Origin of the sequence: Mucilaginibacter gossypiicola (assembly GCF_900110105.1) — a bacterium.
GTDB classification, from domain to species: domain Bacteria; phylum Bacteroidota; class Bacteroidia; order Sphingobacteriales; family Sphingobacteriaceae; genus Mucilaginibacter; species Mucilaginibacter gossypiicola.
In genome coordinates this window covers 806,143-863,813 of sequence record NZ_FOCL01000003.1, presented here as the reverse complement: position 1 = coordinate 863,813, position 57,671 = coordinate 806,143, and the positions used below count along the sequence as shown (strand labels likewise).

Below are 57,671 nucleotides of genomic sequence, written 5' to 3'. Positions count from 1 at the left end.
ATCGCTCCGTTTCCATCATCATGAGGCAAAACTCAAAAACGGTATCCCAGGTATATTCCAGCCATGCATTATATTCCAGTCCCTTGTCAAAATCAGCAGGGCGTTTCCAGGTATATTCGGCACTATTGGGCAGACCGAAATTCTCAACCTGTTCGGTAAAGCAAGCGCCATTATGACCCCAGTAAACCTTGCTGCGTAATTCGGCGTTTTTTAAGGAGCGGAGATAAAAATCAAACTCCGGCTTCATCATATCAATATCGCCGCTTTTGAGCATCGGGAAATAAACCAAACGCTGGTTTTGGGCAGTCATCAGGCCACCGCCCCAGTTGCGGAAATCGGGCGTAAAAGCGTATTGGGGATTGACGAAAACGGGATCGTAGGTAAATAAGCCGCCGTTAAATTTGGTGGGCGCTTGTCCATAAGCATTACAGCCCAGCATATACCTGAAAAGCTGGTAGTTTTTACCGGTTTGCCAGGCTGTGGTATCATTGTCAGGCTTAGCGGTATTAATGTAAATGAAACTCCTGTCCCAATATTGTTTCCACCAATCAGCCGTTTTTTGCCATGCGGTTTTGGCATTGCTTTCAGCCTCTTTAATTACTTTGTCGAGGCCTTGCTGCCATTCATTTACAAATGCGGTTTGTTGGATATTAAGATAGATCTCAATATCCTGATTGGTTGTAGGTTTAATGCTCTCCAGTTTCCAGCCTTCAAAATCGGTGTTGAGGTATTGTCCTTTAGTGTTCCCCGCTGCTTTCAGGTTTTTGCCCTGCATTAACCCGCCAAAGGTTAAATTTTTAAGCGGGTTGTACATCTGATCCTTGACAGCATCCATCCCTTGCTGCTTTACCGTAACATCAAATATGGTGGAGTCGAGGTTGTGATGGTAAAATTGTATACTATTGCTTTTAAACGCGATGTTATCCTTCAGCGTTTTTACATCATTACGCGGGGCAAACTTCCAGGAACCTTCATTTTTTTCGAGGCCTTTAACTTCCCGGTCGCGATAGCGCCAGCTTTCAAAAATGGCTTCGGTTTTAATGGCTTTGTTGCTGCTGATATTAAGGTGGATCACCGGGCGGAAAACATCAACCCAAAGCTTTATTTCGGCCTTTAAATCTCCGTTTTTTCCGTTGATGAATACCGAGCCATTTTGAAGCCGTAGTTCCTGTTTAAAATCATTACCATCGAAAGGGTTGGGCGATAGCTTAACTCTTACCCGACCCGGTTTAAGCATGGCGTTATTTTCATCAAAAGTGCCGCTTCGGGCGATGTAAAAAAGCAGCTCGCCTTTTTCAACCCATACGTTAAGCCCGATATCGCCGCCTCCGCAGGGCATGGATTGACCCGAGTTTTGGCTTTGGCTGCTCCATACTTCATTGTATTGTTCGATGCCTTTATTTTGAGCTAACGCGATATTGCAGTACAGGAAGCAGAGTAGCAGGAGTTTTTTCATAATTACCAGTCGTCGGTTCTGAATGAGGAAACGGGCAGCCCGTTGGTACCGAACAGATCGCCCACAACAAAATCTTTAAAGGCGTAACGCACGGCCACAGGCTCTTTTACCAAAGGTGAAGATACAATAATTACGCTTCCCGATATCATGGCCTGCGCCGGGTAAAACATTTTGTCTTTATCGGCAACCTCAAAGTTTTGAATGGGCTTGTTGAAGGAGGTTAACCCGTTTTCGGCATGTTCAAACCTGATGGTAGCCCGGTTGCCGTCAACTGTCATTTCTTTATACAGCGGACTTGCGTAGTCAAAGCCTTTAATGCCATAAGTTTGAGCTAAGGCAATATAAGCCAACCGCGTACCTACAGGCTCTTTTCTCGGCGGGTGAATGGTAGCCTGTTCGCCAACATCAAGCAATACAGCCATGCCACTGTTAGGAATAGCTTTTAATGATTTACGCTGAGCATCGCGCAGGTAGGCCGAATTGTATTTGCCGCCTGCATTGTATGGAGGTAGTTGGGTATAATCGTAAGGGGCTATCTGTGTATAGTAAAAAGGGAAATCGCCTTGCTGCCAAAGCTCACGCCAGCGTTTTACCAGGGCAGGGAAAAGTTTTTCGTATTGGTCGGGACGGTCGTAATTTGATTCGCCCTGGTACCAGATACAGCCTTTGATGCCGTAACCGATCACCGGGTTCAGCATACCATTGAACAGGGTAGTAGGCGTGCGGGATACTGCTTTAATGGAATCGGTTTTAGCCGGAATTTTGATCTCTAGGAAATCTTTTAACCCTTCAGGGTCCATCCAGGCTTCGGCGCTTGAACCACCGTAACAATCACTAATGAGGCCGATAGGCACGTGCAGCATTTCGTTCACTAACCTGCCAAAATAATAACCTGTAGCACTAAAATTGGCAACAAACTCAGGTGAAGCCACGTGCCACTCGGAGGGCTTGCTGTTTTCCTGAACCTCGGTTACCGATGAATGCGGTACCGTATAAATGTGAATATTGCTATTGGCCGATTTCAGGATTGCATCAACAGATCCGGTTATCGGTTGACTTTTATAGCCTTTCATCGGAATCTCCATATTTGATTGCCCGGTACAAAGCCAAACTTCGCCAATAAGCACGTTGTTTAGTTTAATGGTATTACCATCGCTGATGGTTACAGTGTACGGGCCTCCGTATACCGGGGTAGCAACTTTAACAAGCCATTTGCCGGCGGCATTTACTTTGGCTTTGTAGTTTTTCTTATTCCACGAGGTGTTGATGGTAATTGTTGATCCTGCTTTATCCCAACCCCAGATTGGAGCCTGGCTTTGCTGTTGCAATACCATGTTATCGGTAAAAATGGATGCGAGTTTTACCTGCGCCTGTGCGGATATAAACAGGCACAAACCCAGACCTGATGCCAGTAACTTTTTCATTGCAGTAAATTATTTGGTAAGCTTTCCGGCGCGTTTGGCCTCAAGCCACCCGCTGAAAAGGAGGTTTTTATTTAATTCGGGTTTAGGGAAAAACAGACTTGCAAGGTAACCAACGATGATCACCACCAAATGGCTGTACACACCGAGCATGTATTTATGCTGATTGAAGTTGTATTTACCCAGATCAAGCAGGATATGTTTATCATCGCCCAAACCAATTTTGGCTGATGTTAAGAAGGCGTAACCGGTAAACAGGATACAGGCAATAATGCCGATGTTTACTCCCTGGCTGTTAGCCCTGCTGCTAAACAGTCCCAATAAAAAAATCCCTGCGATGCCGCCGGAAAATATGGCATAGAGGGTAAACACAATGCCCAACGCTCCCTCATCACCGGCAAGCATATATAGGGTAGCTATACCCATCGCGCCAAAGCCTGCCAATACCACTATCCAGCGGCCTGCCTTTAAATATTCTTGGTCTGATTTATTTGGTCTGAATTTTTTGTAATAGTCTTCTACGCCAATAGCCGAAAGGCAATTGAGGTCGGCCCCAAGGCTGGAAATTGCTGCAGAGATCAGTGCCGCCAGTATCAACCCTACAACTCCTGTGGGCAGTTTGCTCATAATAAAGTACGGAAATACCGCATCGGCCTTAATACCTGCCGGCAGGGGATTTTGTTGGTAGAAAGCAAATAAAGCAGTGCCAATAAACATGAATAATGCCCAAAGTGGTACCGTAAGGGCTACACCCAATATCGATGCCCTGATGGCAGCCTTATCTGTTTTGGCGGTGAGGTAGCGCTGAACCATAGTTTGATCCGTACCGTATTTTTGGATGGCATAAAAAACACCGTTAATAGCCATTACAATAAATGTGAGCTTCTTGAAATTCCAGGAGTAGGGCCCGAAATTGTTTTTATGGTTCACGCTGGCGATATGCCAAAGTTCGGGAAAGCCGCCTTTGATTGAGCAAATGAGGATAATGAACGATGCAATGCCGCCGCCTATCAACAGAAAACCCTGCACAACATCGGCCCAGATCACAGCTTCAATGCCGCCAATAAGGGTGATAACGATGATCACAAAACCTATCACCCAGATAATGGCAAAGGTGTTGGTATTGGTCATGTTGGAGAGTGCCAGCGCCAGCAGGAAAAACACAGTACCCATTTTTGAAAAGTGGGTTAATACAAAGCTTATGGAGCTGTAAAAGCGGGCAAACAGGCCGAATCGTTTTTCAAAGTATTCATAGGTGCTTACGCCAATAACTTCGCGGTAAAGCGGTACGATAAACCATACCATCAGGAGCAAAACTATTGGTACCATCAACCCCTGCACCAGCAGGATCCAATTAGATGCGAAACCTTCGCCGGGGTAGGCCAGGAAGGTTACACTGCTGATAAGCGTTGCCATTAATGACATGCCTATGGCCCATGCGGGGATAGAGCCGCGTGATACGAAATATTTTTTGGTGGAGTTTTGTCCTTTTGAAAACCTGAGACCAATAGTTAATGAAATGGCCAGTGCCAGTGCTATGATGATATAATCTGCCAGGTGCAGGGTTTCATGTTTCATATGCAGGTATAGTTATTGGTTTCCCAAACGTGGGCTGGCCAGGGGTAGCTGCCGGGTTTTAAAGTTAAACATAATTGGTTATTGCCCGCTATGCGCATATGAATAACTCCGGGAGCTATTAGTTTTGAGGGATATAGTTTTTTGATGTTTAAACGCTCAAGTATGGCCCAGGCGGTTGCTCCGCCTTCTATCAGCAATTCGTGAAGGGAGGTGTGGTCAATAACCTGTTTTACAATATCCGCCATTTTGTGGCTCAGCAATACCGGGTCTACCTTTATATCCTTTATAAAATCGGGGTTTATGGCAATGATAGCATTATTGCCGGCAACAATGCTTGACGCTACATGACTGGCAAAAAGGCCATGTACATGATCTCCGCTGGTTTCGGCGCAGATGGTTGCCGCCGGCACATAATGCACCGGGATGTTGTTGTGCCTGCCATCGTTAAGGTTTAGCTTGCCCTGGTAAAAGGTACTTCCAAATACAAACAACCGCCTGCCCGTAGTTTCCGGGTCGAGGGTTTTAACCTTTTGCGGGGTTGTCAATGACTCAAGCAGCGTGGTAAACAGATTTGCCGAGCCTGCTAAAAGAGTTTCGTTATTTGTTTTGCCGATCCAATATTTAAGATCATCCTCATTTTCGGCCGCTCCTATAATAATTCTTGTCGACGGTAGCCTGTCCGCTTTTTTTATCAATGAGATACTTCCATCAGCCCTCAACAATTCAATAATATTTGAGCTTAAGGCCGGGAAGGTTGGATCATTAACGAAATTACTAAGATGGATAGGGGCGCCATTGTAATAAAACGTATCGCCAATGAGTTTTTTGGAATGATGGGGGTTGCCAGGTACGATCATTGCCTTTTTTAATCCCGAAGCGGTTAACTGGCTTTGCAATTCCTCAATAATGTGTCCGCGTAAAACAGAATCTATCTTTTTGAAAATAAACCGGGGTTTTAGCTGTTGCAACTGAACAGTAAGTTTATACACAGTTTCCTTTGCCTGAACTACGAAAAGGGAACGCGTGTCGGTAGCAATAATGAGCAAATCTGCATCGCAGTGTTCATCAACAGTAGTACTCACTTCGGTTCTTAACCCATGGTTGAGGCCTATACCCGCCAGTTCAGCAGCTCCTGTTAAATCATCTGCAATTACAGCAATCATAACTTATACTTTTATCCTGTTTTTGCTCAGTTGTACCGCTGATTCAATAGCCAGTATCATGGCATCGCTGCTGGCAACGCCTTTACCTGCAATTTCAAAAGCTGTACCATGATCAACCGATGTACGGATAATAGGCAGTCCCATAGTGATGTTAACACCTTTTACACTGTCCATTTGCTGTTTTTCGGCATTCCATTTAAAGCCGGTAAGCTTAAAGGGGATGTGCCCCTGGTCGTGGTACATAGCAACTACGCCACCATAATACCCGGTTGACGCTTTAGAAAACAAGGTATCAGCAGGTACAGGGCCCTCAACATCATAGCCTAACTTTAAAGCTTCCTGTACGGCGGGTAGGATCTCCAAATCGTCTTCGGTACCGAATAAACCTGAGTCACCGGCATGAGGGTTAAGTCCGGCAATGCCGATCTTCAGGTTTTTTTCGCCGAGCGAGATGAGACCATCCTGCAACAGTTCAACTACTTCCACTATCCGGTCTTTTTTAACCAGGTCACATGCCTGCCTTAAGGAAACATGGGTGGATACATGGATCACCTTCATGTTATGCTCAACCAGCAACATGGCGTATTTTTTTGTGCCGGTATAATGTGCGTAGATTTCGGTATGCCCGGCAAAGTGGTGGCCGGCTTCGTTAATTGATTTTTTGTTGATGGGGCCGGTTACAGTGGCATCAACTTCGTTGTGAAGCGCCAGTTCAATGGCTTTTTTTACTGCTTCAAACGATGCATTGCCTGCCATAGCGGAGATTTCGCCAAAACGCAGCTGCTCCATGTCTACATTTTGCAGGTCATAAACATCGGGCTTACCAAACTCAAAGTTTGCATTGCGGATATCTTTGATAGAGTTAATGCGCGCATCTAAACCCAGGCGCTTTACGATATCAAAAAACACACCGGTATCTCCAATAATTACCGGACGGCAAATCTCATACAGTCTTTCCGTTAACAATGCTTTAACGGCTATCTCGGGGCCAATACTGGCCGGGTCGCCCATGGTTATTGCTATGATCGGTTTTTCGGTTGTCATTGGTATATCGGCAGGCTAAGGTTTTCAACATTGAGCATTCTTTGCAATTTCTTTTGCAGGTCGGCCGCTTCGGTATCACTAACTTTCAACAATGGCGGCATCATATACGGACGGCATAATCCTGCGCTTTGCATTAATGATTTTAATGCCGCCAATGACTCGCCCAGCAAGCGTTTACCCTGGTAAATATCACCGATCAGGTTAGAATGCCTTTGCAATTGCAGGGCGGCAGCTTCGTCGTTATTGTCGGCAGCAACTATCATTTTGTAATAAATATCCGGGAACAGATTTCCGGTGCTTGGCACCAGTCCGTCGCTTCCTGTAAATAGCGCGTGGGCAGATTGTGCTCCCCAGCCCAAAAAATGGCTGAAATCGGCACGCCCAGCCCATAGTTTCAGGGAATCTTTTAAACGGTCGTGGTTGCGCTCCGAATCCTTGGTGCCAACTATATTTTCATGATAACTTAATTCGTCGAGAAGGTTTAGGTTTATAGATACATTGGTTGTGGCCGGTATGTTGTAAACTATCAGCGGGATAGGTATTTCGTTGGCCAGCGTTTCAAAGTATGTTTTAATTTCGTATTCAGTTAAAGTGAAATAGGCAGGCAAATGGGCAACCGCAACATCAATCCCCTCATCTGCGCAGCGTTTAGCCAGGTCAATAGAATCGGCCAGGCAGTTTGATGAAATACCTGCATAAAGCAACCGGCCCGGCTGCCTTACTGACGTTACCAGTTTAACAAAATCAAGCTTGAGTTCGTTTGGCAAAGAGGCCGATTCACCGGTAGTACCCAGTATAAAGGGTACACCGCCGTAGTTGAAAATATTGTCGAATATTTTTTCAACCGCTTCGTGATCAAGCTTGTAATTGTCGGTAAGTGGCGTAATTGATGGCACTACCAGGCCATTATATTTCTTTTTTAGTTTCATTAGTATGTATTAATAAGCAGCCTCGTAAATGCTAACAGCGTCATCTATGTTTATTGGTCGCGGATTGTTTTTAAGCAAACGCGTAATTTTCATGGCATCGGCGGCCATTTGCGGTATGGTATTTTTATCTATGTTTATCTCTTTTAAACTTGCCGGGATTCTGCATTCATTAATCAGCTGCCTGATCTTTTCAACGCCCGCATGAGCTGTTTCAAAATCATTGATACTGCTGCTACAACCCAATGCGCGTGCAACGGCCGCATATCGTTCAGGTGCTGCAGGGATGTTATACTCCATTACAAAAGGAAGCAACAACGCATTTGATAAGCCATGGGCAATATGATACAGGCTGCCCAACGGATAGGAGAGGGCGTGCACGCCCGCCGTATTAACCGGGCCCAGACAAAATCCCCCCATTAAGCTGCCAATGGCTAATTGCGTACGTGCGTCCTCATCGGTACCATCGTTTACTGCTTTAACCAAATTAGCAGCGATAAGTCTGATCCCTTCAAGGGCATACATATCAATGAATGGATGCGCGTATAAATTGGTGTAGGCTTCAAGGCAGTGGGTTAACGCATCAAGGCCAGTGGCAGCAGTAACTTCTGGCGGCAGGCTGATCATCAAAGCCGGATCAATGATCACCACATCCGGAACCAGGTGGGGGCTTATAATGCCTTTTTTCTGGTTATCAGCATCGTCAATCAATATGGCATTAGGTGAAGCCTCACTACCTGTACCAGCTGTTGTAGGCACGCAAAAAAGTTTTTTATTACGATTTTTAAGCAGGCCGATACCGGTGATCTCCGCCAGGGTTTGGTCATTATCAATCTGCGCGGCTATCAGTTTAGCTACATCAAGCACACTGCCGCCGCCAATGCCTATGATCACATCGGCTCCGGTATTTTTAACAGCCGTGAGCAAATCTTCAAAATCTTTAAAAGATGGTTCCCTTACTATCGATGTATCAACATGAACAGTAACTCCGGCTTCTTTAAGCTTGGCTAAAAGTGGTTCAAGCTTATCTAAAAGCGGGCTGATAGTAACTATCAAAGCTGATTGATGACCTTGGCCAACAACCTCGTCAGTTAATTTCAAAAGCGAGTTTTTGCCAACAATTACCTGGCCCGGAAACAGGATAGTGATGTCGCGATAAGGATGTTCAATTTGCGGCATATACTTATAAATGATAATAACAGGCCTTTTTAATTGGTTTTGATATAAAACAAAGATGGATAATGCCACCTCCCGTTTTCATCCAACCGTTATCAAATTATTGTACGATATTATCAAAAGGTATATCTGTTGGAGAGTTATTGTGATATGCCTGTAATTGGCTTTATGGATAGCAATGATGACAAATAATCATCGAAATGCGGGGAGACGGGGCATGACAGTTCGGTAACAAAAGGCCGGTAACTTAGCAAAAAGTTGAATATAAGGATATAAGGCCAAGTTTATAAAGGTCGTTTATCTTTTAATGCTTTTATTCATCGGTGGTTAAACCGCCACCTCCTAATTATAAATCATCCGGCTAAATCCCGGTGTTTTTTAATGTTTCTGTTAACCAATTAAATACATATATCCATGAAAGTAGTAAAAACGTTAGGACAATTTATTATAGAGAAACAAGCAGATTTCCCTTTTGCCAAAGGCGAACTGTCAAGGCTTTTGCGGGATATAGGCATTGCCGCTAAAATTGTCAACCGCGAGATCAGCAAGGCCGGGCTCATTGATATTATTGGCGAAACCGATTCTGTGAACTCCCATGGTGAACGTCAGAAAAAGATGGACGTTTATGCCAACGAACAATTCATTTCGGCATTGCGTAGTGGCGGCGAATGCTGTGTTGTGGCTTCTGAAGAAAATGATGAACATATCCTGATAGAATCCGAAATCTCAAAACATGCAAAATATATTGTGGCTATTGACCCATTAGATGGTTCATCGAATATTGATGTGAATGTAAGTGTGGGTACCATATTTTCTATCTATCGCCGTAAATCTGCCGAAGGAAAAGCTACCCTGGAAGATGTGCTACAGAAAGGCACAGAGCAGGTTGCAGCAGGCTATGTGATCTACGGTTCATCAACCATGCTTGTTTATACCACGGGCAAAGGTGTTAATGGCTTTACACTTGATCCGTCGATAGGTGAATTTTGCCTGTCGCTCCCCGATATTAAGATGCCCAAAGAAGGCTACATCTATTCTATAAATGAGGGGTATTATACACATTTTCCTTTGGGCGTAAAAAAATACATTAAATATTGCCAGGTTGAGGATAGCGCAACCAGTCGCCCTTATACTTCAAGGTATACAGGTTCGATGATTGCAGATATTCACAGAAACCTGATCAAAGGAGGGGTTTTTCTATATCCAACTACAGCACAATATCCAAATGGGAAATTGAGATTAGTATATGAATGCAACCCAATGGCTTTTATCATTGAACAGGCAGGAGGAGCGGCATCTACAGGTTATGATCGCATACTCGATCTGGATGTTAATGAGCTTCACCAGCGTTCGGCCATTTTTATCGGTTCGGAAAATATGGTTAAACGTGCAGAAGAGTTTATGCTGGCCTTTTCTCCGCAGCAGCCGTCTATTACTCAACACAAACAAGTTATTTAATTAACGGATAGCACCAATATGTAATTTAGCTGCTATTTGGGCTGTCATAGTCAGTATTTTTATATTCTTTAATTTAAAATTAGGTAAGGCTAATTTTTTTTATTTGTTTTGTATATTATTTATGATATGCAAAAACGAATGAAGAAATTATGTGCGATATATTTTTTATTGATCTCAGTAGCGGTTTCCGCACAGCAAGGCTCTCTTAAAGGAAAATTAACGGCGGGCAGCGAACCGCTCTCTTTTGCCACCGTTACCCTAACCGGAACATCTATTGGTAGTACTACAAATGATAAAGGTTATTACCATTTAAAAAATGTTCCGGCAGGTACGTATACGGTGGTGTTTTCCAATATCGGTTATGTTACCGAGCGATATAAGGTGAGCGTAAAACCTGATGAAGCCACTTTGTTGAATGGCAATCTCCAGGAAAGCAGTTCCAAATTAAATGAAGTAACGGTAACCGGTGTTTCAAGGAAAACCGAGCTTCGGAGTAATCCTATCCCTATTGCAGTAATGACTAAGAAGGAGATGGATCAGAATGTCAACAACAACGTTATTGATGCCATTGTAAAGGGTGTTCCGGGTGTTAACGCCGTTACTACAGGGCCTAATATTTCCAAGCCATTTATAAGGGGATTAGGCTACAACCGGGTTTTAACCTTATATGATGGCGTGCGCCAGGAAGGGCAGCAATGGGGCGATGAACATGGTATTGAGATAGATCAGTATGGCATTGGTCGCGCGGAAGTAGTGAAAGGCCCGGCGAGTTTAACCTATGGCTCGGATGCATTGGCAGGAGTGGTCAACATGATCCCATACCTGCCGGTTGGCGAAAACAATATTTTGAGAGGTGACTACACCGCAGATTATCATACCAATAACGGCATGATTGGCACCTCGCTGGGCTTATCCTACAAAAAGAACGATTGGCGTTATGCCTTCAGGGCAACGGCGAAAGCGGCACATGACTATCACAACAGCATTGACGGCTATGTATACAATACCGGTTTTCGCGAATACAACTTATCGGGCATGGCCAGGGTTGATAAAAATTGGGGCTATTCGCAGATAGCAGCAACCGTTTATGATAACCGGCAGGAAATTCCCGATGGCAGCAGGGATTCGCTTACAAGACAATTTACCAAACAAATAGCCGAAAGCAGTACTGATAATATCAGGAACAGGCCAATTGTAAGTGATGATGAGTTAAGATCGTACAGTATAACTCCGCTGCACCAACGCATTCAGCACTATCGGGTTTACTCACACAACGAGTTTAAACTGGGCGAAGGCAGTAGCATCAATGCTTCGCTCGGCTTGCAGCAAAGCATCCGCAGGGAATACAATCATCCTACACTGGCAAGCCAACCGGGATTGTACGTGGTGCTTAATACCCTTAATTATGATCTGAAGTATAATTTGCCAACCATAGCAGGCATAGAGAGTACCCTCGGCGTAAATGGTATGTACCAAACCAACCGCAGCAAGGCGGCAACAGATTTTCCGATCCCGGATTATAACCTGTTTGATGCAGGTGCTTTCCTGTTCACCAAAAAGACTATTGGGAAAGTTGATATCTCGGGCGGCATCAGGTATGATAACCGGCACATCCGTTGGAACGATTTTTATGTGGGGCCGAATCCTAAAAACGGGTTTGAGCAGCATGTGAAACTACCGGATACATCAGGTGCACATTTGCAATTTCCGGCCTTTAAACATGTTTATCAGGGTGTTTCGGGTAGTTTGGGCATAACCTATAATATCAGCGAACGCTTATTGTTCAAGGCCAACATTGCGCGTGGATATCGTGCCCCTAATATTACCGAAATTGGCTCCAATGGACTTGACCCCGGTGCGCACATTGTATATTTAGGCAACCGTAGCTTTAACCCCGAATTTAGCCTGCAGGAGGATTTGGGTTTCATCGCCTACCTAAAGGATGTTGACCTGATTGCCGAGCTGTTTAATAACCATATCAACAATTTCATTTACCAGGCTAAGCTAACCGATGCCAATGGCAACCCCGTAGTAATTGTGCCGGGTAACAGCACCTATCAATACCAGCAAAGCAGTGCCCGTTTATATGGTGCCGAGTTTACCGTCAACATACATCCGCAAAACGTTAAATGGCTGGCTTTTAACAATAGCCTGGCGTATGTAACAGGCATCAACGGCAACAAACAGCTCATTGATGAATCTAACGGTGCAGCTAAATATTTGCCTTTTATCCCGCCGTTGCATATCCGGTCAGAGTTTAAGGCAAGCTTGCAGCAGGCGTATGGCGCTTTTTCGAAAATTTATTTCAAGGCCGAAATGGATGCCTACACTACGCAAAACCGCTTTTATGCTTTGGATAATACAGAGACAGCCACACCCGGCTATGCCCTGTTTAATATTGGAGCAGGTACTACCGTCAAAAATAAAGCGGACAAAACCATTTGTGAGTTTTTTTTGCAGGTAGATAATTTGTTTGATAAAGCCTATCAATCTAACCTAAACCGTTTAAAGTATTTTGAATACTACCAGTCGTCACCAAACGGACACCTTGGTATTTATAATATTGGCCGAAACATCAGCTTTAAGGCGATTTTCCCTTTTTGATTAAACGTACCATCAGGGTCTCTCGCAGATTTAAGTTAACCCACAAAATTCACCAACCTGAAATTTCGATAGGAGGCACCTACGGAGCCTAAAAATGTGCTCTTTTAAGGCTATAAACACGTGGCCCCGCTGGGGCCGGCAAGGTTTTATAACATCATCAGGTATTAATTAAGGGTGCTTAAGGACAGGTGCACCAGAGGTGCAAAAGGTTTGTAGCATAAAAAAGTATAGAAATACCCTTTGCCCCAGAGGGGCAAAACAAAACGCCTTGCCGATTTAACTGCAAGGCGTTTTGTAGGTTAACTTAAATCTGCGAGAGACCCAGAGGGGACACGACAACTCATCATCACCAAACAGGCACCTCGGTATTTATAACGTCGGGCGAAACATCGGCCGTGATTATTTGAAGTATTTGCAATGAAATATGCCTTTTTTTGTTTTTATTGCCCTGATATTGTACATCATGTGAGTGCGCGGTAAAAAAAATCAAAAATCATCGGTCGATGTTCATAAAAACTCAGTGATCTTTAAAACATTCAAAGTAAATGACAGGTAAATCAAAGGTTTTCATTTGCATGCTGCTGTGCGGTGTATTCGGTGGAATAATCAGTACCCAGGCGCAGTTGCATGTACCATCTTCTTATGCTTTAATTAAACGGGTGGTGCCCGGTTATGCTCAAAATTTTATTGTTCAGCCACTCGCTGAAAGTGAAGCCAGAGACGTTTTTGAAGTAGAAGGAAATAAAGGAAAGATCATATTAAGGGGCAATAACGGTGTCGCGGTGGCATCAGCCTTATATTATTACCTTACCGAATATGCACATTGCCAGATCACATGGAACGGAACTAACCTTAATTTACCCGTACGTTTGCCCGTACCGGCCAAAAAGATCCATAAAACTACCCCTTATCAATACCGGTACTACCTTAACTATTGTACCTATAGCTACAGCATGAGCTGGTGGGACTGGAAACGGTGGGAAAAAGAAATTGACTGGATGGCCCTTCACGGCATCAACATGCCGCTGGCTATAACCGGGCAGGAATATGTATGGGATAAAGTTTATAAAAGCATGGGCTTTAGTAATAAAGACATGCAGGACTTTTTTACCGGTCCTGCATATTTTGGTTGGTTTTATATGGGCAACATAGATAAATGGGATGGCCCGCTGCCCGCAAGCTGGATAGCCGGTCATAAGGATTTACAGGTCAAAATATTGCAGCGCGAGCGTGAGTTGGGGATAAAGCCGGTGCTCCCTGCATTTACAGGACATGTGCCTGCATCGTTTAAAACGCATTTCCCCAATGCCAAACTGAAACAAACCAACTGGAACAACGGCTTTGCCGATACTTATATCCTTGATTCGGAAGATCCGTTATTTGCGGAGATCGGCAAGAAATTTATACAGGAGCAAACCAAGGTTTATGGTACTGACCATTTGTATTCTGCCGATACTTTTAATGAGAACGAGCCGCCTTCAAATGATCCGAAATTTTTGTCGGAATTGAGTGCGAGGGTTTACGACGGCATGAAAGGGGCCGATCCGAAAGCTGTTTGGGTAATGCAGGGCTGGCTGTTTTTCAGCGACCGTAAATTCTGGCAAAACGAGCAGATCAAGGCGTTATTGAATGCAGTACCTGATGATCATATGATCGTGCTTGACCTGAATACCGATTATGAACCGATATGGAAACGAACCGAGGCGTTTTATGGTAAACCCTGGATTTGGAACATGCTGCATAACTACGGTGGTAATAATAGTTTATTTGGCAGGATAGAGGCGGTAGCAACACAGCCTGCCGAGGCGCTCAATGATCCAAAATCGGGGCGTATGGTTGGTATTGGCTTAACCATGGAAGCCATCGAGCAAACCCCTGTGCTTTATGAGTTGATGACGCAAAATACCTGGCAAAATAAGCCAATTGATCTTGATCAGTGGTTGCCGCAGTACTTATTTAACCGTTATGGTGTAAAAAGCAAGGATGCATTGGATGCCTGGCAAACGCTCAGGACCACTGTTTTTAATGGTAAGGATATCCGTGACGGTGCTGAGTCGATCATCACCGGCCGGCCAACGCTTGATTCGGCTGCCGTATGGACCCGTACCCGCTTAAACTATAACCGGAAAGACCTGTTGCCTGCCTGGGATAAAATGATAGCCGCCATACCTGCATGTAAACAAAGCAGCGGTTTTAATTATGACCTGGTTGATATTACCCGCCAGGTGCTGGCTAACTACGGCAGGCCAATTCAATTAAAATGGATCAAAGCTTACCATGATAAGGATGATAAAGCTTTTGGCAGGTATACTACCGAATACCTTAACCTGATAAGCGATATGGATAAACTGCTGGCTACTCGCAAGGATTTTATGCTGGGGCCTTGGATAGCCGATGCCCGTAGCTGGGGAACTAATCCAGGCGAAAAAACACTTTACGAAAAAAATGCCCGCAACCTGATAACACTTTGGGGGGATGCCGATAGTCCGCTGCATGAATACTCTTGCAGGCAGTGGAGCGGTTTGCTCAATGATTTTTACAAGGTACGCTGGCAAAAGTTCTTTGAGTTATTAAAGGGATCAATAGAAACTGGTAAAGAACCCGACTTTAAGCTATTTGATAAATCAATAAGCAACTGGGAATGGCAATGGATTAACTCATCCAAAGCTTATCCCGTCGCTCCTGCAGGCAGCAGCACAGTTGTTGCACGGCAGTTATATGAAAAGTACAGAACAATCATGGGTAACGATCTTAAATAATGGATACATCAGCAGCTAAACCTGGAAATACCGTTACTAAGCCGGTACGGTTATTATCGTTAGATGCCCTTCGTGGTTTTGATATGTTTTGGATCATGAGCGGGGAAGGGGTAGTGCATGCCCTTGCTAAAGCAACCGGCTGGCCGCTCATGGTATGGATGTCGGGACAATTGCATCATACCGAGTGGAACGGGATCACTTTTTATGATATGATCTTTCCTTTGTTTTTGTTTATTGCAGGTGTTTCCATGCCCTATTCAATGGGCGGCAAAGCCGGTAAACATGGGGTTGCTTACCCTCACCTGTTACCATCTACAGCAAAGCGGGAGATTTATGGCTCCATGATCAGGCGTACCATTATCCTGCTTTTTTTAGGGATGGTTGTTAACGGTTTGTTTAAGTTTAATGGTTTGGAGAATACCCGGTTTGCAAGTGTGCTGGGGCGTATTGGTCTGGCCTGGTTTTTTGCAGGTGTCATCTATCTTAATTTTAACATCCGGGGACAGGTTTTATGGTTTGGCATTTTGTTGCTGGGCTACTGGGCTGCAATGGAGCTTATCCCTGTACCCGGTTATGGGGCAGGGGTTTTAACGATGAATGGCAGCCTGGAATCATACGTCGACCGTTTATTACTCCCGGGCAGACTGCATGATAAAGTGCATGATCCCGAGGGCATATTATCCACTATTCCAGCTATCGGTACCGCTATGCTGGGCATTTTTACAGGTCAGTTCCTGAAGCTTGAATCTGCAAAATGGCCAATGTGGAAAAAGGGTGTTGGGCTATTAGCAGTAGGTATTTTACTTATCGGTTTAGGATTATTATGGAATATTGCTTTCCCTATTAATAAACGTTTATGGACAAGTTCGTTTGTAATGTTTGTAGGTGGATGGAGCCTGGTTTTCCTTTCGGTATTTTACCTGGTGATAGATGTTGCCGGGTACAAAAAATGGGCCTTTCCTTTTGTGCTGATCGGGGTAAACTCCATAGTGATCTATCTGGCAGCTGAAGGGATGGTTGATTTTCAGCACACAGCCAATTTTTTCTTCGGGGGAATTATCGGTCATCTTGCTCAAAGCTGGCAACCGGTATGGGCAGCTATTTCCATTGTTTTTGTGCAGCTTTCTTTGTTATACTTTTTATACCGCAATAAGATTTTCCTTAAGATATAAGCTTGAATACTGTTTAAGTTTGAGGGTTTTTAATGTAGAGACGCATAATTGCGTCTCCCGTATGCCGGTTAAGGCAGTTAAACCTCTTGTAAAGCGGCTTGTCATGTGGGAGACGCAATTATGCGTCTCTACGTAAAAATATTTCTTGTGTCTCCTCAGGGTCCTCTATGAGAGACCCTGAGGGGACGGGGAAGTTTTTTGTCTCCCGGCGGACAGGCCGATTCAAAAGGCTTCTAATTCCCTCGGAAATTGCACGCGGGAGACGCATGTGATGCGTCTCTACATCCAAAAACAATCGTTTTTAAACAACCTCTGAAAGAAAAACAAGGAAAATAATTGAGATAAAATCATGAAAAATTAGTTAATTGTTAAAATAACACTTAATATTGAAGTGTTTTTATTTTACCAATATGACCAAGCGCCTGTTTCTCCTTTTTATCCTTGTTTTGGCTGGTACGGCTTCGCGTGCGCAAAAGCAAATGATCCCTAATCCAATAACCGGTGGATATTTTGCTGATCCAACTATTGTAAAAGATAAGGGCCATTTTTTCATTTATGCCACAATTGATCCCTGGGGCGATAAGGAGCTGGCCGTGCTGGAAACTACCGACTTTATCAAGTTTAAACAGCACCACATAAACTGGCCTACCAAACAAGCCTGTACCAGTCCAACGGCTCTTAACGAAATGGTTTGGGCACCATCTGTAGTAAAAGGAAAAGACAATAAGTTTTACATGTATGTAGCCGTAGGGGGCGAGGTTTGGGGAGGCGTGAGCAATACACCGCTTGGTCCCTGGAAAAACTTAAAGAGTGACAATACACCTATGGTTAAATCTACCGATTACCCCAACGTACATAATATTGATCCCGATTGCTTTATTGATACCGATGGCAGCGTATATCTGTATTGGGGATCGGGATATAAATGGATCAACGGGCATTGCATGGCCGTAAAGCTAAAGGATGATATGGTTTCGTTTGACGGAGCACCAAAAGATATCACCACCCCGCATTTTTTTGAAGGTGCACATATGGTTAAACGCAATCAAACCTATTACCTCATGTTTTCGGAAGGTAAGGCTATTGATGCCACTTACCAGGTAGGCTACGCGAAAGGTGCAAGTCCGCTCGGCCCTTTTCAGGAAGATGAACACCGGGTGATATTAAATACTTCTGCCGATAGTACCGTGATTGGCCCCGGCCACCATACCACCTTTGTTGAAAAAGGACAACGCTACATTTTATATCACCGCATTTTTCCGCAAAAGGAATCATTTGTGTTAAGGCAGCTGTGTTTGGATAGTTTAAATTTTGACGCGGATGGTAATATCAAAAAGGTAAGCACCAAAGGAGTACGAAAGTTCAATTAACCTTATAACCTGTTATGATGAGAAAAATAGACTGTGCAATATTGGTGTTAGCATTGGCATTTGCCTGGTTGGGAGCCTCCGCCCAGCAAAAAGCCGACGTCGCAAAACCCAAAAAGATTAGTCCCGATCTATTCGGGATCTTTTTTGAAGATTTAAGTTATGCCGCTGATGGAGGGCTTTATGCCGAACTTGTTCAAAACCGATCGTTTGAATACAGCCCGGCAGATAACCGCGACTGGAATTCGATGACTGCCTGGAGATATGAGACCGATGGTTTTGGTTATGGTACAATTTCGGTTGAAACTGCGGCTCCGGTTCATCCCAATAACCCGCATTATATTTTGCTTGATATTCAGGATGAAGGGCAAAAAGGGGTAGGGCTTGAAAATTCAGGGTTTGATGGTATCCCCGTTAAGGCGGGTAAAAACTATAATTTTTCAGTTTTTTTGAATGCGCTGTCGGGCCGGTCTTTGCCAGTAAAAGTGGCTCTTATTGACCGGAAGGGTAAAGAATTATGTTCTTCTTCATTCACAACAGCCAATAAAGGCTGGAAAAAATATGCCGAACAAATTCACGTGAATTTTGATAATGACAGCGCCAAATTGGTGTTGTTGATCAAGGCAAAAGGAAAAGTTGGGATTGATATGGTGTCCTTGTTTCCTGAAGAAACTTTTAAAAATCATAAAAATGGGTTGCGGGCCGATCTGGCGCAGGTTATTGCGGATATAAAGCCAAAGTTTATGCGTTTTCCTGGCGGCTGCCTTACTCACGGTGATGGTATTGCCAATATTTACCGCTGGAAAAACACCATCGGCCCGGTTGAGCAACGTGTTGAACAACGTAATATCTGGAATTATCATCAGTCGGTAGGTTTGGGATATTTTGAATATTTTCAGTTTTGTGAGGATATCGGGGCAAAGCCGGTGCCGGTACTTGCGGCAGGTGTGAGCTGTCAAAATTCGGGCGGTACCTGGAAAATAGGTGGCACCGGGCAAAAGGGCATCCCGATGGAAGAAATGAGCGCCTATGTACAGGATGTTCTTGATCTCATTGAATATGCAAACGGACCGGCCACTTCTACATGGGGTGCAAAACGTGCCGCGGCTGGGCATCCTGCACCTTTTAATCTGGAATACCTTGGCATTGGTAATGAAGATAAGATCACCGGTGTATTTGAAGAACGTTTCCGGATGATCTATGATGCGGTGCATAAGGCCCATCCCGAAATTAAAATCATCGGCACGGTAGGGCCAAGTCCAAACGGTGAAGATTTTGAGAAAGGTTGGAAACTGGCCGATCAGCTTTCGGTTGGGATTGTTGATGAACATTATTATGAAAAACCGCAGTGGTTTTTGAAAAATACCGCACGTTATGATTCATACAACAGGCTACGATCAAAAGTATATATAGGCGAATACGCTTCGTGGGGTAATACCTTGTTCAATGCCCTGGCAGAAGCTGTATATATGACCAATTTAGAGCGTAATGGTGATGTTGTGAGGATGGCATCGTACGCCCCGCTTATCGCCAGGATAGGTCATACTTCCTGGAACCCGAACCTCATATATTTTAATGGCACTAAAGTTTTCCCAACGGTAAACTATTATGTTCAGCAGCAGTTTGCCGCTAATTCGGGCAATGAGTATTTGCCGGGTATGATAAAACTGAAAGGTGAAAAAACAGCAATTGACACAACTGCGGGCACCTCAGTTGTACGTGATGCTGCTACAGGTGATATTATCCTGAAAATTGCTAATGCGGGTAATACCGAGCTTTCGGGAGAAGCCGATCTGTCAAAAATTAGTCAACTGCCTAAATCCGCAACGCTTACTGTAATTACAGGAAATCCGGAAGTGAAAAACTCGGCCGACAATCCGCAAGCCATTCTTCCGCAATCCTCAGTAATAAAACTGCAAAAAAAGTGGGCCTTCACCGTACCGGCTTATTCATTGACCGTAGTAAGAATTAGCAGCGCAAATGCGAAAAAGAGCAAATAATTATCGTGAACATTTGAAAAAAACAAACCAATATACATGAAGAAAATAGTTTTACTGGGCGTTTTAGTTGGCTTATATACAACTGCTATAGCGCAGTCGCAGCAAAAATTCAGCGCTTACCTCTTTACTTATTTTACAGGCGGCAAAGGCGGCGAAGAAATTCGTTTTGCCCTCAGCAACGACGGTTATCATTTTCGCGCACTGAATAACAATCGCCCGGTATTAAATTCGGCCGATATCAGCGCTACCGGCGGTGTGCGCGACCCTCATATTATTCGTGCTGCCGACGGCAAAACTTTTTATATGGTAACAACCGATATGAATACCGAAAAATACGGCTGGGGACCGGATTATTCGATGGTGTTGCTAAAATCAACCGATCTCGTGCATTGGAGCTCCAAAACCATTGATATCACCAAACTTTATGAAAAGTTTGCAGGTGTAAACAGGGTTTGGGCTCCACAAACTATTTATGATCCGCAGGCTAAAAAATATATGATCTATTGGTCGATGCGTTTTGGCCAGGAGGCCGACAAGATCTATTATGCTTATGCCAATAAGGATTTTACAGGTCTGGAAACTGAGCCTAAACAGCTTTTCTTTAAGCCGGATGGCGGTGCCTGTATCGATGGTGATATCGTTTATAAAAACAATAAATATTACCTGTTTTTTAAAACAGAAGGATCGGGTGCGGGTATAAAGATAGCCGTATCCAACAAATTAACCTCCGGATATGTATTACGGGATAAGTACGTACAGCAAACCAAAGACCCGGTAGAAGGGGCTGGTACTTTCAAATTAAACGACGGCAGCGGTTATATTTTGATGTATGACCTATATACGCAAGGTAAATACCAGTTCACCAGGACAACCGATCTTGAAAATTTTAAACTGATCGACGACGAGGTATCCATGAATTTCCATCCTCGTCATGGCACGGTAATGCCAATAACCTCAAAAGAAGCGGCCGCGTTGACAGCCAAGTGGGAAACGCCTGAAGATGTAATTCTTTCACCTCTTAATAAGCAGATAAAAACCATCAATATCGTTTTGGATACTGCAGCCAATAAAGTTTATCTGCCTGTAAAACCGGGTACAAGTCTAAAATCCTTTGATCCTCATTTTACTTTGTTTCCCGGTGTTGCTATCAGCCCTGCAAAACCGCAGGATTTTACAAAAGGAGCGGTTAAGTATTCGGTAGCTATCGCGGGTAAAAAGGCGCAGGCCTTTGAGGTTACCGCCCAGGAAACCCATAACCCGGCAATAGCAGGATATTATGCAGATCCGGAGATCTTATATGCCGAAAAGACAGGTAAGTTCTATATCTATCCAACCAGCGATGGTTTTGATGGCTGGTCGGGCAAGTATTTTAAGGCGTTTTCTTCGGATGATATGGTTAACTGGAAAGATGAAGGTAAAATCCTTGATTTACCGCAGGATGTGAGCTGGGCAAAAAAGAATGCCTGGGCACCTTGCATCATCGAAAAAAAGATTGGCAACGAGTATAAATACTTCTACTACTTCGCGGCTGCGCAAAAAATAGGGGTTGCTACTGCAAATGACCCTGCTGGGCCGTTTACAGACTCGGGTAAACCTTTGGTAGCGCAACTGCCCGAAGGAGTTAAAGGCGGCCAGCAGATCGATGCGGATGTTTTTGCCGATCCGCAAACAGGTAAAAACTATTTATACTGGGGTAACGGTTATATGGCCGTAGCCGAATTAAATGATGATATGGTTTCGTTAAAACCAGGTACCACTAAAATCCTAACCCCGTATGCCCATTATAATGAAGGCACCTACGTGTTTTACCGTAATGGCACCTATTACTTCATGTGGTCGGAAAACGACACCCGCAGCCCTAATTACAGCGTGCATTACGGCACTTCAAAATCTCCTTTGGGGCCAATCGAAATCCCGGAGCAAAACACGGTTATTGCCAAAGATGCTGCTAAAGGGATTTACGGCACCGGGCATAATTCAGTGATCCAAATCCCGGGTACCGATGAGTGGTATATTGTTTACCACCGGTTCAATTATCCTAAAGGGATTACCATGGGCGATGCCGCAGGATATAACCGTGAAGTATGTATCGATAAAATGGAATTTGATGATAAAGGATTGATTAAACAGGTTACGCCTACACATGAAGGTATAAAACCAGTACATGTAAAAAAGTAAACCATGATTATCGGATACCGATAAGTTTCTTTAAACTACCACACGGATCTGCTTAGAAACTATTTCAAGATTAAATCTTTATTCATTGCCGTTGACTTTAGTCAACGGTTAAAGAAAAACAAAACGGCTTTAGCCCCAATTTCCGCGCGGTATTTTGGCTAAAGTCGTTTGTTTTACTATCATTATTCCGTTGACTAAAGTCAACGGCAGTGAACTTTATGTGTAGTCAATAAATCTATCCCGTTTTTAAACGGTTACTTAGCAGTTCGCAAGCCGGCTTTTTATTTTTTGTTCCGTTTTTTACAATTCAGGAGGCCCTATAGTATCCTATATTTGTATTAATGGTTTTTAAAGAAATCCTTCCGGGCCCAAGGCTACAGCCTTATATCAAGTGCTTCTACCTGTACGAATCCGATTCGGACAGAGGCTATGATGATATCGTGTTCCCGAGTGGTACCATGGAAGTGATCTTTAACCTCGGTGCCGGGAACTGGAAATCAAAGAAAGGCGATACATTTTTTACCACTCCTCCCGTTGAACTTTGGGGACAGATCACCAAGCCTTTGGCCATACAATCGGTAGGGCGGAATATTATGCTCGGTTTTCGTTTTTACCCGCATTCAGCGGCTTATTTCTTTGACGAAAATGTATCAGAGTTTAATAATGAAATTGTTGATGCCACACACGTATTCGGCCCTAAATTAAGAACGCTTTATTTAAAATTATTAGAAACTGCCGACCTGAACAGAAAGGTGGCCATGATTGAAGATTATTTGTGGAGCCGATTATCGGTATCTGAAAAAAAGCATTCAAAGATCAAATTCATCGGGGATATTGTAAGCAATCTTAAAAAGAACTACAGCGACGATAATATCCTGTCCATTTCCAGTCGTTATAATATTTCCTCGCGGCATTTGAACACTCTTTTTTCGCAGTACACAGGCTTGCCGCCAAAGTTGTTTTATAAAATAAACCGCTTTCAGCATAGCCTTAACCTGGTTAGCGCTAACGAAGAAAAATTAACCAACGTGGCTTATAGCGCCGGTTATTTTGATCAGGCCCATTTCATAAAAGAATTTAAACTTTTCACAGGTTTTACGCCTAACTCTTTTGCTGCACACGCATCGCCAATAAACCAGGTATTGGCAGGCGGCTAATACGCTTCCGTTTTATACAATTTTTGGCTGTTTAAGCCACATAGTTTTGCTGTTAATAAAAAAACAACAAAATGAAATCAGCAAAAACACCACATGAGGTGCACGCAGTACTTGCGGCAGCTTTCAACACCAAAGATGTAAATGTAGTTATGAATGTGTATGATGCTAACGGTATTATTTTTCCTGAGCCGGGAAAAGAAATATCAGGCAGGGCCCAATTTGCAGAAGCTGTTAAAAGCATCTGTGCGGTTCCGGGAGTAATGGAAATTAAAACCGTTTACTGTCTGCAATCGGGCGATGTAGCCGTAGGCCGGTCGGAGTGGAGCGTAACAGATAATGGCAAAACACAGGTGGCTGCAAAAGGCATCGAGCTAATGAAACAGCAACCCGACGGCAGCTGGAAAATTATCATCGATCATGCCTTCGGAGCCGAAGCAAATCTCATAGCCTGATTAAATTCAGCAACAATAATGGCCGGGAAAACCGGCCATTATTGTTTCGCCTTTCGCCTTTCGCCTTTCGCCTTTCGCCTTTCGCCTTTCGCCTTTCGCCTTTCGCCTTTCGCCTTTCGCCTTTCGCCTTTCGCCTTTCGTCTAATCTCTTCCGTTTTATACAATTTTTAGAAAAGTACTCAAGCTAATTTTGAGTATAAAATAAAAAACAAGAACATGAAAAATAGATTTAATGAATTTTTAGCCCTGCACCATAAAACCGAACTCCTGCAAATTGGCAATGTATGGAATGCACAAAGCGCACAGGTTTATGATAAGTTAAACTTTGAGGCAATTGGCACGTCAAGCGCGGCTGTTGCCAGCTCATTAGGTTTTGCCGATGGGGAGGAGATGAGCTTTGATGACTATCTTTTTATTATCAAACGTATAGCTGCAACAGCATCTGCAATTTTATCTGTTGATCTTGAGGCTGGCTATGGTAACACACCCGAAGAAGTGAGTGATAACATCATCCGCTTACATAGTCTTGGCGTGGCAGGTATTAATATTGAAGATTCAATAGCAACCGATGGACAGCGCAGCATAATTGATGCAAATGGGTTTGCTGCAAAACTTAAACAGATTACCGGGGCGCTGGCCAAAGCAGGAGTGGAGGTATTTATAAATGTAAGGAGCGATTCATTTTTGCTTGGCTTACCAAATGCTCTTGAAGATGCCCTGAACCGGACTAAACTTTACCAGGATACTGGCGTGCATGGTTTGTTTTTTCCTTGTATCACACAAATAGCCGATATAGAAAAAATAACGGCCTCATCCAGTCTCCCGGTTAGCGTAATGTGCATGCCTGATCTCCCCGATTTTAAAGCTTTGCAGACTGCCGGTGTAAAACGAATCAGCGCGGGTAATTTTTTGAACAGCATTATTTACAAGGAGATGGAAAACAAAGTTGAAAAGATAGTTAATGAAAATAGCTTCGCGACCTTGTTTCACTAAGCAGATTTCAACTATAGGTTGTAAATAATTGAAAACTATACTACCCCACACTATGTTACTGGAAGGTAGTTAAATCTACAAATAAGTTTAGGTTAAAAGTCCCGGCGGCGAGCGTTAGGGACTTTTTGTTTTTACGGAAGTAGTTTAAAAAGGTTTCAACTGGTTTGATCAATGAACAAACTTCTGTTGGTAAACCTGCACAATTTGCCTGCCTTAATTCATTTTATTGTAATAATTATATAATGTCTATGGTTTTAGTAGAATTTATATATATTTGCATCGTCAAATCGGCTCTTTGAATATTTTATTATCAAGAAAGACTGAGGGAAAGGCCCTGTGATGTCTTAGCAACCTGTAAGCCCATTGTTATAAAGGTGCTAATTCCTGTCTGCCCAAATAGGGGTGGAAAAGATAATGTAATAAGCTATTGCCTTGCATAGTGCAGGCAGCGCATACTTTCTTTTCTCTCTTCTGTTTTCTTGCTAACAAATATTGCAGAGTTGATATCACAATTTTAACGTGTATAGCATGAATATTAAACATTTACTTATTACCTGCCTGCTTTCAATAACAACATTATTTGCCGTTGCGCAAACAAACGCAGCTGCCGACCCGAATACAGATCGCGGTTACATTGTAAAAACCGGTGACATTGCCCCTGCGGATTTCGAGCTGGTATTAACCGATGGTACTAAAACATCATTGAAGCAATTACATGGTAAAGTAGTTATCCTACAGTTTACTGCAAGCTGGTGCAGTGTTTGCCGCGAAGAAATGCCTCATCTTGAAAAAGAGATCTGGCAGGCTTATAAAGATAAAGGCCTCGTATTAATAGGTGTTGACCGTGACGAGCCGCTTGAAAAAGTGAAAGGTTTTCATCAAGTTATGAATATCAGCTATCCGCTGGCGCTTGATCCGGGGGCTGACATATTCGGGCGGTTTGCCAACAAAAAAAGCGGCGTTACCCGCAATGTGGTTATCGACCGCGATGGAAAGATCGTTTACCTTACCCGTTTATATGATAAACAGGAGTTTGCATCAATGCTAAAAGCCGTCGACGCTTTGGTGAACGAAAAAACAGCATCTATCAACTAAAAAACGTTAACGGCAACCCTGTTTTCTGTTGCCAAAAAAAACAATCTATCTGAACTTATTTAATACCCGTTTTTATGAAAGCAAAAACTACCCCCTTACACAAAAATGACTTCGTTTTGGTAAGTCAATTAACTTGCAAATCCATCTATTCAAATATGCAAAGCATGCGTTGTTGCTGTTAATTCATTACAGCACGCATGGTATTTAAATGCAGACTTGCAACAGCTTGTCTTAGCTTAATAATTACCATCCCCTAATCAATTCTTTACAGTTGCAACAGGCTGATAAGCCGGCAGAATATGCCTGGCAAGCGATAGCCATGCTTTTTGCACCGGTAAAGGCATTAAAAATTAATCTCAATTTTTATTATCATGTTAAAAATTTACAAGTTATTGCTGGCAATTGTATTGCCGTTTATCCTCATCCAAACGGTTGCTGCGCAATCCGTTAAAATAAGCGGAGTGGTAACCGCCAAATCCGATGGGTTGCCGCTGCCAGGCGTTAGCGTATCTGTTAAAGGTAAAACCACGGGTGCACAAACTAATGTTGATGGTAAGTTTATCATCAATGCCAATGTTAATGATGTGCTCAGGGTTAGCTACATCGGCTTTACAACCCAGGAGATCCCTGTTACGCAAAGCAGCTCTACCTTAAGCGTAGTTTTGGTTGAAGCGCCAAATTCGCTGAATGAGGTAGTGATAACAGCGCTCAATATCTCGAAGGATAAAAAGTCACTGGGTTATGCGGTGCAAGGGCTTAAATCGAAAGATATCTCAGAGGCCAAGGAAACAAACTTTGTCAACGCGCTCACGGGTAAAATTGCCGGTGTTCAGGTTACCAACAGCCAGGGCGATATGGGTTCATCACGTATTGTTATCCGTGGCGAAACTTCTATCTCAGGCAATAACCAACCTTTATTTGTGGTTGATGGGGTTATTGTCGATAACAGCCAGTTTTTAGGAACTAATGGTTCGAGGGATTTTGCCAACGCTATTTCTGATCTTAACTCTGAAGACATTGAATCGGTAAGCGTATTGAAAGGACCTAACGCGGCAGCGCTTTATGGTTCACGTGCGGCGGCAGGCGTTATCCTCATTCGTACTAAAACCGGCAAAGGCGCAAAAGGATTAGGTGTTACCATAAACTCTAATACCAGTTTTTCAAATGTGCAGGTGTTGCCCGATTATCAAAACCAATACGGTCAGGGCTCAAATGGCAAATTCAGCTATGTAGATGGTAAAGGCGGTGGCGTTAATGATGGTGTTGACGAAAGCTGGGGCCCCGCTTTGGACGGTTCGCTGATCCCGCAGTTTTATTCAAATGGTCAGGCTGTGCCTTTCGTGGCGCATCCCGATAACGTAAAAGACTTTTTTAACACCGGTGTTACACTCAATAACGGCATCGCGATAGCGAGCAGCAGCGATAAAAGCGATTTCAGGTTATCATATAACAACCTTCACCAAACAGGTATTGTACCTAATACTTCACAGGGGCGCAATTCTTTCGCTTTAAACTCAAGCTATCGTATCAATAACAAATTGACAGTAAATACCATTGTTGATTATAGTAAAGATGATGCTGATAACCTTCCCGGTGCATACGGAAAGCGCGCAACCAGTACCATGCTGCAGTTTACATGGTTTGGACGCCAGGTTGATATCAACAGGCTTAAAAACTATAAAGATGCTAACGGTAATACCTTTAACTGGAACAACAGTTATTATAGCAACCCATACTGGCTGGCATATGAAAACACGGTTGGTCAGCATAAAAATCATTTAATAGGTAGCATTGAATTAAACTACAAGATCATTGACGGCTTATCGGCCAACTTCCGTACCGGAACTGATTATTATAACGACCGCCGTAAGATCAAAGTGGCTTATGGTACCAACGGAACGCCGTTTGGCTCATACGAAGAGGATGCTTATAGTGTGAATGAAAACAACACCGAAGCCAGGTTACAATATACCAAAAAGCTGAACAATGATTTTTCACTTGATGTATTAGGCGGCGGTAATATAGCCGTAAGGACAACTGAAAATAATGATCAGCTTGCTCCAAAACTGGCGGTTGCAGGCCTTTACACACTGAGCAATTCCCGCGATCCATTGGTTTCCACCAATGTTTATGGTAAACTTAAAACCTATAGCTACTTTGGTTCGGCGCAGGTAGGGTTCAGGAACTATGCTTTTGTTAACGTTACTGCCCGTAATGATTGGTCTTCATCTTTACCGTCAGATAACCTGTCCTATTTCTATCCGTCGGTAAATGGTAGCTTAATATTGTCAGAAGCACTGGGCATAAAAAGCGATGTGCTTACTTATGCTAAATTAAGAGGTGGCTGGTCAAAAGTAGGTAAAGCGACAGATCCTTACCAGTTACTTAACGTTTTCACTTCTTCAACACTTTTTGGTTCAAATCCGCAGCAAAGTTCACCGGCTACTGATCTGAACGATCATCTTAAACCAGAAACTACTACATCTGCCGAAGCCGGTTTTGAACTGGGCTTTTTCCACGACAGGGTACACCTGGATGTAAGTGGCTATAATACAAATAGTACCAATCAGATCCTTACCGTACAGGTAAGTTCCTCAACAGGCTATGGTTACAAAGTAATAAACGGGGGCCGTATCAACAACAAAGGTATTGAGGTTCAACTGGGCCTAACCCCAATTAAATCTAAAGGATTTACCTGGGATATCACCACCAACTATTCACTAAACCGCAGTAAGGTAGCTGCGCTTGATGCTGATGGCCGTTTGCAAAGTGTAGTATTGGGCACGGATCGTACCGTGCAGGTTTTGGCGTCACTTGGTCAGCCTTATGGCGCGCTTTACGGTACTGCTTATACACGTAATGCTTCCGGACAAATTGTTATCGATGCTAACGGCACACCGGTATTCAACACTACCAAACGTTATTTGGGTAAATTCACTCCAAATTGGCTGGGAAGCATCAATAATAGCTTTACCTACAAAGGCATTAACCTGAGCTTTTTGGTTGATGCACGTTTCGGCGGATCAATTTATTCAAACACCAACCGTACCGGTACTTATACCGGCGTATTGGCCTCAACTTTACCGGGCCGTGGTGCAGCTAACGGTGGTTTAAGCTACTACTATCCGGGCAACAACACTTCGGCAGCAGCGGTACAGGTTACCGGCGCAGCTCCTGCGGGAGTAACAGTTTATAATGATGGTATGATATTTAAAGGTGTAAAGGCCGATGGCTCGCCAAACACGACTATTATTCCTGCACAATCGTACTATAAAGGCTTTACCAATATTGATGAAGCATTTGTTTATGATGCCTCATACATTAAGCTTCGCGAAGTAAAACTGGGTTATTCTTTACCTGCTAAATGGGTGAATAAAATAGGTTTCCAGGGCGCCACATTCTCGGTAGTAGGCCGTAACCTGTGGATCATCCACAAAAATGCGCCGAACATTGATCCGGAAACAGCCTTTAACGCAGGCAACGGCCAGGGATTGGAAGATCTTACCCTACCTACTGTACGCAACATCGGTTTTAACGTAAACCTTAAATTCTAAAACATCATGAAACTTAAATATATCAGCATATTGTCTGCAGCGGTTTTATTATCGGTAACATCGTGCAAAAAGGATCTGTTAAAGATCAACCAAAACCCTAACGGCTCGCAAACAGCACAGCCCGACTATTTACTGACTGCCGCCACCAAAGCGACAGCCGACACCTACTGGGGCGTAGCCAATAACATGGATGCCAGCCTGCTTTTTGTGCAATACTGGTCTAAAATTCAATATACCGACCCCGACAGGTATATTTATGCCAGCAGTGCGTTTGAGGAACTCTGGAGTACAGGCTATTCAAAAAGCATTGTAAACCTTAATCAGATCATCAAGCTTGCCGATGCGCAGGGTAATACCAACTATAAAGGTGTTGCACTGGTATTACGCTCATGGACATTTAGTTTATTGACCGAAGCTTATGGTAACATACCTTACAAACAGGCAGCCAATATCGATCAATACCTTACCCCGGCTTATGACGCTCAAAAAGATGTTTATTTTGCCTTGTTAGATGATTTGAAAGCAGCTCAAACAGCACTTGATCCTTCAGGCAAAGCCATAGCCGGTGATGTGATCTATAGCAACAATATTGCTTCGTGGAAAAAGTTTGCGAACTCATTAAGACTTCGTATTGCCTTACGTATTGCAGACAGGGAACCGGCCAAGGCTAAACAAGTACTGGCTGATATCCAGGCCGAAGGCGGCTCGTACATCAGCTCAAATGCTGAAACTGCCCAGTTGGTTTATTTAGATTCGCCAAATCAAAACCCGGTGAGCAACCTGTTTGATACCCGTGACGACTACCGTATCAGCAAAACTATAGTTGATAAGCTGTTTGCGCTCAATGACCCACGCTTACCAATATATGCTGCTCCAACACAGGACGCAACGCCTCAAACCTATGTTGGTTTGCCAAACGGTTTGTTGGTAGGTGATGCCAGCAACTATGGTTTTACCAAAACTTCAAAACCGGGCACTTATTTCAGGGCTCCGCATGCCCCGGCTGTAATATTGAGTTATTCCGAAAGCTTGTTTGACAGGGCAGAGGCAGCTGCACGTGGTTTTACTACCGAAGATGCTGCATCATTATATGGACAGGCAGTTACCGCTGCGTTGGCGCAATACAGTATCTCTTCGGCCGATATTGCTACTTATGTAGCACAAGCAGCGGTTAAATATGATGCATCTAACTATAAAAAATCAATTGGCGAGCAAAAATGGTTAGCCCTGTTTGGCCAGGGATTAGAAGGCTGGACAGAATGGCGCAGGCTTGATTATCCACAACTGCAGCCCGCAGTTGCGGGTACCCTGAATGGAAAAATACCTGTAAGGTTTATTTATCCGGGTACAGAGCAATCGTTAAACAAAACTAACTACCAATCGGCTGTGGCAGCACAGGGAGCCGACGCGCTTACTACAAAGCTTTGGTTTGATGTGAACTAAGCAAATATCGTTTTATTAAATAATTTGAAAAACGGGTTTCCTCAGCAGGAAATCCGTTTTTTTATTGAAAATAAAGTTGAAATTTGCGGCATGATTATCAGGAAGAAAGAGCATTGGTTCAGGATGCTGTTTATCTGGCACGGCTCTGTACTGCCGCGACTGTTGCCCCGCCTGGGTTTGTTGTTAGTGTTATCGGTAATTATAGTATACCTTCATGGCTCCCTGTTTTCGTTCAAGGTGCCTTTAAATCCGGCACCGTTTACTTTATTTGGTTTAGCGCTTGCCCTGTTTTTAGGTTTCAGGAACAATGCCAGCTATGACCGTTTCTGGGAAGGGCGGAAATTATGGGGAGCATTACTGAACGATACCCGTTCGCTTGCACGGCAGGCCTTTTTTGCTGCAGGTTATCAACCTGACGATCAGGAACCGAAAGATTTTGTTCAATTGCTCATCACTTTAACCTATAGTCTTAAGCATCAGTTACGGGGCACCGATGCCCGTGCCGATCTTGAGCAGAGATTACCCGCTCAATTAGTAGCACAGATAGGATTAACTAAATATAAGCCCATCATGCTTTTGAGCGAAATGAGTGGTTGGGTGCGTACTGCTAAAGAGCAGGGTAAAGTTGATTCCATTATACAGGTTGCATTTGAGGAAAGTTTTAATAAAATATCAGACATTGTTGGCGGTTGCGAAAGGATAGCCTCAACGCCTATTCCTTACAGTTACCGGGTATTGCTGCACCGTACAGTTTATTTGTATTGTTTTATGTTGCCCTTTGGTTTGGTTGACAGCCTGGGTTGGCTCACCCCGCTTATTGTTGTTTTCATTGCTTATACCTTTGTTGCGTTTGAAGCCATTGCCGATGAAATTGAGGAGCCTTTCGGAACAGAAGATAATGATCTGGCATTAAACGCTATGTGCCATATGATAGAAACAACATTGCTTGAAATTGCCGGCCGGCCGCTGCCTGACTTTAAAGAATCTGAAACGCGGATCATCGATTAACACTACCTTGTCCTATATAACAAAATTAAAACAACAAAATTCCGGAAACCAGTGTTTCTAATGAGGGAAGTAACAACAAATTATAGCGAGTGAAAGTAGAGGAAACCGTGATTTTGGTTGATCGCGATGATCAGGAAACAGGTACTATGGAAAAAATGGAAGCGCATTTGCAGGGTAAACTGCACCGTGCATTTTCCGTTTTTATATTTAACAAAAAGGGCGAGCTGTTACTGCAACAACGCGCAGATGGTAAATATCACTCGGGCGGTAAGTGGACAAACACCTGCTGCAGTCATCCAAGGCCGGGCGAAACCAATATCGACGGAGCAAATCGCAGGTTGCAGGAAGAAATGGGCATGGCCGCCGAACTTAACTTTGCTTTTTCTTTTATCTACTGTGCCGCAATTCAGGACGATATTATCGAAAATGAATTTGACCATGTGTTCTTTGGTATTACTGATGAATTACCCGTTCCCGATCCGGATGAGGTATCTGCATTTAAATACATAACCATGACTCAGCTGGCAACGGAACTGAAAAGCAACCCCGGCAATTATACCACCTGGCTGGCCATCTGTTTTGATGAAGTGATGGTACATTACCGGCAATTAATTATACCTGTTTTACCATGATTTTAGCTATAAACCGGGGCGCAATTTTCAAATAATCAGGCTGAGCTAATCTTTTTTGTAACGGGTATTTTACATTTTTCGTAATATTGTTGTACTTTAAACAATTAATTAGGTAGCTTTAATCTTCCAATTATTTGTGTAATTCACAGCCTGCAACGTGTTAATGAAAAAGGGATCCTTTGTTTGTTTTGTTCTTTTTTTGATCATTTCTTTGGCCCATGCCCAGTCGCCCATCAAAAACAAGATCCTCAACTATTCTTTAAAAAATGGTCTTTCTTTTGGCATTGTTAACAGTATCACCCAGGATGATAAAGGTTTTATGTGGTTTGCCACCAACGATGGGCTTAACCGTTTTGATGGTACAACCTTTAAGGTTTTTAAATCACGTACGGGCGATTCTACCGCATTGGCCAGTAATTATGTACAAAAGGTTTTATGCGATGTGCGCGGTAATATCTGGGTATCATCGCGTAATGGCTTAAGCAAGCTGGATACCCGCACCGAAAAGTTTATACACTATAAGCTCAAGCTAAACAAGTCGGTAAAAAGCGACATCGGTAATATCATCCAAAGTCATGACGGTAACCTGTGGATCACATCTTACAACCTGGGCTTCTCATATTTTGATATTAAAACCGCCAGTTTCAACAACTATACCCAAATCAATCTGCCCCATTTGGCAAGTAACCGGGTAATTTGTTTGTTTGAAGATTCAAAAGGCCTGTTGTGGGTAGGAACCCAGGAAGGGGGAATTAACATATTTAAGCATAACGGCGGACTGATCAATAAAAGTGAAGGCTGGGCACCGCAAATCCCTAATTTGCCTGCTACCAGGATCAACGATATTTTTGAGGATCATTTTCATAACATTTGGATTGCTACCGGCAGCGGGCTGGTTTATTATAACCGGCAGGCGAATAAATTTACCTTGTTACAAGCCAATCAACCTGGTGTTAAAAGTAAAAGGTATATATCACTGAGTGAAGATAATGACAAGCAATTGCTTGTTGGCCTGCAGGATGGGGGGCTTTTTAAGCTCAACATAGGTTCAGATCCAAACTACAACACAGCCAATTATTTTTTACAGCCTGTAACCGGCGATGACGGTTTTTATCTTACGCAACGTTCTGTACAAACCCTTTTTACAGATAAGGATAAAAACGTTTGGGTGGGTACCTATGGTGATGGTATCTACATGATTAGCAGTATTAAAGAGAAATTTTCGCTGATCACCAAAAAAAAGTATGAAACCAGTGGTGAAAGCCCGGTAAGATTTTACGGCATGAGCCAGGATAAAGATGGCTTTTTATGGCTCGGAACCGATGGCGAGGGGCTTTTTAAAACCAGCCGGAACGGTACACTCATTAAACAATATAAGGCCGATGGCCGGCCGGGTAGTATTACTGATAACGCCATCCTGTATGGGTATACCGATCAGGACGGCAATACCTGGTTTGGGACCTACGCTAAAGGATTGCTGCTTTATAATAAAAAATCAGATTCGTTTACATCATTTGCGCACAATGCAGCAGATAGTAAAAGTCTTGGGGGAAATGATGTACGTGTAATTTACCAGGACAGCCATAAAAACCTTTGGGTTGGCACAAATGGTGGCGGTTTAAGCTTGTTTGATCCGGCAACAAAAACGTTTAGCAATTATACACCTGCAAACAGCGGCATTACAGCTTACGATGTACGTGCAATTACTGAAGATGATAAGGGAAATCTTTGGATTGGTACTTATGGCGGCGGTCTGGATTTTTATGATGCAAAGCAAAAGAAGTTCAGCAGGTATTTTAAACCGGCCGACGAAAAGAATAACCTGCCTGGCCAGGTAATATTTTATCTCAATGCCGATAAACACCGGCGGCTTTGGATAGCCACAGAAGGGGACGGCTTGATAGCGTATGATCTTAAAAACGGTACGTTTAAAAAGTTCAATGAAACCAACGGCCTTGCCAACAACACGGTTTCTGCATTTAAGGAAGTAGCCGATGGTACTTTGTGGATGAGCACCAACAAGGGGCTTTCAAACCTTAATCCGGCAACCGGTAAAATTTTGAACTATGATCAATCGGACGGGTTGCAGGCGGGACAATTTAATGCGGGCTCTGTTTTGTTTGACGCGGCAAATAGTTTGATGTATTTTGGTGGGACGGAAGGACTGAATTTTTTTGATCCGGCAAAAGTAAACCAAAGCAGTTATAAGCCCAAGGTTATCATAACAGGTCTGCAGATTTTTGGTAAACAGGTTGAAGTTGGCGAGCTTGATAAAAACCACACAGTATTGCCCGAGGCCATTAGTGAAGCACGGCAAATTACATTACAGCCTGATCAATCGGTATTTTCTATCCAGTATGCTGCATTGAATTATACTTACCCGGATAAAGGCGGGTTTGCTTATAAACTGGACGGGCTTGATAAAACATGGAACTATGTTGGTAATCAGCGGTTGGCTACCTACCGTTATCTTGAACCCGGCGATTATACCTTCAGGGTGAAAGCATCCAACCAGGATGGCTTGTGGTTTGATAATTACACTACATTGCAGGTAAAGATCCTGCCGCCATGGTATAAAACATGGTGGGCATATTTGATTTACATAGCTGCCGCGGGCCTTGTTACCTATTACTACATTTTATACAGAACCCGCCAAACCAGGCTTAAATATGAAGTTAAGGTAGCCCAGCTTTCGGCCGAAAAAGATAAAGAGCTTAATGAGCGTAAACTATCGTTTTTTACCAATATCTCGCATGAGTTTCGTACGCCGCTAACGCTGATCATTAACCCGGTAAAGGATATGCTGTTTGGCAAAGGCGAGGCTACCGATGATGCCGGCAATTTGCATATTATTTACCGTAACGCACGTCGCCTGTTAAGTTTGGTTGATCAGCTGCTGCTTTTCAGAAAGGCCGAAAGTGATACCGATAAGCTTAAAATAGTAAGGCTTAATATCGTTTCGCTTTGTCATGAGGTGTTTTTGTGTTTTAATCACCAGGCACGCACCAAACATATCCAGTTTGATTTTATTAGCGAAAAGGACGCAATAGAGATTTACGCCGACAGGGAGAAGATGGAGATTGCGCTGTTTAACCTCATCTCCAACGCGTTGAAATTTACGCCTGAATTTGGCATAGTAACCTGCACAATAACTGATTTCAACGATAAGATTGCTATCGAAATAAAAGACAGTGGCTGCGGCATAGCCGAAGGTACCGGCGATCAGCTATTCGGCAAGTTTTACCAGCTGCAAAATTCAGTACCCCTGGCAGGCGGCTTTGGCATTGGGCTTTACCTGGTTAAAGCGTTTATTGAAAGCCATAAAGGTAATATCAGTTATACCAGTGAGCAGGGGCAGGGAACGGTATTTCATGTATCGCTGTTAAAAGGCAGAGAGCATTTTGGACAGCAATTTGTTTTTGAAGATGTTGCCGAAACCTCGGTGTTCCTGGATGAACTGATGGAGAACAAGGGCGAATTGGCTGCCGTTGAGGTTGAAAATACGGCAACAACTAAAAGTTCGGAAGCTTTAAGCTCCGATACTAAAACCATGCTGCTGATTGACGACAACCAGCAGATCCGTACTTACCTTAAGCAGATCTTTACCGGCGAATTTGAGATTTTTGAGGCCGACAACGGCACAGATGGCCTTGAGCTTGTTTACCATCTTATTCCCGATATTGTGATAAGTGATGTAATGATGCAGGGTTTAAGCGGTATTGAAGTATGCAGCCGTATTAAGGAAGACCCTGTACTGAACCACATCCCCGTGATATTGCTTACCGCCAGTTCTTCGCCTGAGATAAAGCTGAAAGGGATTGAGGGAGGGGCCGATGATTATATCAGCAAGCCTTTTGAAAAAGAGATCCTGGTTGCCCGTGTAAACGGTATCCTGAAGAGCAGGAACAACCTGCAAAAGTATTTTTACAACGAGATAACGCTTAATAAGTCAAACGACCTGAAGATTTCGCAGGAGTACAAGGAGTTTTTAGAGAAATGTTTGCAGATAGTTGAGCAGCACTTAACCGATCCCGATTTCAGCATTAAAACACTTGCTGCCGAAATTGGCATGAGCCATTCTAACTTGTACAAGCGTATCAAATCAATTTCAGGGCAATCGGCCAACAGTTTTATCCGTTTTATCCGCCTGCGTAAAGCTGCTGAGATCTTGTTAACAACAGACAGCACTGTTTATGAAACAGCTTATAAAGTGGGCTTAAATGACCTCAAATATTTCAGAGAACAATTCAATAAGCTGTTTGGAATAAACCCGTCCGATTACATCAAAAAATATCGCAAGCCCTTTCATAACAATTACAACGTGAACCGCGACGTGATTAAGGAGAATTGATAATATTAACTCATCTGCTCTATAATCCGCTGGATCTGGCTCTCTCCGGTTTCGCCGCAAAAAGTGTAGAGAAATAAAAAGAACCTCTTTCCGAGCTACTGTGTGTACACTTCTTTTAAATAAAAGAAAATGTCATACGATAGAGTAGGGCGGGCTGAGTGGTGGAACGAAAGAGAAATCTTATGCACCTTGTAGAGCCGTATGGCTGGTTTAAAGCATAATGTATAAGATTTCTTCTCCCCCTAACCACACAACCTCCGCTGGTTCGTTCGAAACGACAATCGATTTTATTCATTAATATTTATTGGCAAGATGTTGTACACAGTAGCTTTCCGGAAGGGATGACAAGCGCAGCGATGCCGGGAGGAGTAAATACCGCAATTTATTTTTGTCCCCCTGTCAGTATTGATTTACCCCCTGTTTAAAAAGTGCTCAAAATGCTGTTTTGAAGCACTTTTTTATGATTTACCCCCTGTCTTAATCAGAATTTACCCCTCACTCATTTTTGCTTTAAAATGCAATTTAGCCCTACCAATAACCAAGGTTTAAACCAAACTTTTGCACTGTGCATGAAAGTTGCCTGGAAAAAGGAGGAGGTAATTAATCAAATACCCAATCTGTTTTCGGGTTTTATGCACCTCGCTTTGTAAGGTTTTTACCGATTAAAAAACCAATTTTTTAAAACCATATGAAACCAAATTTACTCGAAAAGGATTCTCCCCATCGGAAAAGATCACCCCGCTTTTTCGTAGTTGCGGCCAGCATGGCCGTTGCTTGTTTCGCTACAGTCCAAATGCCGGTAATGGCTTTTGCGGGTACCGTTAATGAGCAGCGCTTACCTGATGCCAGAATTAGCGGTAAAGTAACCGACGAAAAAGGCGAAACGTTACCAGGTGTAAGCGTATCTTTAAAAGGAACATCAACAGGTGTGGTTACCGACATTAACGGTAAGTTTAGCCTTAACGTTCCCAATGCTTCATCGGGCACACTGGTGTTTAGCTACATCGGTTACACCTCACAAGAAGTGGCACTGAATGGACAAACCACCATCAACGTACAATTAACTGCCGATTCAAAATCATTGAATGAAGTAGTAGTTGTAGGTTACGGTACTCAGAAAAAGGCAACCTTAACAGGCTCCATTTCGCAGGTAAAAGGCGCCGAACTGGTGAAAAGCCCTCAGCCCAATTTATCAAACTCTATCGCCGGTCGTTTCTCGGGCGTTATTGTTAACAACCGTAGCGGCGAACCTGGTTATGACGGTTCAAACATCACTGTACGTGGTTTGGCAACAACCGGCAGCAACAACGTGCTTATTGTAGTTGACGGTATCCCAGGCCAGATAGGTGGTTTGGAAAGGCTTGACCCGAATGATATCGAAAGCATGTCGGTATTGAAGGATGCATCGGCTGCTATTTACGGTAACCGTGCTGCAAACGGTGTTATCCTCATTACTACCAAACGTGGTAAAACAGGCAAGCCGACCATCAATTACAGCTTTAACCAGGGTTTTGCTTCACCAACCCGTTTGCCAAAAATGGCCGATGCAGCAACTTATGCCCAAATCATGAACGAGATCAACCTGGATTCAAATCCTAACGGCGGCCCGAACCAGGCTTACACTGCCGATCAGATCCAGAAATTCAAAGACGGATCAGATCCGTTACTTTACCCTAATACTGATTGGGAAAAACAAACCCTTAAAGGCACTGCTTTGCAAAATCAGCATAGCCTGTCAGTTAACGGTGGTAGCGAAGATGTTAAATACTTTGTATCGTTAGGTACGTTATACCAGGATGGTATTTACAAAAGTGGTGTTACTAAATATCACCAATACAATTTCCGTTCAAACATTGATGCAAATGTTACCAAACGCTTAAAAGTTGGTTTATCATTATCTGGCCGTCAGGAAGACAGGCAGTTCCCGGTAACAGGTGCCGGTGATCTTTTCCGTTCTGTTTACAGGGCAAAGCCTATTGTCGCAGCATATTATCCTAACGGAGACCCAACAACAGGTATCGAAAACAATAACCCTGCTGTACAGGTAACAGATTTGGGCGGTACCAACAATAACCCAACACAGGTTTTCAATGGTATTTTAAGAGGTAGTTATTCTATCCCGGGTATCGAAGGCCTTTCATTAGATGGTTTCTTTTCGGTAGATAAATCTAATGCGTTTGATAAAAACTTCAGCAAACCATATAACCTTTATAGTTACAGCGCGGCCACGCAGGTATATACACCTGTAGTTGTTGGCGGTAACAACAATAAGGCTATGTTGTTCGAATCGCAGAATAACCAATCGCTTATTACTTCAAACATTAAGTTAAACTTTGTACGCAAGTTTGGTTTACATGATATCAACGCCTTTGTTGGTTATGAGCAAAGCAAAAACCATCTTGAGTATTTTGATGCAACACGTTACAACTATTTGTCATCGCAATTGCCTGAACTTTCTCAGGGTGGCGGTGCGGCTACAGATTACCTTAACTCAGGCTATAGCTCAAACTATAACCGCCGAAGCGTGATCAGCCGTTTGGCTTATGCTTACGACGAGAAGTATTTATTTGAAGGTCAGTTTCGTGCTGATGGTAGCTCTATTTTCCCTCCGGGAAAACAATGGGGTTACTTCCCTTCTGCGTCAGTAGGCTGGAGAATTTCAAAAGAAGATTGGTTTAAAAACAGCGTTAACTTTTTTGACGACTTAAAAATTAGGGCTTCTTACGGTTCGTTAGGTAACGATAACGTAAACGGCTTCCAGTATTTTGACAACTACGTTTTGGTTAATAATGGTTTTGTGGCAACTGCGCCCGGAAACGGTTCAAACACTGCCCAGCCTAACGTTAATCTTGTAAAATTGGCCAATCCTAACATTACCTGGGAAGTTGCTAAAAAATTGGATATCGGTATCAATGCCACTATCCTGCACAACTTTACTGTTGAGGCTATTTATTTCCAGCAAAAAAGGTCTGATATCCTAACAAACAGAAGTGCTTCTCTTCCGGGATCTTCAGGTATAGTGAACCCTTACAACGATGGTTCTTCAACATATACTCCTTTAGTACCGTCTGAAAATATTGGTAAAGTAGACAGCAAGGGTTTTGAAGCTACTTTAGGTTACAATCATACCGGTCGTGAATTTAGCTGGGGTGTAAGTGGTAACATTACTTATGCAAAAAGCAAGATCATCTTTATTGATGAAGCCAGCGGTACTTTAAGCTATCAGCGTCAAACCGGCTTGCCATTAGGTACATCACTGCTTTATGATGCTATTGGTATCTTCCGCACCCAGGCCGATCTTGATGCCTATCCACACGTAACCGGAGCAAAAGTAGGTGATCTGAAATATCTGGACTACAACAACGATGGTAAAATTACTGCCGATGACCAAACCCGTACCAAATACGGTAACATCCCACAAATCACTTACGGTTTCAGCGTTAACGCAGCATACAAAGGGTTTGATCTATCTGTTCTGTTTGCAGGTCAGGCGCAGGTTAGCCAGTATGTGTTACCTGAGGCTGGTAGCGTAGGTAACTTTTACAGCAGCTGGGCCGATAATAGGTTTAGCGCTTCAAACACTAACGGTACCTATCCACGTGTAACCGACCGTGCTTCAAATGCCATTAGTGGTGGTTTGTATAACAATACTTTCTGGCTTAATGATGCATCGTTCCTGAGGTTAAAGAATGTGCAGTTAGGTTACAATTTCAATGCTCCGTTCCTGTCAAAAATTAAGCTTGGTGGCTTAAGGGTTTATGCTAGTGCATTTAACCTGTTCACTATTACCAAAGTGAAAGACTATGATCCGGAAGGAACCAGTGGCAGCGGCCAGTTTTACCCGCAGCAAAGAATTATTAACCTGGGCGTTAACGTGAAATTTTAATCAGTAAACAACAATGAAACTACAATATAAAACCCCATTATATGTGATGATATGCGGCGCTATGCTAAGTATCAATGCATGTAAAAAAGATCTGTTGAATGTGCAGGCCACCGACAGGATTTCTACAACTGCGGTAGAGACAGATACGGCAGTATTTGAAGCATTCGTAACCAACCGTTATATAGGTGCAAGGTTGCAAGATAAAGAAGGCGATGGATCAAACCCTGGTTTTGGCCGTGGCTTTGAGTACAGTATGTGGAGCTCTTTAACCGACGAATCGATCTACAACAATGACGATGCTACATGGCTTATTCAAAGAGGACAGCTGGCCCCCGAAAACTTAGGTGGAGCAGGTGTACTTTGGGCCCGCAGTTACCGCAGCATCAGGGAATGTAACTATGCTTTGAGCATCTTGCCAAAAATAACAATGAGTGCATCGCACAAGACATTACTTGAAGGTGAGCTTAAATTTATCAGGGCCTTCCGTTACCAGGATTTGATCCGTAACTATGGTGGTGTTGTTTTGATAGGTGATAAAGTATCTCAACTTACCGATAATTTGCAAGACCCTTCGTTGTTCAAGCGTGCTTCGATAAAAGAGAGTATCGATTATGCAGTTGCACAGCTTAATGACGCCGCCGCAAAATTGCCGTTAAACAATGATGGCAGCTGGCTGTTGGGCCGTGCTACAAAAGGTGCAGCGCTGGCTTTAAAATCAAGGTTGACGCTTTACGCTGCAAGTCCGCTATATGCTGCTGGTACCTGGGCCGATGCTGTTACCGCTGCACAGGCCGTTATCAGCCTTAACAAATATGGTATTTACACAGGCGGTTACGATAACCTGTTTTTGACCAATGAAACCAACGAAGCTATTTTTGAGCGTTTGTATACTAAAAATGCTAACCATACCCACCTTGAAATAGCTAACGGGCCTAACGGTTACGGTGGATGGGCTGGTAATACACCGCTGCAAAATTTGGTTGATGATTATGAAATGGATAACGGTAAAGCTATTACCGATCCAACGTCTGGTTATGATCCGACACATCCGTATGATCACCGCGATCCAAGGTTTGCTGCCACTGTGTTATACAATGGCTCTCTTTACCGTGGTCAAACAGTTGATTCTTATATTCCGGGTGGTAAGGATAGCAAGGATGGACCTGATAACTGGAATACTACCAAAACAGGGTACTATCTTAAAAAATACATGAACGATGCCTACCCGCTGCAAAATCCATGGGGTAACGCCGGCTTCCAGCCTTGGATCTATTTCCGCTACGCTGAAATCCTGCTGAACTTTGCTGAAGCAGCTAACGAAGCTTACGGGCCGGATGTGATCCCTTCTGGTTCAACTTTATCTGCTCGTACTGCTATTAATTTGGTAAGGGCCCGTCCAAGTGTTAATATGCCGGCTTTGGCCGGAGGGCTTTCACAATCACAAATGCGTGATGCCGTACGTTACGAACGCCGTGTTGAGCTTGCGTTTGAAGAGCACCGCTTTTACGATGTACGCCGCTGGAAAATTGCCGACGTTACAGAAAATAAACCTGCAGGTGGCGTAATCATTACAAAAGATGCCAATGGCAACTTTGTTTATACGCCAAAAGTGGCTTTAGATGGCCGTTCATTTGCAACCAAACATTACTGGTTACCAATACCAAGGGCCGAAATTCAGGCATCTGGTGGCCAGTTACAACAAAACCCTGGTTACTAATAACCAATATTTTCGGGGGAAGAGATTCTTTCTTCCCCCTTTTTTCCTCCCAATTATAACCTATAGCAAATTATGAAGAATTTAAGTATTGCAATAATAGCGATGTGTTGTTTGGTGGCCGGGTGTAAAAAGGATATCGTATCAGTAAAAAAATCATCAACTCCGGATGAAATAAAAACAGGAGAAAAAACAGTAACTACAGATTCAACACCGGCAAGCGCGCTTAAAGGCGTGAACTGGGCTGCCGATGGTGATAATTTCAGCGATGGGATACTGGTATTAAGCGGCTTAACATCTGCCGATAGTTATGCCACGGTATCGGCTAAAGCCGATGCTGTGTTAACGGGGATTCAAACCAATACAGGTGCAAATACAGTAAGGCTGCCTGTAAATTATTCAACCGTATCACAAACCTGGTGGAACTCATATACCGGTGTTATTGATAAAGCCCTGAGCAAAGGGATGAACGTGATACTGGGGTATTGGGAAGCCAAATCATCTGAAGACGGGAAGATAGATAACACTACCGAGTTTTGGTCGATGTGGCAAACCATTGTTACCAAATATGGCAGCAATGCACACGTGTACTTTGAAATATTTAACGAGCCGCATGGCTATTCATTAACCGACTGGACTACCATTTGTGCTCAGTGGTTAAGCAACTATCCTTCTGTTCCGCAGGGAAGGATCCTCATTAGCGGTACATCTTATTCGCAGGATATTACCGGGGTAGGAGCCGATAGCCGTTTTTCGGGTTGTTTATTGTCGATACATGATTATACCTTTTTCAGCAACGGCACACTTACAACTGCCCTGCAGTGGGAAAATCGCTTAAAAGGCAATATCGGCGCCTACAGCAGCCGTGCGGTACTTACCGAGTTTGGCATCCCGATGACCGGCGGTAAAAACTATACCGGCGCCATTGGCGGCGACCAGGAGATAGCCTACCTGCAGGGTTTAACCAATCAGGCGCGTGCCTTTGGCATGGGAGCAGTTTATTGGCCGGGCGTACGTACCGGCGATAGTTATGCTATTCAACAGCTAAGCGGTACAGGTACAAGCCTTACCGTATCAACAACAAATGCATCGGGCTTAAGCCGCATTAAGTATGCATGGGGCGTAGGTGCCGGTGGTACCGATACATTTTATACAGGCGCATATTACAGGTTTTTAAACGTTAACAGTGGCCAGGCGCTTGACGTTAACGGTGGTTCAACTGCCAATGGTGCGGGCATCATACAATGGCCTCAAAACGGGGGGAATAACCAGCAATGGGTTATTGCTGCCAATGGCGGTGGTTACTACAAGATAACTAACCGTAACAGTACGCAGGCTCTTGATGTTAACATGAGCTCAACAGCCAACGGCGCGGGCATTATACAATGGCCGTGGAACGGAGGCAACAACCAGCAATGGCAGCTTACCGCTACCAGCGATGGTATTTATAAAGTAATTAACCGTAACAGCAGCCTTGCGCTTGATGTTAACGGAGCTTCAACCACAAATGGTGCAGGCATCATTCAGTGGCCTTATAGCGGTGCTACTAACCAGCAATGGCAAATAGTGCAACAATAATATTGCAATAAAACAGCACTGTTTAGTGCTGTTTTATTTGTTGATTTAAATACGATGATAATAAAAACTACCATAAAAAAAGTACTGCTGACAGCTTCCGTTTTAGGGCTTAATATCCCTTTTGCAAACAGCCAGACCAAAGAGGTTACCATTGATATCAACCTTTCAAAAACGTATCAAACTATAAGCAATTTTGGTGCATCGGATGCATGGTCATGTCAGTTTGTAGGCAACTGGCCCGATGATAAACGCAATAAAATTGCCGACCTGCTTTTTAGCCGGGACAATAACGCCAATGGCTCGCCAAAGGGAATAGGTTTATCGTTGTGGAGGTTTAATATTGGTGCAGGCAGTACACAACAAGGGAACGAAAGCGGCATTAAAGACGAATGGCGTCGTGCTGAATCATTTTTTAATAATGATGGCAGCTATAACTGGCAAAACCAGGCGGGGCAGGTTTGGTTTTTGAAGGCCGCCAAACAACGCGGGGTTAAACAATTTTTAGGTTTTAATAATAGCCCGCCGGTGCAATTTACCATTAATGGTAAAGCATACGCCAATGGCGGTAAGGTAAATATAGCTCCTGATAAATATGATGCCTATGCAAACTTCTTAGCCAAAGTGGTTAAAGGTGTTGAGCAGGTAAGCAAAGTTAAGTTTGATTATATAAGCCCCATAAACGAGCCGCAATGGGATTGGAGCGACGGTGGACAAGAGGGTGCGCCATATAATAACACCGAGATAGCGGGTGTGATAAAAGCTATCAATAAAGAATTTACAAATAATAAGATTAGCTCAAAGATTTTGGTTGGTGAAGCAGGAAGTATCAACTATTTATTTACCAAAGGTGATAAGCCGGGAAAAGGCAATCAGATTGCCGATTTTTTTAAGCCGGGATCTGCTAATTATATAGGCGATTTGCCATCGGTAGCCAAAACCATTTCGGCACACAGCTATTTTACTACATCGCCAATGGCTTCGTCTGTAAAAGCCCGTACAGCGTTGGCTGATAGTGTGGCAACTGTTAGAGGACTTAATTTATCGCAGTCGGAATACTGCATTTTGGGCGATAATGCAGGTGAGATAGACGGCAACAAGCGTGATTTGGGTATCGACGCAGCGCTGTATTTGGCATCAGTGATCCATACTGATCTTACAGTAGCCAACGCATCGGCCTGGCAATGGTGGACATCCATCTCTGCCTATGATTATAAAGATGGTCTTATCTACATAGATAAAAATAAAACCGACGGTAATTTTTATACCAGCAAAATGCTTTGGGCCATGGGTAATTACAGCAGGTTCGTTAATCCCGGCGCGGTACGGGTTGATGCCGGAGTTGTGCCATCTGCCGAAGGCAAATCATTATTGGTATCGGCATTTAAAAATGGGAAAAACATAACTGTGGTTGTGATCAATCCCGGTACTACGGATGTAACTACGGCGCTCAATATCAATAACGCCAAAGTTCAGCTTACATCATCTTATTTAACGTCGAAGACTGATGAACTTAAAGCAGTTAAAATAGCAGGAAATAACACGGTTATCCCGGCTCGTTCCATCGTCACCTTAACGGGTATTATCAAGTAGCATCTTATTCCTATCATAAAATGAAAAATAAAAATTATCTGCGCCTTCTTTTAATCGGCATGGTATTGCTTCCCGGCTTACTTAAAGCTCAGGGCACAGGAAAACCGGCTTTATTTAATTCGGCCTGGGGTTTCCACAAAGGCGACATCAGTGCGGGTATCAGCGGCATTGATGCCGAAACGCAATGGAAAACAATAGACCTGCCGCATGACTGGAGCATTGAAGGGCCTTTTAGTGATGAATGGGCAAGCGCTACCGGTTATTTGCCCGGTGGAATAGGCTGGTATAAAAAGACATTCAATGGTAATGCCGCCTGGAAAGGGAAGCAGGTATGTATTTATTTTGATGGGGTATACAAAAACAGCGAGGTATGGATCAACGGGCATTCATTAGGCAAGCGCCCAAATGGTTTTATCCCGTTCCAATATGAGCTGAGCAAGTATTTAAACTTAAATGGTAAAAACACTATCGCTGTAAAGGTAGATCACAGTGAATTTGCCGATTCACGCTGGTACACCGGTTCGGGCATCTACCGTAATGTGTACGTGATTGTTAAAGACCCCGTACATATTGCACCGTGGGACATAGCATTTACTACTCCCGATGTTTCGGCCGGCAAAGCAACCGTGAAAGTTAAGGTGAATGTAACTAATAGCAACAGTGCGGATGCTAATGTATTGGTTAAGGCAAACCTGCTTGATGCAAAAGGTAAGTTAGCTATCGCTCTGCAAAAACAAGTAAAAGTAAAACCAGGTGTTCATGAGGTTGAGTTTGAACAACGGCTTTCATCGCCTCAGTTATGGGATACCGAAAAAGCAAACCTTTATAAACTTCAGGTATCGCTTAACCGCAATGGTAAAGCATTTGACGAGGTAACGCAATCTGTAGGGATCCGCAGTATCCGTTTTGATAAGGATAAAGGCTTCTTTTTAAATGAAAAAAGCACCAAGCTTAAAGGCGTTTGTATCCATGATGATGCCGGGGCACTGGGTGTAGCTGTTCCTGAAGAGGTTTGGATACGCAGGTTAAAAATATTCAAAGATGCCGGGGTAAATTCGCTCCGGTTAAGCCATAATCCGCATGCCGATTATTTGTACGACTTATGCGATAAAATGGGCTTCCTGGTAATGGACGAGGCCTTTGACGAGTGGGAGGTAGGCAAAAACAAATGGGTAGCCGGCTGGAATGTAGGTACTCCCTCAAAAAATGGCTACCACGAATATTTTAAGGAATGGGCCGATCGTGATATCGCAGATATGGTATTACGCTCACGAAATCATCCTTCAATCATTATGTGGAGTATCGGTAACGAGATAGATTATCCCAATGATCCTTACACGCATGAGGTGTTAAACACCGGCCGCAACCCGCAGATCTACGGTAAAGGTTATCTGCCAGATCACCCACCGGCAAGCGAATTAACACCAATTGCCAAACAACTGGTTAAAGCGGTAAAAGCCGTTGATACTACCCGCCCGGTAACAGCGGCGCTGGCAGGTGTGGTTATGTCAAACGAAGTGGGTTACCCGGATGTACTGGATGTTGTGGGGTATAATTACCAGGAATACCGCTATCCCGAAGATCATAAAAAATACCCTAATCGTATTATTTACGGCAGCGAGAACGGCATGGCACAACAAGCCTGGAATGCTGTTGACAGTAACGAATACATCTCGGCCCAATACTTATGGACAGGTATTGATTACCTGGGCGAGGCCGGCAAATGGCCGCAACGCAGCAACGGTGCCGGTTTGGTTGATTTGGCCGGGTTTAAAAAGCCGGAGTATTTCTACAGGCAAAGCTTATGGTCGGATAAACCAATGGTTTATGTTGGCGCACGTGCTATAACCAGCACTGAAGACAGGGGCATCTGGAGCCATCGCACTGCCGAGCCGGTTTGGAACTGGCAGCCGGGCAGCAAAATAAAGGTTGATTGCTTTACCAATTGCCAGGAAGCCGAATTATTCCTGAATGGTAAATCGCTCGGTAAGCAATCACGCAACACTGCAAGGGGACGAGTTCCGTCATGGCAGGTTGATTATGAGGCGGGTGAACTTGTTGTTAAAGGTTATAACAACGGCATAGAAGTTTGTTCCAACAGTATAAAAACGGCGGGCGATGCCTGGCAGCTTAAAACCTTAGCTGATAATACCTCATTTAAAGGCAATGCAAAAGGTTTAAGCCAGATTGAGGTTTACGTTACCGATAAGGATGGCAATCCTGTGTTTAATGCAACCGACGAGATAACTGTATCCCTAACCGGTCCGGCTAAATTATTAGGCCTGGAAAGCGGTAGCACCAGCAGTCATGAAAACTATCAGACTAATCAACATAAGGTATTACACGGTCGCTTATTAGCTTATGTGCAAACTACCGGTAAGCCGGGTAAGGTGCAGGTGCAATTTAGCGCCGGCAGTCTTAAATCATCAACTGTAACATTAATTGTAAAATAGTCACCCTGAAATATCTACAAAATAAATCCTGCATTTTTTCAATTTTATGAAGCTTATAAAACTATTGTTCCTTTTTGTTATCCTGTTTGCATCTGCAAAGCTGCAAGCACAAAATACCAGTCATACTTTTGCCCTTGGTGATACTGCCTTTCTGCTCGATGGCAAGCCCTTGCAGATCATTTCCGGAGAAATGCACTATACCCGTGTTCCGCGCGAGGCCTGGCGCCAGCGTATGAAAATGGCTAAAGCCATGGGCTTAAATACAATTGGTACTTACGTTTTCTGGAATGTGCATGAGCCTCAAAGAGGGCACTATGATTTTACAGGCAATCATGACATAGCCGAATTTGTGAAGATTGCTAAGGAAGAAGGTCTTTGGGTGATATTACGCCCCAGCCCTTATGTATGTGCTGAGTGGGAATTTGGTGGCTACCCTTACTGGCTCCAAAATGAGCGGGGCTTAATTGTACGCAGCAAGGAACCTAAATACCTGGAGGCGTATAAAAAATACCTTACCGAAGTAGGAAAGCAATTATCTCCGCTATTGGTGAACCATGGTGGCAACATTTTGATGGTACAGATTGAGAATGAATATGGCTCATACGGTAACGATAAAGATTACCTGGCCCTTAACCGCAAAATGTTTATTGATGCCGGTTTTGATTGCCAGCTTTATACCTGCGATCCGGAACCTGCCATTAAAGACGGTCATTTACCAGGTTTGCTGCCAGCAATAAACGGTGTTGACGATGTAGCAAAAGTTAAAAAACTGATTGGTGAAAACCATGATGGTAAAGGCCCGTACTTTATTGCCGAATGGTACCCGGCCTGGTTTGATTGGTGGGGAACTGCACATCATACCATCCCTGCAGATAAATACGTTCCGAAACTTGATTCGGTGCTGGGAGCAGGTATATCTATCAACATGTATATGTTTCATGGTGGTACAACCCGTGGTTTCATGAACGGCGCAAACTATAACGATCAAAATCCTTACGAGCCGCAGATCAGCAGTTATGACTACGATGCACCGCTTGATGAGGCTGGTAATGCAACTGATAAGTTCATGAAATTCAGGGCGGTGATCAGCAAACACCTGCCGGCGGGTGTAACCCTGCCCGATGTTCCGGCTGCTAAGCCTGCGATGAGCCTTCCGGCAATTAATTTCACTAAATCAACAAGTTTGTTTGATGTGTTGCCTGCGGCAATGAGCAATAGCACACCGCTTGCCTTTGAAGATATGAACCAGGCTTATGGGTTTGCATTGTACCGTACAACTATTAACGGTGGCAAATCGGGGCTGCTTAAATTGAAAGACCTGCGCGATTACGGTATCGTTTATGTAAACGGTAAACGTGTTGGCATTATCGACAGGCGCAAATACCAGGATAACCTGATGATCACTTTACCTAAAGGAAAAGTAACCCTGGATATTTTGGTTGAAAACCTTGGCCGTATCAATTTTGGCCCTTATCTGCTTAAAAACAAAAAAGGGATTACAGAGAGGGTGCTGTTTGCCGGCACCGAGATTAAAAACTGGAAAATGTATCCGCTCCCATTTGATGATATCAATAAGGTAAAAGCAAATCCGGCTGCAAAAAAGGTTGTAGCCAATAATGCGCCTCAACTGAAAAAAGCAATTTTTAAAGTTGATAAGTTAGCTGATACCTATTTGGATATGAGCAAATGGGGTAAAGGCATCGTTTGGATCAACGGGCATAACTTAGGTCGGTACTGGTATTATGGCCCGCAACAAACCCTGTATGTGCCGGCCGAATGGCTAAAGACAGGTAATAATGAAATTACTGTACTTGAATTGCTGAAGACGTCAGAAAATACGTTAAATGCAATTGATCACCCTATTTTGGATGTTTTAGTGAAATAGGTTTGTGAGTATCTGTTAATCCAATAAAAAAGGATGTCACTTCAGAGAGCGACATCCTTTTTTATTTTGATTGAAGACTGAAGCTGAAAGCTTCAGTTATGCCGGGCCACAGGTTACGCTGTTGCTAAACCTACTACAGTTTCTAATTCACAACAAACGTATTAAATGAATCGGCTTCTAAAATTGGGCTGATTGTTTTGTTGCCCACTTTGATAGTAACCTGTTTTTCAGTTTCGCCTTCGTTTTGCACTATAAGGATAACGCTGTTATCCGGGTTTTTAAAGGCAAGCATATTGTTGAAAGCGCCGCCGGTACTCAGCATTACCGCGCCGGGTTTTACGTAATGGCTCAGGTGTTTGAATAAGTAATATTCGTGATTAAACTTGTAGGTGCGGGCTGTTGTATCAACGCTAACCAGCGAGTTTTGATGCCATCCCCAGTGACTGATGCCGCCTTCGTTCAGTGAAATGTTCCAGTACATATAGGCGTTGGCCCCGCTGTTAAAATAGTGTTTCATCAAGTCCCATGTATAGCGGCAGTATTTCCAGTCGTTTTGGCCATCGCCGCACTCCTGTTCGCTTTGATATAGGGTGAGGTTAGGGTAACGATTGTGAATGCCTGCAATAGCGCCTTTGCCTGCCCATTGAAAGCCCATACCTGTTATAAATTTGCTGCTTTCGGGGCTGGTTAAAAGGGTATCGGCCAGTTTTTCGTTAGGGCGCTCATCTGTGCCGAAAAATACTTTTACACCTCTTTGCTGCATCTGCGGCCCCAGGTAGCTTACAAATTTGGCCAGACCATGAGCAGTCCAGGTACAGCTTGGGAAGATCTGGGCCGAGTTAAATTCATTTTGAGGCATTACCATGCCAATGTTAATTCCATGCTTTTTATAAGCGTCGATAAACTTGCCGAAGTAACTGGCATAAGTAGTAAAATACTTGTCATCCTGAACAAACATATCGGTACCTTCTTTACCCACCTGGCTGGGCTCGAGACCGTTGGTTACATTGCTAAAGTCCATCCCGGTTAATTTGTGACCGCTGGCTTCATACTTTTGAATCACCTCCTTTGATGGTACCATAGCTGCTGCGTAATGTTTATTACGCTTGAGCCATTGCGGTGGGCTCCATGGCGATGCCCATAAGGCCAATTTGGGGTTGTATTTTTTAGCCTCTTTTATAAAAGGGATCAGCGTTTTAAGGTCATGCGCTACACTGAAATTTTTCAGGTCAAAATCTCCATCAGTTTCATCGTATGAATACCAGTCGAGCGAAAAATCATTTGCGCCAACCGGCATCCGGCAGATGGTAAAGTTTGCACCAACATTAGGCGCAAACAGCTCCTTCATGATAGTTTGCCTGTCTTTGGCGCTTAATAATTGTAATGATGTATAGCCGAGCTCGTTAAAACAACCTCCAAAGCCCTCAACTTTTTGCAATGTTTTATCGGTGAATACTTCGGCATCGGCAGCCTTACCGTTCTGAGCAGCCGGTATTTTATGTTTTACGTTCCAGTTTGATGTACTTGTGGTTGAAACCCATTCGCCGGTTTGGGCGAGGGCAGAGGAGTTAGCGGCTAAAAGGATACCTGGTAGCAGCAGAACGCGGCACAATGAGTTTAGTTTATTGCCCATACATTAAGTTTAAATTGTAATTGGTTGAACGAAAACACCCTGCACAGGAGCGCAGCTGTTTTCGTTCTAAAAATAAACAATATATGAGATTTTAACAATCGATTGCGTAAATAAAATGAGACTGTTAATTTTTTGTATGTTTTAATAAATGTACGCCAATGAGGTAAGGCATTATGAACGGAATTGCAGGTATTGCAACAAGGAAACCGGCGGTACCAAATGGTTCGGGCCAGTAAGGAGGGAGTACAACCAGCACCATACCGGCTAAACCGAAAATAATATAATACCGGCACGCAACCGGGTTAAAAAGCCCGGTGACTTTAAGCGAAACAGCAAAAAGTACGGTGCCAAGATATATCAATAACACCTCGGCTATACTAATCACATAAAACAAACTTTTTATTGGTTCATACAGATCGGGGCGTTTTGCAACGCCCAATTGTATAAAAGCCCGGAATGCATCCGTCAGGTAATATCCCCAAAAAGCCATGTTGATGATAAAAAGCGGTAATGAAAGATTGATTGCTGCCGAAGCCATTGCCGAATACAGGCTTTCGCCCTCCGCCTGTAATTTTGCCTTTAATAAGGCAGAACCGAGCGCGAATAAGATACCGCCGGCAATGAGTATAGTATAGCGAATCTGCTGCTCTGCAGCGGTATTAACCCAACCTTGTAAGGTTGAAGGAGGTGGCCCCATCCCTGCGAAAATCGAAAACAATAGCCAGGGTGCAAATAGCAATAAAGCTGCAACAACATGCTGCTTTATTTCGGGGCTGTCGTTAGTGAGCCGGTGGGCGCCAAGGTTCCACACGGCAGCTACCATTATGCAAGCGTTAACAATCCAAACCGGTAGATATATTTTATAGCTTACATGGCCCACGCCAAAACCAATAGCCACAACTATCAACGGTACCAGGTATAAGTAACCCAGACTAAGGCTCTGCTTAAAGGGAAGTGATTTCATGATTATCGAATAAACTATCTGAATTATCCTCTGAATAAGTTATTTGCTAACAGTACGGGAATGTGATTATTGCTTATAGGTATAGTTGTAAGTGCGGGTATAGTGTGTTGTTGTGGCTTCAAAATAGGTCATGCTCACGGTAATTTGCGTAGGGTACCCTTTGTCATTATACTGGTAGGTAAAATCATCCTGTTCATCTATTACAAAACCATTTTTGGTTGCATCATAGCGTTCGCCTACAATTTGTATCGGGTTCTTTTTGCAAAACGCCTGCGCGTAGTCAATAAAATATGATTGAGGATATGAAATTGTTCCATAGCCTTTTACTGATGAAAATGGCGATGATTTATTATCGAGCGATTTAACAGTGAACCTGTAATACTCTGCTCCGGCGCGCGGCCCTGTGAGCGATACAAATGACATGCCCGAAAGATTGCCGTCCTTATCATATGAATAATTAAAATTCCTCCCGCCTCCATCGGATGTGAGGGCTTTCATGATGTGACCGCCACTAATTTCAAATTGCCACAAACCTGATGCATTACTGCGCGTAGTACCAAAATGCAGGTCCTTGTAAAAGAAATCTATTGATACTTGTGTAGGTAAGCCGGTGTAAATATCTACAGCGCCGGGAGTTTTGTCTACAGCCACAAGTCCGTAAGAATAGGTAAAGGCTGATATACTGTTAGGGTAATCAAAAACCGTTGAGCTAACCTGGTGGGCGTTAATATCCCATACTACAAGGCTATCCTTTCCGTATTTGATAAGGTGATTATCTTTATCATAAGTATAGGTGTAAACCCGTGGATAGGCCGACTGGCCGCCATCATAAAAAGACACCTTTGCAGGATACATAGCATTAACAATATTGGGATCTACGGTGGGTGTTTTTATGTCATGAGGTTTACCACAATTGCTAAACATTAATACCGCACATGCGGCGAGGAAATAAATTCCTGATTTGATTTGTTTCATATAGGTATCGGTTTGTTATTTATTCGCTACATCCCAGATCTTATAAATACGACCATAGGCTGGTGTATCAGGGAGGAATACACTTCGCAAATAAACGCCGGACGTCTATGAATTACTTTAGAGTTTGTTGCAAATGCATGCGAGTTTGTTGCATTTTAATCTTTGGCGATAAATTTTAATGTCGTACGCGATATAATTTCATTGATAATTAAATTATATCGCACTCACAGTTTTGGGAGCAAAACCAAAATGCCGGGAAAAACTGGCCGAAAAACTGGCAGGGCTGCTGAAGCCAACCATGTATGCAACTTCAGCTATCGTGGCAACACGGCGCTGTAACAAATCATGAGCATATTGCAGCCTTATAATACGGATCAACTCGCCGGGCGACTGGTTGATGAGGTCTTTTAGCTTGCGGTGCAGCTGGGTACGGCTTAGGCCAATATCCCGGGCAAGCTGATCGGCACTGTAACCTTCTTCATTTAAGTGACTTTCTACGGCGTGGCGCACACGGGTTATAAAATCACGCTCAATCGATGGCATCGACAGTGCATCTGTAAACCACAGGTCCTGGCGGCTGTAATGTTCGCGAAGTTGATTTCTTACGCTGATGAGGTTTTCCATTAACGCAAACAGTTCACGTTTTTCAAATGGTTTGGCCAGGTAGGCATCGGCTCCGGTTTCTATTCCCTGTATCTTGCTGTCCATATCGGCTTTTGCAGTAAGGATAATGAGAGGGATATGGCTGGTTTTTACGTCCTTCTTAAGTGTTGAACTAACCTCATAGCCATCTACCTTTGGCATCATCAGGTCGGTAATAATGAGGGTTGGGATATGTTCTAATGCAAGGGTTATGCCTTCATTTCCATCGGCAGCGGTTAACACCCGGTATTTTCCGGTTAGCGATTGGAGGATAAAGTTTCGAAGTTCCTGGTGATCTTCTATGAGCAGAACAAGAGGTTTGGTTTCGTCGGTATCTGTTTGATGTTTATTGTCAACCATAGTTGCAGTAACTCCGGCAGGCAATAACTCTAATATTGGTTCCAATACAGCGCCTGCAGCCTGGTATGGCATATTAATATTTACCTCGGTAAATTCACCCTCTTTGCTTTCTATCCTGATTTGCCCGCCCATTAATTCTACCATTTCTTTGGTAATTGCTAAACCAATACCTGTTCCCTCGGCCGAACGGGTATCTGAAGGATCGGCCTGGTAAAAGCGGTCGAACACGTAAGGTATTTTGGCAGAAGGGATGCCGCGCCCAGTGTCTCTTACAGTAAAAGAAAAAGCATCGCCTTGCAGTTCGTTGTCCTTTTGCAAGGTAATTTCAACTTTGCCCTCATCAGTAAATTTTAAGGCATTTGATAGTAAGTTGATAACAATTGCGTCAAGCTTATCCCTGTCGCCAAGCATCCAAAGCTTGTCCCAATGGGATGTAAAGTGTAACGAAATCCCTTTTTGTTTTATTAACGATTCGTAAGAAAGGATGTGGAGCCTGATGAGTGCAACAAAATCCAAAGGGATACGGCTCACCTCCATCAAGCCGTTTTCGAGCCTGCTTAAATCTAATAACTGGTTGATAAGTTGCAGCAAGCGTGATGCATTATTGAGGATGAGGCGGGTATTCCGGTGGATCTCTTCATCTGCAGTATTTGCTATTAACTCTTTTGCGGGGTTGATAATAAGCGTTAAGGGTGTTTTAAATTCATGGGTGATGTTGGTGAAAAATCGTGATTTCACCATGTCCATCTCTCGCAGTTTATCGGCTTGTTCCCTGAGTTCGGAAGTACGCTGCTCAACTATTTCTTCAAGTCGCCTCGCTTCACCGGCTATTAATTCCGTTTTTTCGGTTTCCTGTGCAAGTGCCAGGGCAGAAAGCTTTTCTACCTCCGCAAGTTTTGCAGTGAGATTTTGGTTCGTTTTTGCAAAATCAACCGCAAGGTAAAGCGATAAACAAAGTGGTAAAATTAATTCGCCAACAGCCATTACCAATAACCGCAGGGAGTTAAGATGGTATGGCCACCAATGAAATATATCTTCCCAGGCAAAATAAAATAGCAATATAACTGTTACCACTCCGGCGCCGATGAGCCACACACCCTTTTGCCTTTTTTTGATGAGGCGAAATACCGACCAAAATCCATCCATCATACAGATAAGGAAAACAAGAGCAAAGTAATCAGTCCAGGCCTCAATATGATTGAAAAATTTATAAATGTAGGCCCCAAAATACAGCGAGCTTATCGTACTTAAAATGATTACGCGCCAACGGGGGATCCGGTTATAATCAAGTTTATAAAGCAGCATTACGGCAGCCCACATCATGATAACCTTGCCTTCGTCTATTAACCACTGTGCAACGTATTGTACCATAGGGCTGTTTGTACGGTAAAATTGATATATCCCTATCTCGTTAATACCAACCAGCACAACAAAAAGCGCATAGTAAAGATTAAGCTTTTGCCTGGGATAAAAGAGAAATAACAGGAGGTGTAAAAGCCCCAATATAAGTTGTGCCGCCGCACACATAAGTATAAAATTAAAGCGCTGATTAGCGATTTGTATTTTAGGGGCAAGTTGGTTGTAATCAGCTATCCAGGTCTGGAAACCATAAAAGTTAGCGTAAACCTCAAAGAAGTTAGAATAATGGATGGTAATAAGATGGGGGCGGGTATCGGGGAACCATATAGGGATCAGCTCTCTTCTGGCACTCATAGCCACCATTTCCTTTGCCGAATTGCCAACCTTACCGTATCCGCCTATGGGTTTTCCATCAAGAAAGATCTCGGAAGCGCCGTCATGATTAATGCGGATAGCTAATTTTTTATTTACCAGATCAGTGTCTGCCCTGATCCACGAACCGAACCAACCAACACCCTGCCAACCGCGCGGTGCGTTTTCCTTGCCGAAAGCAGTGTAATGTAAGGGTTCCCAACCGGTTGTATTGGCTATGCTTTGTTGTGTTTTATGCAATTCGCCTGCATGAAAATACCAAAGCGAATCGTTAAAATATATTTCGTTCTGTATTCCGAAATTGCGGGATCGTATTATGGCGGTGTCCTGGGCATGGGTGCTTTTAACGGCACACAAAAGCGATATGCAGCATAAAAGCGCATACCAACGGACAGGCATATTTGAAAAGATACTTCCGCGATACATGAAATTAACAACTCAATCTGTGATAGTCAAAAATAATGTTTTGACTTGTGGTTACCAATCATGAACACCATTAACTGCTTATGGTTTTGGTAATTAGTATAAATATTGAGAAGGGGATAGGAAATATGAGAAGGGAATAAAGGATTACAAACCGGTGGGCCGGGGATATTAAAAATAAAGCGGTGCATGGAAAACCAGCCCCGCTTTATCTAAAAACATTTTAACAGCAATTAAGCTGCAGCGTTTTTCTTTTCAGTAACTTCTTTACGGATATCCGTAGCAAGTACTTTTAATTGTTGCATAGCATTACGCAACCTTGTACCGGCTGCTTTGTTGCCTTTTTCATAAAAGCTTGCTGCATCAGCTTCTGCTGCTGCGATTACTTCTTTAACTTTTTCGAAATTGATCATCTTTTTATTTTTTAAGGCCTCAAATGTAGGGATTATAAGTTTACACGCAAATGATTGTTAAATAACAAAGCCTTTCTGTTTTTAAAACGAAAGGCTTTGTTTTTATTAAAGGTAGTTATTATTTAACCGCCCATTCATGGATGCCGGTCGAATTATCAACAGGCAACTGAATTTCCATGCGTAAAGCTGTGGTAGCAACCGGTTCAAATGTAACCACGTTAAAACTGTCTTTACTTACGGTATATGGTGTGGTGTTTTTTACCGGAACCCATTGACCGTCTTTTTTATACAGAATTTTGTACGATACCGGGATACGGCATCCTCCCCAGGGGCCATCATCATACCAGTAAACTTTTGACTCGCTTACGGTATGCTCAGCATCAAAATCATACTGCACAAATTCATTGGTGTTTTTTGCCGGCCACCAGTGCATGTAC

Annotated in this window: 35 protein-coding genes and 1 riboswitch (2 of these 36 only partly in view); of the genes, 22 read left to right on the top strand and 13 right to left on the bottom strand. The window is 43.4% G+C overall.

The genetic code is table 11. The features are described from left to right. The 7 genes in view from BMX50_RS13425 to BMX50_RS13395 are tightly spaced (at most 9 nt apart) and all read right to left on the bottom strand, a layout consistent with a single transcriptional unit that may run on beyond the window. On the bottom strand, positions 1-1,456 hold the 5' portion of the coding sequence (locus BMX50_RS13425) for a DUF5703 domain-containing protein (protein ID WP_091211019.1). It extends 857 nt beyond the left edge of the window; 1,456 of the gene's 2,313 nt are visible here — the first part of the coding sequence; its start codon is at positions 1,454-1,456; the stop codon falls past the left edge of the window. A 2-nt stretch (positions 1,457-1,458) separates the two neighbouring features. Next, a complete protein-coding gene (locus BMX50_RS13420; RefSeq protein WP_091211018.1) occupies positions 1,459-2,880 on the bottom strand; it encodes a sialate O-acetylesterase in 1,422 nt (473 codons plus the stop codon). Positions 2,881-2,889: 9 nt separating this feature from the next. Beyond that, positions 2,890-4,455: a sodium:solute symporter family protein gene (locus BMX50_RS13415; RefSeq protein ID WP_091211017.1), complete on the bottom strand. Its 1,566-nt coding sequence runs from the start codon at positions 4,453-4,455 to the stop codon at positions 2,890-2,892. Then, on the bottom strand, positions 4,452-5,618 hold the full coding sequence (locus BMX50_RS13410) for a four-carbon acid sugar kinase family protein (protein WP_091211016.1): 1,167 nt from the start codon (positions 5,616-5,618) through the stop codon (positions 4,452-4,454). Before BMX50_RS13410 ends, BMX50_RS13415 begins: the two co-directional genes overlap by 4 nt. Before the next feature lie 3 nt (positions 5,619-5,621). Then, on the bottom strand, positions 5,622-6,662 hold the full coding sequence (pdxA, locus tag BMX50_RS13405) for a 4-hydroxythreonine-4-phosphate dehydrogenase PdxA (RefSeq protein ID WP_091211015.1): 1,041 nt from the start codon (positions 6,660-6,662) through the stop codon (positions 5,622-5,624). Beyond that, positions 6,659-7,591: a dihydrodipicolinate synthase family protein gene (locus BMX50_RS13400; RefSeq protein WP_091211014.1), complete on the bottom strand. Its 933-nt coding sequence runs from the start codon at positions 7,589-7,591 to the stop codon at positions 6,659-6,661. The genes pdxA and BMX50_RS13400 overlap by 4 nt, the downstream gene beginning before the upstream one ends. Positions 7,592-7,600: 9 nt before the next feature. After that, complete coding sequence (locus BMX50_RS13395) at positions 7,601-8,767, bottom strand: iron-containing alcohol dehydrogenase (protein ID WP_091211118.1); 1,167 nt, start codon at positions 8,765-8,767, stop codon at positions 7,601-7,603. A gap of 411 nt (positions 8,768-9,178) precedes the next feature. Between BMX50_RS13395 and fbp the strand changes: the two genes are divergently transcribed. The 22 genes from fbp (at position 9,179) to BMX50_RS13285 (ending at position 50,093) form a co-directional block, all read left to right on the top strand. Continuing rightward, positions 9,179-10,222, top strand: coding sequence for a class 1 fructose-bisphosphatase (fbp, locus tag BMX50_RS13390; RefSeq protein WP_091211013.1), 1,044 nt, complete (start codon positions 9,179-9,181; stop codon positions 10,220-10,222). Positions 10,223-10,360: 138 nt separating this feature from the next. Continuing rightward, entirely contained in the window at positions 10,361-12,826 is a 2,466-nt protein-coding gene (locus BMX50_RS13385; RefSeq protein WP_091211012.1) for a TonB-dependent receptor, read from the top strand. Between the two features lie 545 nt (positions 12,827-13,371). Further along, positions 13,372-15,585 carry an alpha-N-acetylglucosaminidase gene (locus BMX50_RS13380; protein ID WP_244280965.1) on the top strand — a complete coding sequence of 738 codons (2,214 nt, stop codon included), beginning with the start codon at positions 13,372-13,374 and terminating at the stop codon, positions 15,583-15,585. Further along, positions 15,585-16,757: an acyltransferase family protein gene (locus tag BMX50_RS13375; protein ID WP_091211011.1), complete on the top strand. Its 1,173-nt coding sequence runs from the start codon at positions 15,585-15,587 to the stop codon at positions 16,755-16,757. The genes BMX50_RS13380 and BMX50_RS13375 overlap by 1 nt, the downstream gene beginning before the upstream one ends. Positions 16,758-17,167: 410 nt before the next feature. Beyond that, positions 17,168-18,127, top strand: a complete 960-nt coding sequence (locus BMX50_RS13370; protein ID WP_091211010.1) for a family 43 glycosylhydrolase — start codon at positions 17,168-17,170, stop codon at positions 18,125-18,127. A gap of 14 nt (positions 18,128-18,141) precedes the next feature. After that, positions 18,142-20,124: an alpha-L-arabinofuranosidase C-terminal domain-containing protein gene (locus BMX50_RS13365; RefSeq protein ID WP_208864699.1), complete on the top strand. Its 1,983-nt coding sequence runs from the start codon at positions 18,142-18,144 to the stop codon at positions 20,122-20,124. Positions 20,125-20,160: 36 nt separating this feature from the next. Then, positions 20,161-22,302: a glycoside hydrolase family 43 protein gene (locus BMX50_RS13360; RefSeq protein ID WP_091211008.1), complete on the top strand. Its 2,142-nt coding sequence runs from the start codon at positions 20,161-20,163 to the stop codon at positions 22,300-22,302. Positions 22,303-22,643: 341 nt separating this feature from the next. Then, positions 22,644-23,459 (top strand): helix-turn-helix domain-containing protein, encoded by an 816-nt coding sequence (locus BMX50_RS13355; protein ID WP_091211007.1) that lies wholly within the window; start codon positions 22,644-22,646, stop codon positions 23,457-23,459. 71 nt (positions 23,460-23,530) lie between these two features. Continuing rightward, positions 23,531-23,911, top strand: coding sequence for a YybH family protein (locus BMX50_RS13350; RefSeq protein WP_091211006.1), 381 nt, complete (start codon positions 23,531-23,533; stop codon positions 23,909-23,911). A 216-nt stretch (positions 23,912-24,127) separates the two neighbouring features. Next, a complete protein-coding gene (locus tag BMX50_RS13345) occupies positions 24,128-24,904 on the top strand; it encodes an isocitrate lyase/PEP mutase family protein (RefSeq protein ID WP_091211005.1) in 777 nt (258 codons plus the stop codon). A 304-nt stretch (positions 24,905-25,208) separates the two neighbouring features. Next, positions 25,209-25,322, top strand: a riboswitch (SAM riboswitch). 110 nt (positions 25,323-25,432) lie between these two features. Further along, entirely contained in the window at positions 25,433-25,999 is a 567-nt protein-coding gene (locus BMX50_RS13340) for a TlpA family protein disulfide reductase (RefSeq protein ID WP_091211004.1), read from the top strand. A 371-nt stretch (positions 26,000-26,370) separates the two neighbouring features. Beyond that, positions 26,371-29,553 (top strand): SusC/RagA family TonB-linked outer membrane protein, encoded by a 3,183-nt coding sequence (locus BMX50_RS13335; protein WP_091211003.1) that lies wholly within the window; start codon positions 26,371-26,373, stop codon positions 29,551-29,553. 6 nt (positions 29,554-29,559) lie between these two features. Further along, a complete protein-coding gene (locus BMX50_RS13330; protein ID WP_091211002.1) occupies positions 29,560-30,996 on the top strand; it encodes a SusD/RagB family nutrient-binding outer membrane lipoprotein in 1,437 nt (478 codons plus the stop codon). A 24-nt stretch (positions 30,997-31,020) separates the two neighbouring features. Next, positions 31,021-32,004, top strand: a complete 984-nt coding sequence (locus tag BMX50_RS13325) for a bestrophin family protein (protein ID WP_208864698.1) — start codon at positions 31,021-31,023, stop codon at positions 32,002-32,004. 89 nt (positions 32,005-32,093) lie between these two features. Beyond that, positions 32,094-32,636 (top strand): isopentenyl-diphosphate Delta-isomerase, encoded by a 543-nt coding sequence (gene idi / locus BMX50_RS13320; protein WP_143065173.1) that lies wholly within the window; start codon positions 32,094-32,096, stop codon positions 32,634-32,636. Between the two features lie 163 nt (positions 32,637-32,799). Beyond that, a complete protein-coding gene (locus BMX50_RS13315; RefSeq protein WP_091211001.1) occupies positions 32,800-36,987 on the top strand; it encodes a hybrid sensor histidine kinase/response regulator transcription factor in 4,188 nt (1,395 codons plus the stop codon). A gap of 688 nt (positions 36,988-37,675) precedes the next feature. Further along, positions 37,676-40,873, top strand: a complete 3,198-nt coding sequence (locus BMX50_RS13310; RefSeq protein ID WP_208864697.1) for a SusC/RagA family TonB-linked outer membrane protein — start codon at positions 37,676-37,678, stop codon at positions 40,871-40,873. Between the two features lie 13 nt (positions 40,874-40,886). Next, positions 40,887-42,590, top strand: coding sequence for a RagB/SusD family nutrient uptake outer membrane protein (locus BMX50_RS13305; protein WP_091211000.1), 1,704 nt, complete (start codon positions 40,887-40,889; stop codon positions 42,588-42,590). A gap of 72 nt (positions 42,591-42,662) precedes the next feature. Further along, on the top strand, positions 42,663-44,165 hold the full coding sequence (locus BMX50_RS13300) for an RICIN domain-containing protein (protein WP_091210999.1): 1,503 nt from the start codon (positions 42,663-42,665) through the stop codon (positions 44,163-44,165). Between the two features lie 54 nt (positions 44,166-44,219). Then, positions 44,220-45,755, top strand: a complete 1,536-nt coding sequence (locus BMX50_RS13295) for a glycoside hydrolase (RefSeq protein ID WP_091210998.1) — start codon at positions 44,220-44,222, stop codon at positions 45,753-45,755. Between the two features lie 20 nt (positions 45,756-45,775). Then, complete coding sequence (locus tag BMX50_RS13290; protein ID WP_091210997.1) at positions 45,776-48,208, top strand: glycoside hydrolase family 2 TIM barrel-domain containing protein; 2,433 nt, start codon at positions 45,776-45,778, stop codon at positions 48,206-48,208. Positions 48,209-48,254: 46 nt separating this feature from the next. Next, positions 48,255-50,093: a glycoside hydrolase family 35 protein gene (locus BMX50_RS13285; protein ID WP_091210996.1), complete on the top strand. Its 1,839-nt coding sequence runs from the start codon at positions 48,255-48,257 to the stop codon at positions 50,091-50,093. 142 nt (positions 50,094-50,235) lie between these two features. Here the strand turns inward: BMX50_RS13285 and BMX50_RS13280 are convergent, their stop codons facing one another. The 6 genes from BMX50_RS13280 to BMX50_RS13255 form a co-directional block, all read right to left on the bottom strand. Beyond that, complete coding sequence (locus BMX50_RS13280; RefSeq protein ID WP_091210995.1) at positions 50,236-51,726, bottom strand: glycoside hydrolase family 30 protein; 1,491 nt, start codon at positions 51,724-51,726, stop codon at positions 50,236-50,238. A gap of 124 nt (positions 51,727-51,850) precedes the next feature. Beyond that, positions 51,851-52,690: a hypothetical protein gene (locus tag BMX50_RS13275; protein WP_091210994.1), complete on the bottom strand. Its 840-nt coding sequence runs from the start codon at positions 52,688-52,690 to the stop codon at positions 51,851-51,853. 66 nt (positions 52,691-52,756) lie between these two features. Further along, positions 52,757-53,665, bottom strand: coding sequence for a hypothetical protein (locus BMX50_RS13270; RefSeq protein ID WP_143065172.1), 909 nt, complete (start codon positions 53,663-53,665; stop codon positions 52,757-52,759). Positions 53,666-53,878: 213 nt separating this feature from the next. After that, positions 53,879-56,797: an ATP-binding protein gene (locus BMX50_RS13265; protein WP_167667904.1), complete on the bottom strand. Its 2,919-nt coding sequence runs from the start codon at positions 56,795-56,797 to the stop codon at positions 53,879-53,881. Between the two features lie 257 nt (positions 56,798-57,054). Then, a complete protein-coding gene (locus BMX50_RS13260) occupies positions 57,055-57,234 on the bottom strand; it encodes a histone H1 (protein WP_090532015.1) in 180 nt (59 codons plus the stop codon). Positions 57,235-57,352: 118 nt separating this feature from the next. Beyond that, on the bottom strand, positions 57,353-57,671 hold the final stretch of the coding sequence (locus BMX50_RS13255) for a glycoside hydrolase family 127 protein (RefSeq protein WP_091210991.1). 2,084 nt of this gene lie beyond the right edge of the window; only the last 319 of its 2,403 coding nucleotides appear in the window; its start codon lies off the right edge, out of view; the stop codon is at positions 57,353-57,355.

Excerpts from the sequence above, each read along its gene's own strand:
- BMX50_RS13370 (WP_091211010.1), top strand. The coding sequence starts at position 17,168 with ATGACCAAGCGCCTGTTTCTCCTTTTTATCCTTGTTTTGGCTGGTACG.
- BMX50_RS13260 (WP_090532015.1), bottom strand. The coding sequence starts at position 57,234 with ATGATCAATTTCGAAAAAGTTAAAGAAGTAATCGCAGCAGCAGAAGCT.
- BMX50_RS13415 (WP_091211017.1), bottom strand. The coding sequence starts at position 4,455 with ATGAAACATGAAACCCTGCACCTGGCAGATTATATCATCATAGCACTG.
- BMX50_RS13270 (WP_143065172.1), bottom strand. The coding sequence starts at position 53,665 with ATGAAACAAATCAAATCAGGAATTTATTTCCTCGCCGCATGTGCGGTA.
- BMX50_RS13385 (WP_091211012.1), top strand. The coding sequence starts at position 10,361 with ATGAAGAAATTATGTGCGATATATTTTTTATTGATCTCAGTAGCGGTT.
- BMX50_RS13295 (WP_091210998.1), top strand. The coding sequence starts at position 44,220 with ATGATAATAAAAACTACCATAAAAAAAGTACTGCTGACAGCTTCCGTT.
- BMX50_RS13410 (WP_091211016.1), bottom strand. The coding sequence starts at position 5,618 with ATGATTGCTGTAATTGCAGATGATTTAACAGGAGCTGCTGAACTGGCG.
- BMX50_RS13290 (WP_091210997.1), top strand. The coding sequence starts at position 45,776 with ATGAAAAATAAAAATTATCTGCGCCTTCTTTTAATCGGCATGGTATTG.
- BMX50_RS13315 (WP_091211001.1), top strand. The coding sequence starts at position 32,800 with ATGAAAAAGGGATCCTTTGTTTGTTTTGTTCTTTTTTTGATCATTTCT.
- BMX50_RS13265 (WP_167667904.1), bottom strand. The coding sequence starts at position 56,797 with ATGCCTGTCCGTTGGTATGCGCTTTTATGCTGCATATCGCTTTTGTGT.
- BMX50_RS13340 (WP_091211004.1), top strand. The coding sequence starts at position 25,433 with ATGAATATTAAACATTTACTTATTACCTGCCTGCTTTCAATAACAACA.
- BMX50_RS13365 (WP_208864699.1), top strand. The coding sequence starts at position 18,142 with ATGATGAGAAAAATAGACTGTGCAATATTGGTGTTAGCATTGGCATTT.
- BMX50_RS13345 (WP_091211005.1), top strand. The coding sequence starts at position 24,128 with ATGAAAAATAGATTTAATGAATTTTTAGCCCTGCACCATAAAACCGAA.
- BMX50_RS13300 (WP_091210999.1), top strand. The coding sequence starts at position 42,663 with ATGAAGAATTTAAGTATTGCAATAATAGCGATGTGTTGTTTGGTGGCC.
- BMX50_RS13395 (WP_091211118.1), bottom strand. The coding sequence starts at position 8,767 with ATGCCGCAAATTGAACATCCTTATCGCGACATCACTATCCTGTTTCCG.
- BMX50_RS13355 (WP_091211007.1), top strand. The coding sequence starts at position 22,644 with ATGGTTTTTAAAGAAATCCTTCCGGGCCCAAGGCTACAGCCTTATATC.
- BMX50_RS13400 (WP_091211014.1), bottom strand. The coding sequence starts at position 7,591 with ATGAAACTAAAAAAGAAATATAATGGCCTGGTAGTGCCATCAATTACG.
- pdxA (WP_091211015.1), bottom strand. The coding sequence starts at position 6,662 with ATGACAACCGAAAAACCGATCATAGCAATAACCATGGGCGACCCGGCC.
- BMX50_RS13360 (WP_091211008.1), top strand. The coding sequence starts at position 20,161 with ATGAAGAAAATAGTTTTACTGGGCGTTTTAGTTGGCTTATATACAACT.
- BMX50_RS13350 (WP_091211006.1), top strand. The coding sequence starts at position 23,531 with ATGAAATCAGCAAAAACACCACATGAGGTGCACGCAGTACTTGCGGCA.
- BMX50_RS13280 (WP_091210995.1), bottom strand. The coding sequence starts at position 51,726 with ATGGGCAATAAACTAAACTCATTGTGCCGCGTTCTGCTGCTACCAGGT.
- BMX50_RS13305 (WP_091211000.1), top strand. The coding sequence starts at position 40,887 with ATGAAACTACAATATAAAACCCCATTATATGTGATGATATGCGGCGCT.
- BMX50_RS13285 (WP_091210996.1), top strand. The coding sequence starts at position 48,255 with ATGAAGCTTATAAAACTATTGTTCCTTTTTGTTATCCTGTTTGCATCT.
- BMX50_RS13420 (WP_091211018.1), bottom strand. The coding sequence starts at position 2,880 with ATGAAAAAGTTACTGGCATCAGGTCTGGGTTTGTGCCTGTTTATATCC.
- BMX50_RS13310 (WP_208864697.1), top strand. The coding sequence starts at position 37,676 with ATGAAACCAAATTTACTCGAAAAGGATTCTCCCCATCGGAAAAGATCA.
- BMX50_RS13275 (WP_091210994.1), bottom strand. The coding sequence starts at position 52,690 with ATGAAATCACTTCCCTTTAAGCAGAGCCTTAGTCTGGGTTACTTATAC.
- BMX50_RS13335 (WP_091211003.1), top strand. The coding sequence starts at position 26,371 with ATGTTAAAAATTTACAAGTTATTGCTGGCAATTGTATTGCCGTTTATC.
- fbp (WP_091211013.1), top strand. The coding sequence starts at position 9,179 with ATGAAAGTAGTAAAAACGTTAGGACAATTTATTATAGAGAAACAAGCA.
- BMX50_RS13375 (WP_091211011.1), top strand. The coding sequence starts at position 15,585 with ATGGATACATCAGCAGCTAAACCTGGAAATACCGTTACTAAGCCGGTA.
- BMX50_RS13330 (WP_091211002.1), top strand. The coding sequence starts at position 29,560 with ATGAAACTTAAATATATCAGCATATTGTCTGCAGCGGTTTTATTATCG.
- BMX50_RS13380 (WP_244280965.1), top strand. The coding sequence starts at position 13,372 with ATGACAGGTAAATCAAAGGTTTTCATTTGCATGCTGCTGTGCGGTGTA.